The 57671-nt window shown below is 40.4% G+C and carries 51 protein-coding genes, 1 tRNA gene and 2 pseudogenes (1 of these 54 cut by a window edge); 45 read left to right on the plus strand and 9 right to left on the minus strand.

Annotated elements, in window-relative coordinates; genetic code table 11:
- The 17 genes from MHB82_RS30415 to MHB82_RS30495 form a co-directional block, all read left to right on the plus strand.
- A protein-coding gene (locus tag MHB82_RS30415; RefSeq protein WP_341176830.1) for a hypothetical protein crosses the window boundary here: on the plus strand, positions 1-860 show its 3' portion. The gene continues 484 nt to the left of window position 1, outside the view; 860 of the gene's 1344 nt are visible here — the last part of the coding sequence; the start codon falls outside the window, past its left edge; it ends in the stop codon at positions 858-860.
- A 248-nt stretch (positions 861-1108) separates the two neighbouring features.
- Complete coding sequence (locus tag MHB82_RS30420) at positions 1109-2095, plus strand: SAF domain-containing protein (protein ID WP_341176831.1); 987 nt, start codon at positions 1109-1111, stop codon at positions 2093-2095.
- Complete coding sequence (locus tag MHB82_RS30425) at positions 2092-2766, plus strand: hypothetical protein (RefSeq protein WP_341176832.1); 675 nt, start codon at positions 2092-2094, stop codon at positions 2764-2766. Before MHB82_RS30420 ends, MHB82_RS30425 begins: the two co-directional genes overlap by 4 nt.
- A gap of 3 nt (positions 2767-2769) precedes the next feature.
- Positions 2770-3609, plus strand: coding sequence for a hypothetical protein (locus MHB82_RS30430; protein ID WP_341176833.1), 840 nt, complete (start codon positions 2770-2772; stop codon positions 3607-3609).
- A 4-nt stretch (positions 3610-3613) separates the two neighbouring features.
- Complete coding sequence (locus MHB82_RS30435; protein ID WP_341176834.1) at positions 3614-5470, plus strand: ATPase, T2SS/T4P/T4SS family; 1857 nt, start codon at positions 3614-3616, stop codon at positions 5468-5470.
- 3 nt (positions 5471-5473) lie between these two features.
- Positions 5474-7546, plus strand: coding sequence for a hypothetical protein (locus MHB82_RS30440; RefSeq protein ID WP_341176835.1), 2073 nt, complete (start codon positions 5474-5476; stop codon positions 7544-7546).
- A 19-nt stretch (positions 7547-7565) separates the two neighbouring features.
- Positions 7566-8027, plus strand: a complete 462-nt coding sequence (locus MHB82_RS30445; protein WP_341176836.1) for an ABC transporter permease — start codon at positions 7566-7568, stop codon at positions 8025-8027.
- A gap of 65 nt (positions 8028-8092) precedes the next feature.
- Positions 8093-8470, plus strand: a complete 378-nt coding sequence (locus MHB82_RS30450) for a hypothetical protein (protein ID WP_341176837.1) — start codon at positions 8093-8095, stop codon at positions 8468-8470.
- Between the two features lie 14 nt (positions 8471-8484).
- Positions 8485-9042 (plus strand): hypothetical protein, encoded by a 558-nt coding sequence (locus tag MHB82_RS30455; protein WP_341176838.1) that lies wholly within the window; start codon positions 8485-8487, stop codon positions 9040-9042.
- Entirely contained in the window at positions 9029-10015 is a 987-nt protein-coding gene (locus MHB82_RS30460) for a hypothetical protein (protein WP_341176839.1), read from the plus strand. The genes MHB82_RS30455 and MHB82_RS30460 overlap by 14 nt, the downstream gene beginning before the upstream one ends.
- Before the next feature lie 531 nt (positions 10016-10546).
- Positions 10547-10783 (plus strand): hypothetical protein, encoded by a 237-nt coding sequence (locus tag MHB82_RS30465; protein WP_341176840.1) that lies wholly within the window; start codon positions 10547-10549, stop codon positions 10781-10783.
- 62 nt (positions 10784-10845) lie between these two features.
- Positions 10846-11796, plus strand: coding sequence for a copper amine oxidase N-terminal domain-containing protein (locus MHB82_RS30470; protein WP_341176841.1), 951 nt, complete (start codon positions 10846-10848; stop codon positions 11794-11796).
- Positions 11797-11809: 13 nt separating this feature from the next.
- Positions 11810-15127: a DUF5704 domain-containing protein gene (locus tag MHB82_RS30475; protein WP_341176842.1), complete on the plus strand. Its 3318-nt coding sequence runs from the start codon at positions 11810-11812 to the stop codon at positions 15125-15127.
- 1023 nt (positions 15128-16150) lie between these two features.
- The gene (locus MHB82_RS30480) at positions 16151-16588 is read left to right on the plus strand and encodes a hypothetical protein (protein WP_341176843.1); all 438 of its coding nucleotides are present in this window, start codon (positions 16151-16153) and stop codon (positions 16586-16588) included.
- Between the two features lie 304 nt (positions 16589-16892).
- Complete coding sequence (locus MHB82_RS30485) at positions 16893-17762, plus strand: aldo/keto reductase (RefSeq protein WP_341176844.1); 870 nt, start codon at positions 16893-16895, stop codon at positions 17760-17762.
- A 1211-nt stretch (positions 17763-18973) separates the two neighbouring features.
- Positions 18974-20938: a translation factor GTPase family protein gene (locus MHB82_RS30490; protein ID WP_341176845.1), complete on the plus strand. Its 1965-nt coding sequence runs from the start codon at positions 18974-18976 to the stop codon at positions 20936-20938.
- 1239 nt (positions 20939-22177) lie between these two features.
- Positions 22178-22687, plus strand: coding sequence for a DUF3841 domain-containing protein (locus MHB82_RS30495; RefSeq protein WP_341176846.1), 510 nt, complete (start codon positions 22178-22180; stop codon positions 22685-22687).
- An 883-nt stretch (positions 22688-23570) separates the two neighbouring features.
- On the opposite strand, the gene MHB82_RS30500 is transcribed toward MHB82_RS30495, so the two are convergent.
- Positions 23571-23804 carry a type II toxin-antitoxin system HicB family antitoxin gene (locus MHB82_RS30500; protein WP_341176847.1) on the minus strand — a complete coding sequence of 78 codons (234 nt, stop codon included), beginning with the start codon at positions 23802-23804 and terminating at the stop codon, positions 23571-23573.
- 187 nt (positions 23805-23991) lie between these two features.
- Between MHB82_RS30500 and MHB82_RS30505 the strand changes: the two genes are divergently transcribed.
- From MHB82_RS30505 to MHB82_RS30560, 12 genes are all read left to right on the plus strand, one after another.
- Complete coding sequence (locus MHB82_RS30505) at positions 23992-24750, plus strand: LytR/AlgR family response regulator transcription factor (protein WP_341176848.1); 759 nt, start codon at positions 23992-23994, stop codon at positions 24748-24750.
- A 720-nt stretch (positions 24751-25470) separates the two neighbouring features.
- Positions 25471-26430 (plus strand): tyrosine-type recombinase/integrase, encoded by a 960-nt coding sequence (locus tag MHB82_RS30510; protein ID WP_341176849.1) that lies wholly within the window; start codon positions 25471-25473, stop codon positions 26428-26430.
- A gap of 83 nt (positions 26431-26513) precedes the next feature.
- Positions 26514-27326 (plus strand): Rpn family recombination-promoting nuclease/putative transposase, encoded by an 813-nt coding sequence (locus tag MHB82_RS30515; protein ID WP_183524423.1) that lies wholly within the window; start codon positions 26514-26516, stop codon positions 27324-27326.
- Between the two features lie 127 nt (positions 27327-27453).
- Entirely contained in the window at positions 27454-27813 is a 360-nt protein-coding gene (locus MHB82_RS30520; protein ID WP_341176850.1) for a hypothetical protein, read from the plus strand.
- A gap of 81 nt (positions 27814-27894) precedes the next feature.
- Positions 27895-28194, plus strand: a complete 300-nt coding sequence (locus tag MHB82_RS30525) for a hypothetical protein (protein WP_341176851.1) — start codon at positions 27895-27897, stop codon at positions 28192-28194.
- A 274-nt stretch (positions 28195-28468) separates the two neighbouring features.
- A complete protein-coding gene (locus MHB82_RS30530) occupies positions 28469-28978 on the plus strand; it encodes a pilus assembly protein (RefSeq protein ID WP_341176852.1) in 510 nt (169 codons plus the stop codon).
- 258 nt (positions 28979-29236) lie between these two features.
- A complete protein-coding gene (locus MHB82_RS30535; RefSeq protein ID WP_341176853.1) occupies positions 29237-29731 on the plus strand; it encodes an RNA polymerase sigma factor in 495 nt (164 codons plus the stop codon).
- Entirely contained in the window at positions 29728-30435 is a 708-nt protein-coding gene (locus tag MHB82_RS30540; RefSeq protein ID WP_341176854.1) for a zf-HC2 domain-containing protein, read from the plus strand. The genes MHB82_RS30535 and MHB82_RS30540 overlap by 4 nt, the downstream gene beginning before the upstream one ends.
- Before the next feature lie 865 nt (positions 30436-31300).
- Entirely contained in the window at positions 31301-32320 is a 1020-nt protein-coding gene (locus tag MHB82_RS30545) for a thermonuclease family protein (protein ID WP_341176855.1), read from the plus strand.
- An 89-nt stretch (positions 32321-32409) separates the two neighbouring features.
- Entirely contained in the window at positions 32410-33159 is a 750-nt protein-coding gene (locus MHB82_RS30550; protein ID WP_341176856.1) for a hypothetical protein, read from the plus strand.
- Positions 33160-33512: 353 nt separating this feature from the next.
- Complete coding sequence (locus MHB82_RS30555) at positions 33513-34052, plus strand: hypothetical protein (RefSeq protein ID WP_341176857.1); 540 nt, start codon at positions 33513-33515, stop codon at positions 34050-34052.
- Positions 34053-34311: 259 nt separating this feature from the next.
- Positions 34312-34383, plus strand: a tRNA-Glu gene (locus MHB82_RS30560).
- Between the two features lie 119 nt (positions 34384-34502).
- Here the strand turns inward: MHB82_RS30560 and MHB82_RS30565 are convergent.
- Positions 34503-34949: pseudogene (locus tag MHB82_RS30565) on the minus strand (glutathione-dependent formaldehyde dehydrogenase); the annotation flags it as partial.
- 191 nt (positions 34950-35140) lie between these two features.
- Here MHB82_RS30565 and MHB82_RS30570 point away from each other — a divergent pair.
- The 4 genes from MHB82_RS30570 to MHB82_RS30585 all read left to right on the plus strand — a co-directional run bounded on the left by MHB82_RS30570 (position 35141) and on the right by MHB82_RS30585 (position 38724).
- A complete protein-coding gene (locus MHB82_RS30570) occupies positions 35141-36040 on the plus strand; it encodes a helix-turn-helix transcriptional regulator (RefSeq protein ID WP_341176858.1) in 900 nt (299 codons plus the stop codon).
- Between the two features lie 13 nt (positions 36041-36053).
- Positions 36054-36875 (plus strand): NAD(P)H-binding protein, encoded by an 822-nt coding sequence (locus MHB82_RS30575; RefSeq protein ID WP_341176859.1) that lies wholly within the window; start codon positions 36054-36056, stop codon positions 36873-36875.
- Positions 36876-36949: 74 nt separating this feature from the next.
- Entirely contained in the window at positions 36950-37903 is a 954-nt protein-coding gene (locus tag MHB82_RS30580; protein ID WP_341177131.1) for an ATP-binding cassette domain-containing protein, read from the plus strand.
- Complete coding sequence (locus MHB82_RS30585; RefSeq protein ID WP_341176860.1) at positions 37900-38724, plus strand: ABC transporter permease; 825 nt, start codon at positions 37900-37902, stop codon at positions 38722-38724. Before MHB82_RS30580 ends, MHB82_RS30585 begins: the two co-directional genes overlap by 4 nt.
- Positions 38725-38742: 18 nt before the next feature.
- Here the strand turns inward: MHB82_RS30585 and MHB82_RS30590 are convergent, their stop codons facing one another.
- Entirely contained in the window at positions 38743-38937 is a 195-nt protein-coding gene (locus tag MHB82_RS30590) for a hypothetical protein (protein ID WP_341176861.1), read from the minus strand.
- The gene (locus MHB82_RS30595) at positions 38938-39198 is read right to left on the minus strand and encodes a hypothetical protein (protein WP_341176862.1); all 261 of its coding nucleotides are present in this window, start codon (positions 39196-39198) and stop codon (positions 38938-38940) included. It lies immediately after the preceding gene.
- A 916-nt stretch (positions 39199-40114) separates the two neighbouring features.
- Here MHB82_RS30595 and MHB82_RS30600 point away from each other — a divergent pair.
- On the plus strand, positions 40115-41077 hold the full coding sequence (locus tag MHB82_RS30600) for an RNA polymerase sigma factor (RefSeq protein ID WP_341176863.1): 963 nt from the start codon (positions 40115-40117) through the stop codon (positions 41075-41077).
- Positions 41078-41234: 157 nt separating this feature from the next.
- Here MHB82_RS30600 and MHB82_RS30605 read toward each other — a convergent pair whose 3' ends face one another.
- From MHB82_RS30605 to MHB82_RS32145, 4 genes are all read right to left on the minus strand, one after another.
- Positions 41235-41852, minus strand: a complete 618-nt coding sequence (locus tag MHB82_RS30605) for a hypothetical protein (RefSeq protein WP_341176864.1) — start codon at positions 41850-41852, stop codon at positions 41235-41237.
- A 401-nt stretch (positions 41853-42253) separates the two neighbouring features.
- Positions 42254-42529: a hypothetical protein gene (locus tag MHB82_RS30610; protein WP_110821763.1), complete on the minus strand. Its 276-nt coding sequence runs from the start codon at positions 42527-42529 to the stop codon at positions 42254-42256.
- Between the two features lie 340 nt (positions 42530-42869).
- The gene (locus MHB82_RS30615; protein WP_341176865.1) at positions 42870-44174 is read right to left on the minus strand and encodes a hypothetical protein; all 1305 of its coding nucleotides are present in this window, start codon (positions 44172-44174) and stop codon (positions 42870-42872) included.
- A gap of 14 nt (positions 44175-44188) precedes the next feature.
- Complete coding sequence (locus tag MHB82_RS32145; RefSeq protein ID WP_445671292.1) at positions 44189-44440, minus strand: hypothetical protein; 252 nt, start codon at positions 44438-44440, stop codon at positions 44189-44191.
- A 508-nt stretch (positions 44441-44948) separates the two neighbouring features.
- Between MHB82_RS32145 and MHB82_RS30620 the strand changes: the two genes are divergently transcribed.
- The 11 genes and pseudogenes from MHB82_RS30620 to MHB82_RS30670 all read left to right on the plus strand — a co-directional run bounded on the left by MHB82_RS30620 (position 44949) and on the right by MHB82_RS30670 (position 55753).
- The gene (locus MHB82_RS30620; protein WP_341176866.1) at positions 44949-45284 is read left to right on the plus strand and encodes a hypothetical protein; all 336 of its coding nucleotides are present in this window, start codon (positions 44949-44951) and stop codon (positions 45282-45284) included.
- 594 nt (positions 45285-45878) lie between these two features.
- A pseudogene (locus tag MHB82_RS30625) lies at positions 45879-46061 on the plus strand (AraC family transcriptional regulator); the annotation flags it as partial.
- A gap of 53 nt (positions 46062-46114) precedes the next feature.
- Positions 46115-46504: a hypothetical protein gene (locus MHB82_RS30630; RefSeq protein WP_341176867.1), complete on the plus strand. Its 390-nt coding sequence runs from the start codon at positions 46115-46117 to the stop codon at positions 46502-46504.
- Between the two features lie 991 nt (positions 46505-47495).
- Entirely contained in the window at positions 47496-49520 is a 2025-nt protein-coding gene (locus MHB82_RS30635; protein WP_341176868.1) for an immunoglobulin-like domain-containing protein, read from the plus strand.
- A 378-nt stretch (positions 49521-49898) separates the two neighbouring features.
- Positions 49899-50201 carry a helix-turn-helix transcriptional regulator gene (locus tag MHB82_RS30640; RefSeq protein WP_341176869.1) on the plus strand — a complete coding sequence of 101 codons (303 nt, stop codon included), beginning with the start codon at positions 49899-49901 and terminating at the stop codon, positions 50199-50201.
- Between the two features lie 70 nt (positions 50202-50271).
- Complete coding sequence (locus MHB82_RS30645) at positions 50272-50778, plus strand: GyrI-like domain-containing protein (protein ID WP_341176870.1); 507 nt, start codon at positions 50272-50274, stop codon at positions 50776-50778.
- A gap of 292 nt (positions 50779-51070) precedes the next feature.
- Positions 51071-51247, plus strand: a complete 177-nt coding sequence (locus MHB82_RS30650; protein WP_341176871.1) for a hypothetical protein — start codon at positions 51071-51073, stop codon at positions 51245-51247.
- 494 nt (positions 51248-51741) lie between these two features.
- Positions 51742-52038, plus strand: coding sequence for a hypothetical protein (locus MHB82_RS30655; protein WP_341176872.1), 297 nt, complete (start codon positions 51742-51744; stop codon positions 52036-52038).
- A 300-nt stretch (positions 52039-52338) separates the two neighbouring features.
- On the plus strand, positions 52339-52521 hold the full coding sequence (locus tag MHB82_RS30660) for a hypothetical protein (RefSeq protein WP_341176873.1): 183 nt from the start codon (positions 52339-52341) through the stop codon (positions 52519-52521).
- A 575-nt stretch (positions 52522-53096) separates the two neighbouring features.
- On the plus strand, positions 53097-53732 hold the full coding sequence (locus tag MHB82_RS30665) for a hypothetical protein (RefSeq protein WP_341176874.1): 636 nt from the start codon (positions 53097-53099) through the stop codon (positions 53730-53732).
- Between the two features lie 512 nt (positions 53733-54244).
- Positions 54245-55753: a TnsA endonuclease N-terminal domain-containing protein gene (locus MHB82_RS30670; protein WP_341176875.1), complete on the plus strand. Its 1509-nt coding sequence runs from the start codon at positions 54245-54247 to the stop codon at positions 55751-55753.
- A 159-nt stretch (positions 55754-55912) separates the two neighbouring features.
- Here the strand turns inward: MHB82_RS30670 and MHB82_RS30675 are convergent, their stop codons facing one another.
- A complete protein-coding gene (locus MHB82_RS30675; protein WP_341176876.1) occupies positions 55913-56659 on the minus strand; it encodes a hypothetical protein in 747 nt (248 codons plus the stop codon).
- Positions 56660-57671: the final 1012 nt, after the last annotated feature.

Raw genomic sequence — 57671 nt, forward strand, 5'->3', positions numbered from 1 at the left:
TGGAGCATGTTGTAAGTGTTGAAGAAAGACCAGAAATTCGAGACGTTTATCAGGAAAAAGATTCTGTTAAAGCTTCAGAGAAACTCCTGAGGTCTATAATCGATAAGGTTAAAGAATTGAAAAAAGTTTTGGAGGTTAAAAATAATAAATCAAAGTTTAAGATTGACGATTTAAATTACGATTCACTTCTTCAAAAACGTAAAAAGGTCAGAGATCGTTTAATAGGCACGATCATTATAGCCATTACTGGAGTGGAAAAGGGAGTAGGATGTACTCATACTTCTCTGTTAATCGCGAATTATCTCGCAAAACAGAAATTCTCTGTGGCTTTGATTGAAGCAAATGAATCGAACGAATATAAGGAAATAGAAGCTTCATATGAAGGCGTGGACTCAGAGCTCTTGAGTACTACTAGTTTCTATATTGATGGAGTACATTTTTTTAAAAATCAGAACAACATTGATGTGATCCCACTTTTATCCGGTGAATATGCTTATATTGTGCTCGACCTAGGGAACTATGTTGTAACGGAGTCATACACTGAATTCCTTAGAGCAAATGTTCAAATCGTAGTGGGTTCAAGTAGGGATTGGAAGCATCATAAGATAGATGAGTTTATAGATAGTCAAATTTATTTAAACCAATCGAATTGGAGAATATGCCTTGCTTTAGCTGATAAGCAAGATGTAAAGGATCTGAGAAAGAAATGGAATCGAAGGCAACTATATACTATTCCATATTTTCCAGATCCGTTTGACTCATCGGATATAATTGAAGATTCGCTGGAGAGTATGCTGAAAATCAATCAGCAGCATAGACTCTCTTTGCTTAGGAGAAAAATGCTGAATGCATTTCAGTAAATGGAGGTGATGTGTTCATACGAACAAGGCTGAAGAAGTGCACCATTATCTATAAGTATTGGAATTTGTGAAAGGTTTGATGGTTGGAGAATCGAACGAAACTTAAGCTACATGGTAAAAGCAATGGTTAGGCTAAATTACAAGGGGCTAATCAAGTTGTGCAATTGAAAGAAGAATTATCTTAACGCTAATATTTATATACTAATATAATAGTATACTAATATATATTGAAGTATGGAGGATAGACAATGTCAAAAATACGATTCAGGCAGAAGAGAGTACTCATTGCTGGGGCGGTTGGCGGCCTTATAGTTCTTCTGATTTGTGTTCTAGTTGGATTATTGTACGTTAACCATTTAACGGTAAAAATGAACGGCCAACGGCAAGCTGTAGAGCTTGAACTAGAACAGACCCAGCAGGTCTTGAAAGAGGAAATGGTCGAGGTTGAAGTAGTGACCCGAGACATCCAATCAGGTGAGCCAATTCGGACGAATGATTTAGAAATACGTAAGATTCCAAAAAGCGTAATTGCAGATGATGAAGTTCTAAGCAAAGAGCTCATTAATGGCAAAATTGCGAAAGTGGACCTTCCACAAAAGTCACCAGTCACGGCTTCAGTAATCTATGAAGATGAAGTGACTACACAGGATATCCGGAACCAAGAGTTCGGTCTGATTGAGCTTCCGATCAAGCTGAAGCAAAACGATTATGTCGATGTTCGTATTAAACTTCCGTCTGGACAAGATTACATCGTGCTTAGCAAGAAACGGGTTGAAGACCTACAGAACGGAACCGTTTGGTATCAGATGTCCGAAAAAGAAATCCTAAATATGTCTTCAGCCATCGTAGACGCGTACATTAATGACGCCAGCATCTATGCCTTGACGTATGTCGAACCTGGTATACAGGAGAAAGCATACACAACCTATCCGGCCAATAAGTCAGTATTGGATCTGATCGATTCCGATCCAAATATTGTTCAGAAAGCCACAACTGAGCTTGAACGCCGGAATCGCGTGAAACTGGAAGAAGCTCTTAATGCAATGACTCCACAGCAGCGGCAGGACTACAAAAGCAACCGTAACACGCAACAGACGGCTGAAGAGCAAACTGCTGCAGAGCAAACAACATATCAGCAGCAATCCAATGATCTGATGAATGAAACGAATACATCACAATCTCAAAATCCGGAAACGATTTTTAACGATCAAAATAGTGTAGGTGGGACACCATGAAGCAGATCTTATTCTTTGGGGCTTATGAAAAGTCGGATATCCTTTTTTATGTAGCCAAACTCCTATCCGTAGAACATAGCGTGTTAATCCTGGATGTCACGGTCCATGCGGACTACGAATACTCTTATCCGAAAGTCGAGGGACAAGACGGGGTACGGCAGCACGATCGCTTTGACGTGATGGAGAATGCCACGCTGGAGACGTATCAGGAGCTACAAAAAGAGAGTAAATATGATTTGGTCCTGGTTGATATCAGTCGTAAGGATGAGCTGCAGCGGTGGCCAGATGCCGATCAATATTATTTGGTAACTTCTCATGACAATGCAGTAATGCAACGAAATGAGTTCCTGATGAATACATTTTTTCAAGACAAGAGCCAATCGGATCTGATCCCGGTTCACAAGTTGATTCAGGAATCGGCTGTTTTCCCGGAAGAAGTCATTCAGGAGACGTTTACTAAACACCCAATTGACTGGAAGGAGTCCTTTATCTTCTACCCAGACGAAAGGGACTTGGAAAGCAAATATATGAATCAGCATTTATCTATGTTGCATACAAAGAAGCTCTCAGGCGACCTTAAATCAGCCTTACAGCGCGTTGTAGCCCAAATCTTAGGAATGACACCTAAAGAGGCAAAAGGGCTGTGGAAGCAAACAGAAAGGGGGAAATAACGCATGGCAATCATATCATTTTGGGGGATTCAGCATGGTTTGGGCGTAACCAGCAGCACAGCTGCTACGGCTGCACTCATCGGAATGGAATACCAGGTACGCTCTTTAGTTTCACAACCACAGTGGTCAGATAATACGCTTCAGCGCATTTTCCAAAAAACGATTCAACATCAAAACCCACAGGGATTTCAAACCAGTGGAGGGTTGGATGCTCTTGAAAGAGCGGTTCGGTCAGGGAGGTTCGAACGTGAGTCTGTGAAAAACAATTCGCTGATTCTAGTTCCAGACCGGCTCGATATTTTGAAAGGTACAACAAAGGCAAATCGTGGGCAGTTTGACGATGCAAGTGAAGTGATCAACCTCATCTATCAGAAGGCAACCGAATATTACGATCTGGTTCTGCTCGACTTACATAGTGGTCGAAACAGCCCGGTAGTCCTGGAGGCATTAAATCAATCGAATCTTATTGTCGTGTGCTTATCTCAAAATATCAACGTGCTGGAACGATTCTTCTTGCAGCGAGAGCAGCAGCCTGAAGCTTTTCAGAACAAGTCCTTCGTGATTCTGCTCAGTCAGTATGATGAGGATTCAAAATTCAAAGTTAAAAATATCTGCAACAAGTACCGGTACAAAGGGCCCGTATTCACCATGCCGTATAACACCAGCTTTAAAGATCACAGTAATGACGGCGAAATCCAGTCATTTTTCCGGAGAAACCAGCAGCTGACCAAGTTTCATCCGAATCGATTTTTTATAGAGGAATCTCGCAAACTAGCGTTGCACATCTTGAACGAATCGGGGATCAACACCCAGGTTAAGCAAATCTCAGGAAAAGGAGCATGAGTAGATGGACTCATCAATCATTTTCAATATTCTGTTCATTGCTCTTATCATATCTGGATTAATCGGGTTGCTCCTTTACTTTCTGTGGAAGAAGCCAAAACGCCCCAAGGCCGATTCGGTCCAGGCACAAGCAGAAAAATACTCCATTCCGATTCTGGTTGAGTATACCAAAGTCATGATTAACGAATTCGTTAACACCAACTTAATGGATATGGGCTTGTCCGGAGAGGAGTATGAGCGCCGGCAAGCCGTGGTCAATGAGCTTAGAAACGCAATGCGGAACGCTGTCTCCGGAGAAATTCGAGACAAGCTTTATCTGAAGGAGCACATTGAAGCCATTTTGGAACATGATTATGGGCTCGATGAGAAAAATATCGACTGGGTAATTCCATTTTCTCAGCCTGACCGGTTAACTTCTCAGGATCGTTTCGACATCCTTATGAGTCATTTCAAAAAAAAGTATGGCTATAAGGCCCTGTCCTTCATGATCGAGAAGTATAACCTGGCTAAGCCTAATCATGTGATCGAGGGCGGGAAATCGGAGTCCTACGTGATTACCGAAGAGGAGATCCAAGCGATTTATCGTAAAGAGATCCGCGGACTCGACTTTAGGGATAAACTCGATGTCATCGTTCAACGAGTGTACCAGTTGTACAAAGGTTTCGGGGTTGCGGATGAGATTCGAGATATGAACATTGATGGTTTATCTGGTGGGGTCTCAGGGGCACCAAGCAAGATGACGACCGTGGAACATGTCGCTGAGTTGGTGGGACAAATGCGCAGCAGCAAGCGTGGAAATAACTCACTTTGGATTTTCTATAAAGGTAAGACGATCCATCTCTCATTTTTGGAATTTGAAACAGACCTTGAGCTCAAACGTGTAGCCCAAAATATTTACAAGCACAATAGCCCGGGACCGTTAACCGAAACATCCGGTTTTGTGGTAAACGATATGGCAGACGGATCCCGGGTCGTGGTTGTCCGGCCACCATTCGCAGAAAGTTGGGCTTTCTGGGTTCGGAAGTTCGATATTCCGAATCTATCGATCGAAAATCTAATTCCGGATACTCATGGTCAAGCTGAATTAGCGAGGGATATGATCAAAAATCTGATGAAAGGTGCCCAGACTACTGCATACACCGGGAAAACGGGTGCTGGTAAAACCTCTCTCATGATGACGAGTATTGGCTTCATGTATGCCTTTCTCAATTTGAGAACCGTGGAATTGATTTTTGAGCTTAACTTACGGCAGCTGTACCCTGAACGCAATTCGATGGCGTTTCGAGAGCTTCCAACCATACCTGGTCAAGAAGCCCTTAACTTGAATAAGAAGACGGATACGGATGTCAGTATCTTGGGTGAGGTAGCCAGCCAGTCAGTGGCTACCTGGATGATCCAGATGACACAGGTAGGTAGTTTGTTCACGATCTTCTCGCATCACGCGGTGACCACAAGGCAACTGATCAAATGGTTTCGGGATGCACTTCTGGCCATGCAAATCATGCAAGATGAACGCTTGGCTGAAGAGCAAGTCGCAGAAGCCATCAAGTGGGATATCCATGTGACTCGAGACCAAAAAGGGAATCGTTACATTGAACGTATCACCGAAATCACGTTGGTCCAATACGATGATTCTTTCTTCGAGAACACGAATGATTATGAACAACTGATGAAAGAGAGTATCCGCAGAAAACATGGACCACTTTGGAAAGAGAGGAACATTCTGGAGTACAGGGACGGGGGCTATGTAGCAGTTAACCCGATCTCTCCAGAGCGAATTCATGAAATGAGAGGAAACATGTTGGCGGAAGACCAGATCGCCTTTGATGCATTCATTAGTAAACATTGGGGAGGGAACTAATACATGAAAATTCTGTTTATCATTCTCCTCTCCATCTCGGCTATTTCAGCTATTCCGTTGATCTTCTATTTCGTGAAGTCCAAAAGGGATCAGAAGAAATCCGTTGATATGTTTCACGCAAGCCGTGTTCAAAAACGGACAAATGCCAAAATGATGGTGTTTTATCAAAAATCGTATGATCGGTTTTCCAATATCCCTATTCTTCGGAACCAACTTGCCAGCATCCGCAGAAGGTTATCGCTGATCAATACGTATGATGAATTCACGATTCGAAAAGAAACCATGCGAATTACGTTTTGGATACTCGGCTCCATCTTTGTCGGTATTACGGTCATTGCCATTGTGAGCTGGAATCTGATAGCGATCATGATTGCGATTGCTGTAGCCATTGTCGCTAACGGCATGCTGATCACGGTATTTGTAAACAAAGTGGAGGATCGATTACTCAAGCAGTTTGCGGACTTCTTGGAAGAGAATCGTCATGAATATCAAGAGTCACGTCGGGTGGACGATGCCATGTATGATGCAGCTCAGATTGCGCCTCATACGATCAAGCTGCAGGCCGAAAAGATTCATGAAGTCATTTCTTCGGAGGATCCACAACGCAAACTGAGTGAATATTATGCGGTTGCACCAAATCGGTACTTGAAAATCTTTGCCGGCGTGGCCCATATGGTCATGGAGTATGGTGACAAGCCTCTGGCCAAAGGATCCATGTACCTGGCGACCATTACTAAATTCGTACAGCAAATCAGATATGATCTGCTTCGCAGAAGGCTCCTGAATTACAAACTGCAAGGATTGACCATGATCGCACTATCACCGATTTTGTTATCTTTTCCGGTCCGAAAGTGGTCCGAAACTTATTTTCCGATAACCGCAGATTTTTACAGCAGTCGGATCGGATATATTATCTTAATTCTCATTTTCGCTTCATCCATTATCAGTTACATGTTCATCCGAAAAGTCGGCGAGCTGGATGAGGACAAAATGAAAGGTTCTTCTCCCGAAAAACAATGGGAAAAGAAAGTCTATTCCTGGCCATGGGCGAAGGCGGTTGTTGATCGGGTTGTGCCTGAGCGACACACCAGAGCCCATTACAAACTAACCAGGCTCCTTAAAGAATCAAACTCGCCACTAACAAAAGAGTGGTTTTATATACAACGACTGACGGTGGGTTTGGCCAGTTTTATCACCGTTGTCATCCTGTGCGTTTTCTTACACTACAATGCTATTCATCAAATTAAGACGAACCCAACGGCTGGACAACAAAACGTGATGGGGACGTTATCAGGCGATGAACTATTAAAAGCAAATCAACGAACAGCAGTTGACAACGAGATAATGAACTATTTCAAGGAGGTGGACGTAAATTTCAGGGAACTGAAGAATCATTCCAGGGAGGACCTGGTTCAGATGATTCAGTCCAAGACCGGTATTAACATGAACGCAGCTGAGCTTAAACAGGCAACGGATCGAATTCTTACGAAAATGGAATCGATGGAAAGCGAGTATTTCAAATGGTGGGAGTTATTGATAGCTATTGGAGTCGCAATGATCACCTATTACATACCACTATGGATTCTCTTATTTAAGCGGCGCATGCGGGCAATGGAGATGCAAAATGAGGTGGATCAATTCCACACGTTAATTTCAATTCTCATGCAGTTCGATCGGATGTCGGTGGATACCGTCCTAGAATGGATGGAACGTTTTAGCGTCATTTTCAAGACACCTTTACGCAGAGCTGTACTGAACTATGAAAGTGGTGCTGAGCAAGCATTACAGGCTTTGCGGGAAGAAGCACCTTTTGAATCATTTGATAGGATCGTCAAGCGCTTAATCCGTGCTAGTGAAAAAGTATCAGTCGCGGAATCATTCGCTGATTTGGAAATGGAGCAAGAATATTATGCGAAGGATAAAGAGGATAAGCTTACCCGATTGATTTCGCAAAAAGCAATCTTGGGCCAAGCCATCGGCTTTGTTCCAACGACAATCCTGATCTTTTTCTACTTAGTTTTCCCCATGCTCTACATGACATTACAGAGCATGTCATCGGTTAATCAAATTTTCTAGAAAAGGGAGAATCACATCCATGCTTGAGAATGTACCAACGTGGCTAAAGGTCACCGGAGGAATCTTTTTAACTGTACTGTTAATCACTTTTGTTGTCGGTTTCGTCATGTTCGCGATGGACAAAAGTCAAGAAGGTAGAGAAGAAGTTACAGGTGTATTCAATAACCTGACTGATGCAAAATACACCATGTATTCAAGAGGGCCTAACTCTGGCAGCGAAGTCATTAATGCCATTCGTCAATATTCATCTAAACCTCAATTCGGAATCAAAGTCATCACTGGTAAAGGTGACACTTCTTTCTACGGAAACACATTCCAAGAGGATGGAACAGTTTCAACGACAAACAAAATTACGGATTATAGTAAAGCGGAAGATCCAACCTCTCCCGCTTACATCAACCTTTCTGGTTATTTTGAACCGAAAATCGTTCGAGATGCAAACACAGTAGTCGTTGGCATCATCTTCACACAACGGAAGTAAGGAACTTCAGGAATTTCCCTTCTCAGTATAAAGAGAAGGGGAATTCAAGAAAGGAACGATACTCTTTGAATGAAAGTGTCAGTGATTATCTCTATTACGCTGCTTGGATCATGCTTTTCTTAATTTCCTTGGGAACTGCTTCAACAGATATCAGCATCCAGCAACAAGCGCAACAGTCCATGCAGGAAGCTGCTACTATCGACCACAGATTATTTACCACGTTCGGTTCGGTCGAAGAAGAGACGTACAGCGGTGCAGAGGTGCTGCAAAGCATCCAGCGCATTCAGGACATTAGGGCGAATATCCAAGTCGAGGGAGTCACTTTCCAGCAAACCCTGGATATTGATAGTGCAGACATTTCTATGATTAATTTACGCAAGACGTACAAGGTTCAGTATGTGCGAGACGCGAAAGGAACAGTGACAACTATTATTTTTATATAAGGAGGAGTGCATGATTGAGTGGCTCCATATTTTCAAAGATCATTGTATCATTTCTAGCCATCATACTCTTGTACATTTATCCGCTCTATCAGGGCATGGAACGACAAGATGATCGATCGCAAATGGTCGTTCAAAGGTCAGTCACGCGGTTTGTAGATGCTGTACGAACTAAAGGCTATGTGACACCGACCATGTATAGGCAATTTAACGAAGAAATAGCTGCTACCGGCAATGTGTTTGATATCGAAATGGTGCATGAACACAAGCTTTACATTCCCGTATATCGGGATGCGGCAAATCCAAGCACGTTTGAAGGCAAATATATCACCGATTTTAGTAATTTCTACACGGACGACATCATCAAGGTCATGTTTCCGGATACAACGGAGCCTGATCAGAGTGAAACCAGACGATATCATTTGGAAGTTGGTGATTTCTTCACAGTAACGATTAAGAACAAGAATCGAACGCCGGCAACGCATATGCAAGATATGTTACTGGCCGGAAGCACAGGTGATAACACCAAAATTTTTGTACCTTACGGCGGGATGGTAATCAATGAAGACGACTAACCTGGCAATCATATTTCTTCTCATTGTCGTACCGTTTTATCTCATATTGGATATGCGAACTTCGGATCAGAAACTCGTTAATCGGCTAGAAGCACAGTATTCTGCAGCATTACATACGGCTGTCCAAGATGCAGCGTTCGCCCTGAATCAAAATGAGTATCAGGAGAATGAAGCTTCCTATCAGTCCAGCAAGTATTTCAACGCGAATAAGGAAGCTACCATCGAGACATTTTGGAAAACCATGAACCTTAATTTTGGTGCAGGAGAGGATCCGGTAGCCCAGGGCGCGCTGGCTGCATACGTTCCGGTTGTAGCCGTTACCGACTATAGCGGATTCCATATCTACGCATTTACGGAGTATACAGATTCCGTAGGGAGCAAGGTCTATAAACACGAATGGAAGCCGGAAAAACCTTATGCCTACAGCGACCAGGCTGGTAACAGCATTAATTTCACCTTGGATAGTTATGTAACCGTGTATGAGGCAAGCACAGGCACCTGGCTGAAGGGTTATCGCAAGGAGCTGGAAGGACTTACGGATATCGCACTACTGAATGATGAAAAGCAGTTTGAAGAAATGCGGCGCAGAACGATTGTAAATGCGGTCCAAAAAGATGTGGCCTATTTCATCAATCAACATAATCAATTTGCTCTTCGACTCGGTAGTTACTATGATTTTAAAATTCCGCTGATTACTAATGAGGAATGGACAAACAGTGTAGATGACATTGGGATTATGGCATTCATTCAAGGCTTGCCGGTGGGGCACCAGTTCTATAACAATTACGCATTTGGTAGTGGCCGGATCGTGAAGAAGAATGTCGTGTATGGAGCGATAGATGTAAGTACTGGTCTGAAATACTATTATCGCAGTAATTATCCACTGAACATGCGAGTTGAGGAGACGTTCGCATCAGAAAAGGACGCTGCAGCTGCAGGATACATGCCTGTAAAAGGACTCAATACCAGATAGCTGCTAGTGGGATCTGTGCCGATTAAACCGAAGGAGCTGATGATTTAATGAAATATGAATCCAATCCAGCCAATCAAACTAGAGAAGGAAAAACAAAAAGCATACTACGTATACAGAATCTTTTAAAAATCAAGACGCAAGATTCGAAAGTCATTAAGTCAGCCTGGGAACTACAGGTGAAAGAAAAAAGATAAAAAATCGGCACAGATCCGAAAAGCAACTAACAAAGGCAATGTTGCCTTCTGGCCCTGCCGGAAGCCTGCGACCTTCTATGTCATGTCACTTGCCGCGACTTGGACCAGCGTATCATGGCCCTTGAAATCATCAAGGATTTGCCGCTGTGCGTTCCTCCTTGACGATTAAGTTCAACTACTCCGGCAGCGTCTTCGTCGCTTGGCGGAGCCTCCAGTTGAACTACGGGCGAAGCCTGTTATGAATGGTTATTCGGCATGATAAACTTGTAAGCGGCAAGCATAACGGTCGCCACTGATCATATCTGATCCCACACACATCTAAGAAAGGACGAAACCCATGGAAGCAGAAATCATTGTTCGTATTACCAAAGAAGGATGGACTGAAACATTGAAAGTAGACGGCAAGGAGTTTAACAAATCCTACATCAAAACGAGTACCGGATCTAAAGGGCAAGAGATTTGTTGGGAAGATGATCCTAAGGTTCCGGAGATGGCCTACCCAGCGTTTGATGAGCTGACAATGGGCTGTCAGGAAGCAATGCACGTTCTGCGATCGTTCGAGGAAGGTTGTTAACTGCAGGTATTGGAATTACCGATAAAAATAGGGACTATTAATTTTTGGGGGAGACATTTCTAATGAAGATGAAAAAAGTATTGTTGACGGTTGTAGCAGGGGCGATGATGTTCACGGCGGTAGGGTTTGGTGGATCTGCAGCACAGGCTGCAACGACACCCAAGCAAGTCGAAGTTTTGCTGAACACGGTGAAAATGAAGTTTCCGGATGCGAAGCCGTTCCAAGATGGCCAAGGTAGCGTCATGGTTCCAATCCGTTTCGTTTCAGAAGCCCTGGGCGCTAAGGTGACGTATTCTAAAACCGGCAAAGTGTCCAAGGTAGGTATTAAGTCCAAGAATCACACGGTAGATATGACGATCGGACAGACAACTGCGATCGTTGACGGTCAAAAGAAAGACTATGGAACACAAATTATCTTGAAACAGAATCGTACATTTGTTCCTTTGCGACTGGTCAGTGAAGGGCTGGGACAGAAAGTAGAATGGGATAAGATCGGTCGTTGGGTTTGGATCGGAAACAAAGAGTTCCGGAGTACAGATGATAAGGAATTTAAGGTGAAACCATTGAGCGATTTCAAAGCCTACGGCAAGTCAAATTATGTTTTTAACAACATTAAAGACGAGAAATTCAATGGAATTAAAGTCATTAAAGAGAGTGACCTTCCATTACGTTTGGCTAATGGTCAAGTGATCTATAGCTTAGAATTGGTTCAACGTACTGCAGGAAACTACATTCAAATTAGAAGTTCTCAAAGAGGAACTACTATCCAATTATTAGTGAAAAATGAATTTTCGAAGGGTCGTAGCCATGTAGAAAATGCATTTGTAAATAATCGTGACCAAACCGGGTTGAACTTCTATCCAGAGATAAGCAGTACCGATAAATTTCAGAACCGAAAGTACATTGATGGATATGATTATACAAAATTTAAATTTAGCCAAGCAGACTATATCTTATTTTCCGCTGCAGAACTGGATGATTACGGTGTTGCGATAGTTAATCCGTTTAAGTAAGGAGAGAATTGCCTTGTCAAAGAAAATATGCACCTCCTTACTCAGTATCATTTTAGTTTTTTCTTCCATACTTACTGTCTTTATGTTCCGCCCCGGGGAAGCGAGTGCAATTGGTGTTACAAGAATGTACAACGATGCTGTAAATGCCCCTAATGTATACTATTTTGTTGGAATGGTTTACTTTGAAGTTTGGAAAAAAGCTGATGGGACCTGGACGGATGGTAAAAAGCCAGGTCAGTCATATAAAGTTGATGGATTCGATTACACTTTCACTTTTAATTCCAATCGTAAAATTAAGGATGTAAAAGTAGAAAACTTTGACTTCGGTTGGACTCATGCAGTTGATACATTTAATGCCTCCCGAACAGGTGAACTGTATAATAATCCTATGGATTATTATAAAAACTCAGCTTCAACTCAGTACACATTAAAAAAAGGGACATGGACAGGTAAGGGTACAAATGAAGCATTTATACCTGTCTATGTGGATCCTGGGAAACTGGAAGCTACTGTTTGGCCAATTGATAGAAAACAAGAAGAAATAGATAAAAATAATCAGGTTTTCCATCCAAATGTAGAAGGTTATCGATATTATTTCCCAACCTTGTTTACGATTGAACTGGAACCCGAAGAAGGAAAGGCCATCATCCAGCACTGGACCACAACTGGTCAAAGGTTGAATGGAGTCGAACATTTCATTGATCGGGAAGAAAAGCTGGAAAAGAACAAAGATTATAACTTTGTCCATACTGATCCTGGGAGCAATTACACGTATGCAGGATATAAGAAAAGTACTGTGTCGCCGCCTTCGGGCGGTAGACCAAGTGGGGGAGACCCAGGAAACTTTAAATACAACGGCTCTTTTCCTATATATTATCTGAATTTTTATTACGAACCGACCGGCGATACAACAATACCAGACAATCCTAGTCCAGGACTAGTTTGTACGAAACCAGAACCTGGTCGTACTTTGGAAGGCAAGTACATGGATCCGGCCGCAACAGGAGTTATTAAGGCTGATGCACGAGGAAGCGAACCTTTCGATGTGTTAAAGGGCATACCTACTTCAGAAAGCCTGTATGGTAACGTCTTTAGCAAAGACTACTTGGTTCAGAACAAATTCGTGGAGATGTCAGGAATATGCACGTACACGGTGGTTGTCGAAGAGAATTGGACGCTGACTTGGTTAGATCCGCGAGAGGTTCCGACAGCAGACGGTGGTACAAGGACTGTTTATGATGTACCGAGATCTAAACCTGATGTAAGACGTCCAACATACCAAGTAGTTCGGCCATACTCTTACTGGGCAATCGATGAACTTAGTGTCTATAACATCAAGAAAGCTACATTGATGCAATATGCCTTTTCGGGTAGTCAAATATCAATTGAACCTTCCGGATACGTGCCACCGGAATTTCAGGCGGAAACGACAGGCAACTTCTATCCAGCTAACAATCCAAGCCCGGTAATTGCACCTTCTCGGAGTAAAGATGGTGGTACGAGTGAACCATCCATGGATGAAGACAATTTGCAAAGCGTAGCTGAAGCAGCTGTTCCAGATGTGCAAGTTGAGAATGACTCGCTGATCTTTAAAGGGCAGACGATCATGAACAAATCGCGTGTGGCCAAAAGTGGACCGCAGCCTGGCAACATCCCGGCACCAGGGGAGATTGGAAAAGATGTATTGTACAGCCCGTACAACTACATTCCGTCCAACAAGGTTAACAAGAAAGATCAGGTAAGCACAGGAACAATCGAGTTTATCATGGCCGCAGGTAGCATAAATACGGAAGAAGAGGAATTGGAGTACGAGATTAACGGCATAAATACGGTGACCGTGCATACACCAGTTGTTAACTATTCGGCTGTGTCTGACGATCAACCACACAATCAGAAGACCAAGCCCAATATGAGCCGGTCAGCGCTGATTTTGGATAGGCCATTCATTGTCCGGATCCCAACATCTGGTCAGCATTTAGATGTGGCACAGTATCCGGGGTATGGCAACAGGGATTACGCGAAATATTTCCGGACCAAGCAGGTAAGATTTCCATTCGACGTATACAATGAGTCGAAAAGTCAATTGATCCCTAAAGACACCTGGATTGATATCCCGGTGTACCAATTAGATACCACGTTCCATCTGCCAGTTTGGGTCGATGAAGGTGACTACCAGGTATATTTCCGGAACATTGCAGAAAATGCGCCAGAAGGATACAGCTACGAGCAGGATGCCAACCTGAATCTCGCAAACCACGCAGCAGTCGATCAAGTGAGTGTTGAAGTTATTGGACGATTGTATGACTTCCATATCACGGACATTGCAGATTACAACTGGGAACGTGTCTTCCGAACATACATCGGTAGCAAGGACTCTTCAGGGATGAGCTACTGGGTTGGCCAAAATGGCATCGATGGAGCTCCGCGAGGAAATAACGAACCCTATACGCTGCCAATCCGAGCAGGCAGTAACCCATTGACAGGAATGAAAAATGTAGCTGTTAAGACAGGATATCATTTTAAATTCAACTTCAAAACCATGGGCAACATGTTTGGAACTAAAGATGGAATTCGGATAACAACGACATTCACATACGTAAGTAAGAATGGTGGTGCACCTATTCCGGTGGATCTGTATTACAAAACCAACGACCAACCATTCATAAAAATCGGATCTCCGGAAGATAAGGTTGAGCGTTATGTCATCTTGAACGAGCGTTTACGTAGCGTGCCGCAAGGAGATATCAAAAATGCAGGATACTGGCGGTACGATCAATACTTAACAGCAGACCAGCAAGCCGGCACCGATCGAGATCTCTATATGCGAAATTACGTTCTTAAGTACACGAAGAAGTCAACGCCTGTTGGAGGATACGCTCAGCTGCTTCTCCCGGAACAGCTCAAAACACTGATCGGACCGAAGGAGATCCCATCGAATGCAACGGTCACTCCTGAACGAGCAAATGCATCCATTCAGCAGTGGTACGGGGAGTATAGCATTCCTTCAGACAGCTATGTGGTGGCACAAGGAACAGACTTGGCCGAATACGGCCGGCTCCATGGTGGACTTACTGACAAGTCTCCAATCTTCTTGAAGGACGGTTATATCGTGGTCAACTTCGATATTGAATCGATTCAGAATGGAAACCTGCAGAATCCGCATCTACAGTACATTAATGCACCGCTCATGAACCAATGGAGATTGGAAGGATATCGGCCGAACATTCTGGATTCGTTCATGAATGTGTTCAATCTTCGTGATGGAGACATCGTGTTCTATAATGCGAACCAATCCAGCCGAGATGATTTTAGCACGCAAGCTCCACACTAAAATACTGGGGGCAGTCAACCTGCCCCACCCCTAGAAGGAGAACGGGATGAGATATTTTGGGAAATATAGCTTACTCTTATTTTTTTTCTCTTTTTCGATTTTCACGCTGCAGACACAGGCAAATGCGGAATCGAATGTGGATTTTCTCCTCTTACCAGTCAAAGAAGTGGAGCAATCTAGTAGGTATTATCGCGAAAAGGTGGACGTATTTATAAGTCTAAATTTACATTTACACTCTCTTCGGGCATCTAATCATCTTACTCTTGGAAGGGTATACAGCCCTTCCAAGAAAACAAACATGATGTTCTATAGTGAGTGAGACTCTATTTGTAGATTATTCTAATTACTAATAATGATCGTTGATTACTCTATAAATAAAATACCAGAGTAGAAAGAAGGTTGAGTAAGGGATATGAACACTTTAGAAGAGATTGAAATTTCGACTAAAGAAACAGTAAAAATGATAACGGAACGATTCTATGAAGGAGAGATAGATCATTTTCAATACATGGAACAGATACATACGTGCTGTTCAATGATCGATGGATTCTGTGATTCATTAAAACGGTCGCGAAAGCAGGATACAGAGTTAATACTGAGTTTCGTTAATCTCCGGGATGATATTACACAACCCGTTATGCAAATGGTATATGATACAATTACATCCTCTGTTCTGAATAAAGATGAAAGTGAATTCGATTATAGCTTGCCGACTAACCACACAGGTAATTAATTTAGCTTATCAACTTATTGTTTGACGAAAAATGTAGATTGTAGTATAAATAGATTAATACGAATAGTTTATTTTCATTGTCACCCAATTAGACAGTGATGGAGTAATTACTAGTGTGAACTGGTACATAATATTTGTGCTATTTAGCCATGGAGACATAGACACCGAATAGGGTGTTTTTTGTGTTTCGATGGTTTTTTTATTTTTTATATCGATTTTCAATAGATACTTATACGTGTTCAACTTCTTAAGCTAACATCTGCGTTAATTACATTCAAGGGGGATATGAAATGAAGAATGAGTTGGAAATGTTAGTTATGTTTGAAGAGGATCGCGCTGAACAGAACGTGACAGCATACATTCCTTTTTTAAAACTGGGCGTTCATGGGGATACAATCGAAGAGGCTCGTATAAACGCTATGGATCTCGTTGAGATTGAGATTGAGAATGGCTGCCTTCAAGGTGTAGGTATTCAGATTGACGCACAGATTGAAACTATTCAAATTTATAACGTCGAACTAGTAGTTATGTTCGAAATTGAAATGGGATCAGCGGAGGTAACTGCCTATATTCCTGCATTAAGACTTGGGGTAAGGGGAAATACTACCGAAGAAGCACGTGTAATGGCAATTGAACTTGTGAAAATCGAATTAACAAAGAAAAAAGTAGATTTGACTGAAGAAAATGTTTTCTTCGATAAGTTAAAAGTATCGAATACAGTAGTATGAATTTTAACTGACATCCAAAAACTAATTTAGTTAGGTTAGCTGATATAACTTTACGTTCTAATACATACAAATTACGGATTCCTGCCTATACAGGGTTTGAAAACTTGTTTTCTATAAATTTTATTTTGTATTATTTATACTGTAGATGATGCCTTAGGGTATTTATAATACTTACCATATAAAAAAGTGGACAGCCAGAAGTTAATCAGATCGGCTATCTTTTCATTAAGCTAACGGGCAGTTTACTTGAAAAAAGAATGTTAGTATATGAATAAGTTTTCATTCTTCTCAGGAGGTTTTGTAGATGCTATATCGTAAACTTGGTAACACGGAAGTAAGCATACCTGCTATAGGCCAAGGAACTTGGAAATATGGTGAAGATAAGCAGAAAGAAGAAGAGGAAGTAGAAGCGTTGCGTTTTGGTATTATGAATGGGCTTACTCTGATTGACACCGCTGAAGAATATGGGAAAGGAGGAGCAGAAAAAATTGTTGGTCAAGCCATCCGTGGTATAAGAAATGATGTTTTTCTTGTGACTAAAGTTTCTGCAAAAAATTGTTCTTACAAAGGCGTCCTTAGAGCGGCAGAGGGAAGTTTAGAACGCTTAAAAACAAGCCACATTGATTTGTATTTACAACATTGGCCTAGTCAACAACATGATGTTTCAGAGACCATGGGGGCTATGGTTGAATTAGTCAAAAAGGGACTAGTCAAATATATTGGGGTGAGTAACTTTAACATTGATTTAATGAAAGAAGCTCAATACCATTTAGGAAGCGTTCCTTTAATTTGTAATCAAGTACCGTACCATTTAAACGATAGGAGCATAGAGAATCAGATTCTACCCTATGCAGAAGAGAATGGGATCACAATTATGGGATATTCACCATTTGGATTTGCTCCTCATATACATACATTTGGTATGAAAGGTTTTCCTGAAGAAGGCTCAATTGAAAGGAATATACTGAACAGTATTGGGCGCAAATACGGTAAAACAGCATACCAAGTTGCATTAAATTGGGCTTTAAGACAGCAAGGATTAGTTACAATCCCTAAAGCTGCGAACAAGGAACACATCGTTGATAATCTAAATGCCTTAGGATGGGAACTAGAAAAAGATGATATTGACCAAATTGAGAGTTACTTCCCATTGTTTAATAAAGGATTACGCTAACGTAGAAACAATAGCTCAATAAAATCAAGGAAGCAGCTGATCGCATTGATCAGCTGCTTTTGTTCAACTAACGGGCAGGTTAGATCTAAACATGGTAGCATAAGGATATATTCGAGGTTAGGTGTGAGGTACCATGAAAGATCAAAGGGAAATGAATTTGGGCATAATTCGGATCTCATATATTCTGGGGATAATTTCATTCTTGACGATGTTTTTATTTACTGTACTTAGCATTGCATTTTCAATATTATCACTAATTTCAAGTTTTATAGCAGTTGTTTATTACAAGAATCGAAGATCAGTTAATGTGCTAATCTTTAATGTTGTAGTGTTTTCTGTAATCATTTTAGTGCTGTATTTTATTATTTCGAACTTTGTTATTTTGGAATAGAAATTTTTAAATGGACTAGACTGAAACAGCAAGTAGCAGTTTGCCGATTGGCAACTGCTTCTTTTTTCTTTAAGTAAACGGCATGGATATATTTTGTAACTAATGGGACGAGTATTCGTAAATTAGTATTATAATAACTGAAAAATAGATGATTACAGGAGGAACTTCATTGATGAAAAGGAAAGATTCAAAAGAAATAACAGCCTTTATAGTGTTAACTGCTGCTACAATTGGAGCTATCATAGGGATAGTTTTTTATGTTAATGACTGGATATAGATTTAAAGATTATATTATTGAACTAACGGGAAACGTTAATTGAATAATCAAGCTAGCAGCTGATCAATGTGATCGGCTGCTTTTCTTTAAGCTAACGGGCAGGTAATGAAATATAGATCATGTATACTTCTCGACATTTCGAAATAAAGGACGCTAGAGTACATAAGGAGCGTTGGTTGTGCAAGCCCACTACTGTAACTAAATTTGTATTCTAAGAAACTAAATAACCAGTCGTTATTTGATAATCGACGACTGGCCGCTTTACTTAAAAGGTGTTTTAGTGAAACTCACTGCCTTGTCCTAAAGCAAGTCGTCCAAGTATCTTCCCGTTTTAATCATACTTAAACATGTCAGTTGCTTGATAATGAGTAGACTGACTGTATACAAAGGTATGTTAGAGCATGTAAAATCATTGACCACACAATCTATGCTCAATTCCACGGAGAATATCTACTTCTCTATATCAACTCCTATCCAATCTCCCGATTTCTATGCTTTAATAAAAAGAACAGTAAAAACAAGAATTGTTGAAAGTGGGATTCGATGAAGCGACTAACTATTGGCCTGTTCGCCCACGTGGATGCAGGTAAAACAACTTTTGCGGAACAGCTGCTGTATCATACGAACAGTATCCGGTCGCGAGGGCGGGTGGATCATCAGGATGCATTTCTGGACAGCCATGACATCGAGCGGGCAAGGGGCATTACCGTGTTTGCAGATCAGGCGGTACTAGAATATAAAGGAGATAGCTACTATTTAATAGACACGCCAGGACACGTCGATTTCTCCCCGGAGATGGAGCGGGCAATTCAGGTCATTGATTATGCCATACTGATTGTAAGCGCAGTTGAAGGTGTGCAGGGCCATACGGAGACAGTCTGGCAGCTGCTGCGCAAGCATCAGGTGCCAACGTTTTTCTTCATCAACAAGACGGATCGGATCGGAGCGGATGCAGGCAGAACCGAGGAGGATATCCGTCAGCAGTTGACAGGTGACGTATGTTGCATTACACAGGGCTTCGCTGACGGCATAATCGACGAATCGCTTCGTGAAACCATGGCAGAGCGGGACGAAGCTTCGCTGGAAGCACTTCTGGAGGGGAAAGATGATTCTGACTTCTGGTTAGGGGCCATGCAGAGGATGACAGCGACGGGCCTTTTCTTTCCTTGTGCTAACGGATCTGCGCTTCAGGACACAGGCATTATTGAATTTCTGGATCAGCTGCATTCGCTAACGACAACCACATATGACGAAGAGGCATTGTTCCAGGGGCGGGTTTATAAAATTCGGCATGATGCAGGTGGAGCAAGACTCACGTTCATTAAGGCACTAGGTGGTCAGTTGAAGGTGAGAGAACAGCTTAGTTATGAGAGTGACGGGGTTCAATATAACGAAAAAGTTACGCGGCTCTTCTTATTTAACGGTCTTAAATCGCAGCCAGTGGAACAAGTTGAAGCTGGCGATTTGTTTGCAGTTGCCGGATTGTCCGCCGCCGAAACCGGACAAGGCCTTGGGTCGATAACAGACAAGTTAGCTTACGATTCGGAGCCGACATTACAATCGAGGGTATTATTCGACAATTCGATACATGTACAGAAGGTGCTCGGTGCTTTCCGCACACTGGAGGCTGAGGAGCCGTCTCTGAACGTCGTTTGGGATGAGAAATTGCAGGAGATTTCTATCCGCGTCATGGGATTGATTCAACTAGAAGTGCTGGAGCAGCTTGTTAGAGAGCGGTTTGACTTTACTATCGCTTTTGGACAACCGGAAATCTTGTATAAGGAAACCATTAAATCGGCTGTGATAGGGTATGGCCACTTCGAACCACTCAGACATTATGCGGAAGTGCATCTGCAGATTGAACCGGGAGAAAGAGGCACTGGCATCACGTTCGATAGCAGATGCCATGCCGATGATCTGAATGTCAGTTATCAGAATCTGATTCGGAATCACCTCTACGAACGGGAGCATCACGGACTGCTGACCGGCATGCCGGTCACCGACGTGAACATCACTTTACTAAGGGGCCGGGCGCATAAAGAACATACCCATGGCGGCGATTTTCGTGAGGCTTCCTTTCGGGCACTACGACAGGGTCTGGAGAAAGCGGACAACGTGCTGCTGGAGCCCTATTACGATTTCAAAATCAAAGTCGCTATCGATGAAATGGGTAGGGTTCTATCCGATATTCAACGTGCTTCAGGTATTTTTAATACGCCGGAGACAGTTGGCACGCAAGTGGTGGTCACGGGCAGAGTGCCCGTGTCAACTTTCTTGAACTACAGTGCAGAATTTGCATCCTTTACGCATGGAAGAGGTAGCATCCGCTGTGTGTTCAGCGGCTACGACCGCTGCCATAATACGGAGGAAGTCATAGAGCACATAGGCTACCGCAAAGGGGCGGACCCACTATATACATCTTCCTCCATCTTTTGCGCCAAGGGGGCGGGTTACTCGGTGCCTTGGGATGAGGCGGAAGCTAAGATGCACCTTGATTTAGGACCTTAAAATGATCTATTAGGAAACAAATCAACAAGAAATTATCAGGAGTATTGAAATAATGGGACGGCCCGATCGATTGGCTCCCCACACCGGGCCGAATGACAAGAGTGTGTTTTCGCGGTTGGATCCGACGTTGCCGAGATCACTAAGGTTATCTCCCGCTTCGAAAACGACGATATAGACGATTATGCACGGAAGAAACGGATTCTCATCTTCGTCTTTCAATTAACCATAAGTTGTAGAAAGTAATTCTCGATCAGATCGAGAAACGCCGTTGTGAGCGCCCTGGCCGCCAAGATACCAAAATCCTGCTGTGATTTGACGACGCTCATTCTTACGTCCCACCTAACAATGAAAATGCCCTCTCGAAAAGGTGGCTTCTTACTACTTGACGAATATGATATATATCTGAAAGATTACTTGAAGTGGTATTGATCTACAGGTCTGTTTCTAATGATCGTAAAATTTAGTGGAGGGTGATTTTTTTATGGCTTCAAATGTACTAGTTGTTCCATATGACCTCAATTAGGTTCAGTTATTTGTAAAGTTACGAGACTTTGTGCTACCGGTTGTGAATGATCTTATTGTCACAATAGAACACGTTGGGAGTACTTCGGTTCCAGGGGTTAGCACCTAAACTAAACCGATAGTTGATATGGTTGTGGTCGTGTCTAATCAAAATGATGTCCATATAGCCATTCAAAGACTTACAAATCTTGGCTATGCTCATGAAGGTGATTTAATGGGCAACAGGCTAGGAGGCTTTTTTTCCTCCAAATAATGTACCCTGGCATCACTTGTATATATGCACTGTAGTAAACGCCGAATATAAACGTCACATACTGTCCGAGATTACTTAATAAGCCATCCCGAGGATGCTTAAAAGTACTGTGAGTTGAAGTTAGGACTTGCACAACGATTTTATAGTGACCGAGCGGGATACACAAACGCTAAGAGTGATTTTGTGAAGGCGATCTTGAAACGAGCTGGGTCGGAAATGAAATAACTTAATTCGAGGATGGTTGGATGGTATTTCTTTCAAACCTTGCCGTTACAGACAGCGCGGAGAACCGATCACAAGTCATTAAGCGAACGAGAGTTTAGTAAAGTCAATATGACAGCGATCACTGTGATTAGCTGTTTTTCTTCAACTAAAGAGCATCATAAAGAAACGGAACGATTAAGTGAAAATCTTACAAACGAGGGTTAATGTGTGGAGGTACGTCAGAAATGATTTGTTGGAGCATGCAGACATTAGAGGTTTGGAAACAAGCACAAGAAAAGGGTTACCTGGAGGGAAACTCTGAACATTTATTGTTTCCAGAACAATACATATGGATGATGGAACAAATGAAAGCTAGACTACCACATTATAAAGGAGAATACCCTATCTGGATTTGGATTAAAAAGCCCGATATGAGATCTACGGGACATTTTGAGGGAGGAACTACATGCGTAAGATTGACGATAGATATCAATGAGAAAGATGTTCTGTTGTCCGATCTTGATAGGTGGAACATAGTACTTAACTCTGGGTTTTGCTCTGATAATGAACATGAAGCAGCTGAGTTTGAAAAAGGGGTGTTAAAAATGACGAAAGAAAAGAGCTGGGAACGGATTTTTGATTTGAAGAGAGTAGTTGATGTTAGTTGGACGGGTAATGGAGAATGGCTACAAGGAACAACGGGACGAATTGACCTAGATAAGGTGATGAGAGTGGAGCAATTTACTACCCGAAAATCGAAATTATTTTAAGATCAAGTTGTTGAATTGATATTAAGGTCATTGTAATCGGATGCATTTAATTAAAAATACTTATACTTCCTTATCTTTTAGGGTGGACTGAGATATCACGGACAATATAGAAGAAGGAGGGCATATAGTTATTGCTCGCTCCTTCTTTTATATTGTTTTACAGATGGCCTAGGTAGCATGAAGGATACCGTCATTTTTTAAAATAAAAATTTTACTTTAAGTAATCACCAAGGGTTTCCAATATGTAATTAACCGTTCTGAATCTATAATCTAAGTGAAGCAATGGAATTAATTGTGTTGCGTTGAATAACAAATAAGGCAGAGTCAGAGCTTAAAGCCATGCAGCTTTCATGCGCGATTGCTCGTTAAAATTGAATCAATGCACGAACTCTGGTTTATAGCTCTATCACTTCAAACGTTTTATAGAATATCATTAGTATCCGTAAGAAAGCAGGCCTAATTATTGCTGTCATCATCAATAAAGGTAGGTAAATTTGTATAACTTTACAACAAGCATATAATCGGACATTTCATGCGTCATGATATCCGCAACAACCAGATTCCACTGGTTATAACCAATATGTTTAAGTGCTTCATAAGCTCTATTTATTGCTGTAACCTCATAATTGTTCAACTCCAGCAATGAATTTATAACCTTCGATTGATAGCATCATCATCCACCTATAAGGATAGACTCTGTGACACGTAAGAGCTCCAATTAAAGAGGATGTTATGAAAATATAAAATTAGGTTTGTTACTGTAGTAATAAACAATAGATTAAAACAGGTACAATGGGCATTCTCTGTAGAGTTGCCTTTTTTTAATGCCAAAATCAGCTACTACTTTATTGATGACTGGGAGCTGGCTATATTTCTGTTTCATTTAGACTGCTGTTAATGGAAGGGGAGAATCTATTTGTAAAGAAACAAATTTAGAAGAGAACCTCTTGACGTTCTTTGACTTTTGAAATTCTAACTTGATAAGTTCCTTAATACATTCAAGGGCTTCAGTTTCAGTATCCCCAACGACGCTCAAACGAAACTCTGGAGCGTATGCACTGACATTATTAGATGAATAGTCCTCCTCAACCAAAATAATAAACTTCATGTTTTTCATATATAGTCCCTCCGTGAATAGTGTATGAATTTCTCTTTCTAGTTAAAATGAACTACTCTTAGTACGATTATACCTTATAGGAAGGGAATGAGATTGGTATGGCTTAAATGGACGATTGTTGAACTTAAATGGAGAAAAATATGTCGAATAACAATGGGGAATAAAGGGATTTGGGAGGAATAATTTTGTGAAAAAGAATTTAACTGCTATTATAGCTGAAGATAACATCAATGACAGAGAAAAAATGGAGAAATATGCTAAAGGGTTAGGAATAACTATCTTGTGCTCTGTTGCTTCAGGCGAATGGCTAATCGACGAGTGTGTCTTTTACAAGCCAGACGTGGTTTTCCTAAAAAATGATCTAAATGGGACACCGGGATTAACGGCTTTCGAAAAACTTATGGATTATGGGATAACAATGCCGTATCTTATTATATTTGCAGATAAGCTAAATGCGGAGTTAATGCTTGCAGGACTTCAATTGGACTGTCTATATTTTCTTAGTAAACCACTAAAGCTTAATCAGATGTCTAAAGCTATACATAAGGTTAGAATAGCAATGGAAAGGGATTTAAGAATTGCTAATGGCTCTCCTGGACGAATTATACACCTAAGATCAAATTATAAGACTTTTTATGTGAATGAGCTCAACTTGATTTACGCTCACAAGCTAAAAGGTGCTCACAGGACAATCGTCTTTATTGACGGTAATGAAAACGAAATTACAACTAGCAGTTCACTTAAAAATATCTTGAGTCAGTGTTCAAATAGTTTGATCATGCCTAATCAATCGAACATTATCAATATGAAATATGTAAAACAAGTATATGCTAGCGAAATGTCGCTTGGGAATTATATCATACAGTTACACAATAACATCGAGATCGATCTACCGCGTCGGAACAGGAGAATGTTTGAAGAAGCGTTTGCGAACTATAATCGTTAACTACCCTCTTGAATTTATAAAGAGGAAGGCGTTGCATTGAATATAACAGTAATTAAACGAGTGAAAAATTTGAAGCAAGCCTACCTATGGTGTAGGCAAAAGTACGTTTAGGCTGAAAAATTGTATCAATCGGCATAAGTGTATTTCTCGAATTTGTTATGGTGGTTAATGAATAGAAGCAAACAGCCTGTCATTAGGTAAAATAATTCTAATTAGAGACTGTAATATGAAGCATAAAACTTAATGATCTTGAGTATAATGGTGCTGTAGAAGTTGCTAGCAAGAGAACTACCCGGTCCTCAGGCCAAAGGGTGGTTCTTTTGCTTTTTATACGTGTTTACTTAAATTCTTAAGATGATTAACATATTATATATTATGTAAACATAAATCTCCCCCTACTTATTCATACTATTCCCATGAGAAAAATAAAAATATTTTTTTGGCCAGGATGGATAAATAAGGAATCCCTTTTCGAATAAATAGTATATGCGCAAATGTTCTCTACTTGAGGAACATATGTGCTATAATAATAGCGCCAAACATGAATTTGACGCACTTTTATTTTTAATAGATTTTAAGGTATGAAGTAGACTCATTATAGACGAACTTCCTTCTTGAAAATAACCGTTTATTTCAATTAATCATATTAAATGGATATACTTGTTTTGAAAAAATGATTAACGAATTTTCTTATCAATAGTAGTATTAATAGAGACCGGAGTGAGCGAATTGCGTAACCGATATGAACTCGAGGATTTGTATAGCCAACAAATCCGGGCTTTTCGAATTTATCTAAAACAATCCGGATATACAGCATCAACTCAGAAAGAGTATATGAGAGAAACCCTGATCTTTTTAAACTCTTTAAATGGATCGTTACCCCAAGATGCAGGGAAATTGCACATCATGGAATTTCTAAGTGACAAGCAGGGTTCTGCTGGTGATAAAACACGTAATAGATCTCTTTCTGCCATTCGAACATTCTATATGGCTCTGATTGATTTTGAATTAGCATCAAAAAATCCGGCTGCTGAAGTGAAAAAGTCTAAAACTGAAAAAAATAAGAAACCGATCTATCTGGAGGAAGAGGATCTATCTGAGAGCCTCAAATATATTGAGGGACGCTATAAAAACAGGAACATTGCGATATTTTTACTTATGGCCTATTGTGGATTGCGAGTAGGGGAAGTTCACAGGTTGAATGTAAAGGATCTGAAAAAAACTAGAGGAACGATTGAAGTGTTTGGGAAAGGTCGAAAGTGGAATGAGATACCTGTACCAGACGTATTACTGAATTATCTACTGGAGGTAGAAAAGGAGAGGATCTCCCCTTACAGACTTCAGGAAGAAGCGTTCTTTGTATCTCAGAAAGGACGCAGACTATCCATTAGACAGATACAGAAAATCGTCAATCTCACATTTGAAGCATTTAAGAAAGGCAATCCGAATGTTAGTGATATGAAACTTTCATGCCACAAATTAAGGCACTCTTTTGCTACCATGTTACTGAAAAATGATGTAGATATACGCGTTGTGAAGGAACTGATGGGGCATTCTTCGATTGAAACAACTATGATTTATACGCACGTTAATGATGAACAAAAGAAAAAAGCTATGGCAACCGTAAATGTTCCCTTGAACGCAATTGGTGAATACAACCCTTATGCTGGCCAGGTATAAATAGGTTGGTGCCTGCATGAAATTTGCTTTGAACGCTTTGATTTTTGGTATAATGGAAGTGTATATAGAATGGAGTTGCTGTTATGGAATTGCTTGATCCCAGAGTAGATTTTGTCTTCAAACGTATCTTTGGCAGTGAAAATAATAAAGATGTATTACTGGCATTTCTGAACCGAGTCCTTACTGAAGCGGGAGATCCACCACTTACAGAGATCATCCTCATGAATCCTTACACGGACAAAGATGACCCGCTCGATAAGCAATCCATCTTTGATGTTTATGCTAAAACCTCAGAGGGAAAACTGATTGATATTGAAATGCAGCTCTTTAATAAGTACGATATTGAGAAGAGAACGTTATTTTATTGGAGTAAACGCTATTCCAGTCAACTTCATGAGGGAGAGAAGTACCAGGAGTTGAAAAAATGCGTCACAATTAATATCCTGAACTATGCCTTTTTAGCCAATGATGATTACCATAGTACTTTTCATCTTAGAGAAGACCGGACAGGTTTAACCCTAATTGATGATATCGAGATTCATTTTCTGGAATTACCTAAGTTAGATGACGTTATTCCATCACAAGGTGGTCTTGAGAACTGGTTGTTGTTTCTGAAGGGTGTGGATACTACACATTGGGAGGTGCTGAAGATGAATGAACCAGGATTAGAGAAGGCTATGGATACCTTGCAATTTTTGAGCCAGGATTCCGAAGCCCGTCGCTTGTATGAAGCGCGTCAGAAATATTTGCATGATGAAGCATCAATGCTCGAAGGAGCTCGAAAAGCGGGTATCACTGAAGTGGCCAAAAATATGTTGGATTTGAATTTGGATATATCTACGATCGCAAAGGCAACTGGGCTCACTGAACAGGAGATCATTCAATTGAAAAGATAAACCCTTTTTGTATAAGTCGCTAAATTAGCGGCTTTTTGTTTTCTGAAGCGGAAAGATACATACATATACTAAGTCTTTTTAGACTACTAGTTAGATGATATTATAATTAGTGTTATAGGGGGTTATGATGCGTAAATATTTTTTTGTTTTGTGTTTAGTTTTTGTGTACGTTTCTTTGGTTATGGGGTGTAGTTTTCTGGGCGTAAATACCTCAGTAAAAGATGCCAAATTATCCGAATACTCTTCAAGTGAGTTGCAGGCATTATTGAAATCGGTAGCAGACCATGTTGATCACAATGTATCAGGGAAAAAACAAAGAATATATTACGAATCTGATATTGGAAAAATTGTTGTGCAGGCAGAACTAATGGACAGTGAAGTCAAAGAGCTTAACAAGCAGTTTGGAGAAGAGCTAATTAGTTTAAAACCTGTAGATGAGGAGTTTATCGGGTTAACGCCGTCACAAGACAATCCTTTTCTCCAGTAAATACATGGTTTAGAAAAATGGTTATTGCGGGATTTCGCTGAGGGGGAACGATAGCCCAACGACTTTTTAAAGAAGACTAGCATGCGCTGTTCGGATCGTAATGTGTGGATAGAAGCTGAAATTTGGTCTGTAGGCTCATGGGACATTAATGATGCAAATACGGATGTTATTGTAGTGTTTCTGGATCTCTCAAAATGGGGTGCTAGCTTTTTCACTTACCAAAATATACAAACGTTAAAGCAGAAAAATATACAAACTGGTGAGTGCATGAACGGTGCATATTTCTGGTCTAGCGACATGGTGTTAATTGACTTCATAAGCCGGGGAAGAATTGAAGAATTTGTGGACCATTTGATAGAACGATTTTCAATCGATCTTTAATCGGTACCCTGATGTAGATCTGGGAGAAGAGAATAACTATCCTGTGGGATTTTTTAAAGAATCATTGAACTAGCGAGAAACGATAGCGTAATAGAACTAAGAAAGCAGCTGATACCTCTGATCGGCTGATTTTATTCAACTAACGGGCGGGTTAGCTAAATGCCATATTGTAAATACAGATGTAACTTTTGTTGACTGTTAGGCGTTGTTAATAACGAGAAACATTTTATAGGTTTTACAATAACTAATTAAGGGATACGAGAGGGATTAAACTGTGAATATAAAGGGTCTTTTTTTTGCTTTTTTATCATTAACTTTAATAATAGCGACCGTAACTGCCTGTGATTCATCAAGTCCAGCTCAAGAGAATACGTCTAATCCAAAGTCTGGTGAACTACCAAGCAAGTCGGCAAGTACAACCCTTACTAATTCTTTAAGCGAAGAAGAGAATAAACCCACCCACTACATTGCTTCTGGAGGAGCCACTGTACAGCAACCTTTTTCAGTAGATCCGGAATTTGTACATATAAGACTTTTAATGAAGAACAATAGTAGCCATGAAGTCAATGTTAGTTTAACGCACTTAGATACCAATAATCTGTATTTCGCTAGAACAATTGCTGCCGGGGAATCCCTTGATTGGATCAATTTTAATGAAGGTTTCGAACAAGGCATGCTTAATGGAGGTTATGTACTCCAATGGAGTGGTGGTGGTTATAGTGTTGATGGAGAAGTATGGGGATCAGCTGGTTCAGAACCGGAATTTGCTCATCTATTTTATTGACCTAACGGGAAACGATTAGATCAACAAACCTGACAGTTCAGAACTTTATTTTCACGTTCTGGACTGTCATTTTCATTTTCATATTCATGGGATGAAAGATTTGAAATCGCTAGACAATCTTCTCCCTAAGCTCCAATGAAATGATATGATGTTTTGAAGAATTCCCCTCATCTATAGTCACACGAAAATTAAAAATTTTTGTCCAGGCTGTAACGAAATTCGGCCTCCGTAGTCATATAGTCGTAAGGACGTGAGAATGTGACCACCGATTTTGAGCAAATGTACGCTGAATACTTCCAGCCCGTATACACCTTTGTGTTATCGCTCAGCCAAGATGCCGCCGTCGCCGAGGAGATTACGCAGGATACCTTCTTCAAAGCAATGAAGAAAATCGATTCATTCCGAGGTGAGTGCAAAATGAGCGTCTGGCTCTGCCAAATCGCCAAAAACAGTTACTTTTCCTATTTGGACAAGCAGAAGAGGCAGGCGCCTACAAACGATTTAGACTATTCAATGCATTTCGGCGAAACGTTCGAAGCAACGCTTGCGGATAAGGAACAGGCGTTCCGAATCCATCAGGCTTTGCACCGGCTCGGCGAACCATACAAGGAAGTGTTCACCTTACGGGTGTTTGGGGAGTTACCGTTCTCTCAAATCAGTCTGCTGTTCGGGAAAACCGAGAGCTGGGCAAGAGTGACCTTCCATCGCGCCAAACAGCAATTAATCGGCAAGCTTGAGGAGGAACAAACATGAGCACCGCCAAATGCGAAATCATTAAGGATTTATTGCCGCTCTACGTGGACGAGGTGTGCAGCAAGGCAAGCCGACAATTCATAGAGGAGCATCTCGCGGCATGCGATAGCTGCCGGCGGGCGCTGGCGAACATCGAAGTCGTGCTGCCGTTGCCCCCGTCGATGCTGGAGGCGAACCGTCTCGAAGGGGCGGCTCTGCAGTCTCTATCCGCGTTCTGGAGCCGTGCGAAGCTGAGAGCGTTTCTGAAAGGGGCTGTTATTGCTGTTTCCTTCTGCGCTGTCCTGCTGCTTGGGTACATTGGTTTGTTCCAATGGAACATCAGACCTGTCCCTTCCGACGTTATCCAAATCTCAGACGTGTCCAGGCTGTCGGACGGCCGGATCGTCTACCACGTGAAGATTACGGACGGGTATGATCTGAACCGAACCAAGTTCGAAACAGACGAATCCGGAAGATTTTACGTCAACCCGGTACGTCCCATTTTGAAGAAGAAACCGATTACCGAAGTGGGACTGTTCAATATGTACTACACGTTCGGCGAAGTGGAAAACAATGCTTACCAAGCGAACCAAGGTAACGGCAAAGCCATCGAGGCGCTGTACTTCGGAAGCGAAAAGGACCCCGTACTCGTGTGGAAAAAAGGAATGGAACTGCCGCCTGCGAGCGCGGAAGTCGAAGCTCATTTCGCACAGGACACCTATTGAACTAACGGGAAACTTTAGTTGAAGAAAAACAAAATTGGTCCACACATCTTAGACATATCTAAGATGTGTGGACCTTTTAATTTCAACTGTTTAACTTACCTAACCTAAATATAACACTGATTATATCCATATATGCACGATGCTGATATGTACGGTATGGTAGGTGAGTAAGACTAAATAAGAGCAATTTCTGTTGGGCCTGACGCCTTGCATCTCCCGCGTTCGAAAGGGTCGTAGCTGGTGTCTGTGAGAGCCTGGCGACCGCTGGGGCATCACCGGTAGCCGAAAGTACCGGCAACAACGTGGCGCCGGCTCGCGTGGGAGAACGTTGGTCTGTGCGCGCTTGGAGTCATGGCCGTCGTAATGGCGCTTATATAGGAAACAAAAAAAGCCCTGGGCATTGGTAGGTAGCGTCCTGGGGCTTTTACTATTCATGTTTGAGGCGATCCCCCGGAGAGAGGACCGCCGCCGGTTACAGCGCTCACGTAAGCGAAACGGAGGACGGTAATGTCCATGCGCTGACCGGCGTTAAGAATCATACCACGTATGCCCGGCCATGTAAACAAGTAAGGTTACGTTTAACTCTTTGTCTTATCCGATACATTGTTGTGGTTGCAGCTTTTGTTTCGTCTTTTTTCGCTCGTTAGCAGTGGCTGCAGATTGAACGATTCCCATTAGCAGATTGATAACCAACATGCCCACGATGGCTTGGCCATGGGTTTAGCAAAGAACGATAAAAATATTATTTTTCACAAAATACGATAGTTTTCTCGCCGGATATATACCTTTAGACCTATAAATTTGTATTCCATATTACCTAATTATGTTATAATTCAAACGGTAGAAATTTACTAAGGAGGACAAAGTGGGAAGAATCATTCTATATGTTGTACTTGCAGTACTCGTCATTGCGGTCATTATTAAGTTTTTCTATCTTCTTGTAGCTGCTGTTTTAGGATACTGGGCATATAAGCAATATAGGAAAAATAAAGAGACGGGTAGAAGACAAACGTTCACCTATGTCATCAGCGCATTTGCAGGTTTATTTCTCATTTTCTTTTTAGTTTCTTTTTCGTCTGAGCCTGCTAATTCACCAGAGCAGGTAGCTGTGGTTGAAACTAAAGAAGAATTGAAGACTCAAACTGTGACAACAAGTGAAGCTGCTGAAGTTGTTGCTACATCGAAGAAATCAGAATCCGCTGATACAACTACTAAAGAAACCCAAGAGCAAAACAATAGGCTTCCGGCTACTTTGGTTGAAGTAACGGATGGAGACACCTTGAAAGTCAAGGTAAATGGTAAAGAGGAGAAGGTTCGTTTACTTCTTATTGATACACCAGAAACCGTCCATCCTGAGAAGGAGGAACAACCGTTTGGTAAAGATGCATCTAACTTTGTTAAGAAGCAGGTGGCAAAAGGGAATATCTCACTTGAATTAGATGTTTCTGAACGAGATAAGTACGGAAGATTGCTAGCCTATGTATGGATTGGCGATAAAATGTTGAATGAGCAGTTACTTGAATATGGATTAGCTCGTATTGCTTACATATACCCACCGAATACGAAATATGTAGATCAATTTGAAGAAATCCAGAAGCACGCACGTAAAGAAGCAAAAGGAATATGGAGTATTGAGAATTATGTGCAGGACAATGGTTTTGTTGAACCTAAACCAGAAACTACAGAACCAGTCGTTGTTACTAAAACCCCGCGTGTGGAAGAGAAAGTTGAAGTTAAAGTAAAGGAAGAACCAGTGGTAGCAAACGTGTATTACAAAAACTGTGATGCAGTTAGAGCTGCTGGTGCAGATCCGATTTATAAAGGGGAACCCGGATACAGTCGTAAACTAGATCGAGATGGTGATGGTATCGGCTGTGAAAGGTAAAGGGAGTTCTCTCTGATTGAATGCTTTTTTCTACATTGGAGAGGTGTAGAGGATATCTTTGTTGGACTACTTACAAGTAATTTAAATTTTTGAAGGGTCGTGTAGTTTTGAAAGGGATGTTTAAGAAGAAAAGTTTAGCTTTACCTATAATGATTGGCCTGATGACAGTTGTTTTGTCAGCCTGCGGTAAGCCCATAACTGAAGAGCTGTATTCGGAGACTGTCTCACAAGATGTGAAAGAGAGCACTCAACTTACACAGGAGGAGAAAGATTATTACAGCAAAGCGGTTGAGTATGCAAACAGTGAAAGTACAGATCTATCCGCTAAAACAGTAAGTCAAATCATCTCTGGTGAAAAAGAAAGACAGCTGAAAATTGAGGAAGAAGAGAAGAAAAGGCAGGAAGAGATTAAACGAAAACAGGAAGAAGCAGAGAAGGAAAAACAAGCACAGTTAAAGCTTTTGGATGAGTCAATAAAAGTTGGTTTGATTAAGAAAAACGTAACGTATAAAGACACGGATAAATGGATTTTCAGCGACATTATCAATATGACACTTGACCTGAGCAATAACTCTGACATGGCTGTAAAGGGGTTTCAAGGGATCATTACGTTCAAAGACATGTTTGGTAATGAGATAAAATCACTTAACGTAAAGTACGATAATGTAATCAAAGCTGGGGATTCAACTTCCTATGATGGTAGCGTTGAAGTGAATCAATTTATGGACGAAGATATTGAGCTTAGGGATACCCCGCTGGAAAAGATCACAGTAGAATTCAAAATGGATCAAATCATTTTTGATGACGGTACTACTGTAAAACGCAGTGAGGTTGAGTAATAATCTCACTAGACTATGTGCCCTTGGTAAAAGTGGTTTAATGAGAAAGAGAACTCATCACTTTGTACCAGGGGTTCTTCGTAAACTTGATCCCTTGATTTTTTATTCCAAACCAAAGCATATTGCTTTGGTTTTTTGTTTGAATTTTGCTTAAGTTCTTACGCTGTAAGTGCGTAAATTTGGTAAATGTAGCAGGCGGTCACCTCTAACTCGGATAAACTGAGAAATTGTTCTGTTTGTAAAATAATGTTTACTTAATATAAAATTTATCATTTGATGAAACATTATGGCATTATGATGCGTTTAAATTATAGGAACAACTCCTAAGACTCTGAATGAAAGGAGGTTGTACATTGAAGCATATACCCCTCATGCTTATGATTTGCCTTGTCCTGTTTGGTTGTTCCGATTCCTCAATGGATAACGATGCTGCAAATACACCCGATCAAATTCAAAAAGAAGGTGATCAGATTATAGCAAGTAAACAAACTGGGGAGTTTGAAATTAGATTAATCATCGAGAAATCAAACAATGATACTTTCACTTTTCAACCAGGATTGAAGTATATAGGTAAAGAACTCGAAAATGAGATTCTGCATTCCAAGAAAATTCTTGATGTAGATTTGCAAATTGAGGGGGAGAGTATTCTTCCTCCTAGGACTACCACAGCTGAAGGATTGACCACGAAATTAGTGAAAGACCAATGGTATTCTGAAAATTATGAAATTACACTCAATTCAAACCAACTTAAGCAAATATCGAGTTCAAATGTAAATGTCGTCCTTAACGCCGTATTTGAATCGGCTCAATCGAGTTTTGATGATGAGAAAAGAATGATAATCAGTGCAGAAGAAGTCCTGTGGCAGGGACAGCTTATAAATACAAATTATTAAGAGAAATCAATGAGACTATCACGTATGACTCAAAATACTTAATTTATGAGCCAAAGCATATTAGCATTGGTTTTTTTGTTTTATTCTCTCTGAGGCAATATCAACACCTCAATTAAACCCCCAAGCAATTAATTGACCGAAGGGTCCTGGAAGAGTAGACGTTGCCAAGCAAAAATCCTTCGGGGTCTTTTTTTGCCCACTCGTAGAGAAATAGTATGGATGATAGTATCGGTTTGAATTCTGCGTAGGGACCAAGTTGGGCCCGTTGGTCAAGGGGTTAAGACACCTCCCTTTCACGGAGGTAACAGGGGTTCGAATCCCCTACGGGTCATAGATATGGAGGCTTACTTCGTAAAGCTTTAATGCAGCTACTTTATGTATCTCGAGCATCTCATGCAATGCATTTTTTTTGATTTCATTCCGATTGTTCTCCCATGTATCTATCCATATTTAAGGCTTTAAGATGATTTCAATACAATCGTCTGTTTTTGTATCAAACACTTTATAGACCGCTTCGCATTCGCTGAGCGGAATGATGTGCGTAACAATGTCGCCAGAGTCCACTTTGCCAGACGTAACATACTCGTATATATACGGCATGTAGTGAATAACCGGAGCTTGTCCGGAACGGGATATTCAAGTTTCGCTGCATGATGTCACCGAGCGGGAAACGTTATCTCAAACCATCGTTACCCCAGTGACTTGGATCGTGCCGCCTTGTAGTTTCAAATCGCTGGCTAAAAATTCTAGATCCCTCATCTTGACGTCCATTCCTACATCATTCACAACATCGGCGTCGCCTTTGGTCAATTCCTTGAGATTATTGCCAATGTTCTTATCTTGCTCGAAGTTTACGATTTCGACTTTGTTCGTTCTCTTCGAATGCTGCACCCCGTAGGGGAATTCTTTAGAAAGTGTTTAGCAAGGCTATTGACAATTTTGTGTTCGCAAAGAATTGATGAGATGTGACATTGTTCAAAAATAAAAGAAATAGTAGGTTCGGAATCCTGACATACATGATGTCAGAATTCCAATGATATGCTATCAAACAGATGGTCCGATAAATCGTGAAAGGGGAGGAGTAAAAGATGAAACTGGATCGTATGCTGGGGATTACGATGGAACTTCTAGCAAAAAGAAGAGTGACGGCAACAGAATTAGCAGCAAGATTCGAGGTTTCCATTCGCACGATTTATCGTGATGTGGATCTGATCAATCAAGCGGGCATACCCGTTGCTTCGTTTACGGGTACTGACGGTGGTTTTGAACTAATGAACGGTTTCTTCTTAACGAAACAGCACTTCTCTGTTGATGATTTTTCGGTCATCTATAATCTTCTTAAGGGCATGAAAGGAGCTATGGGGGGCCAATCCGTCTTATTAATGCAGAAGCTTTCTAGTCTGCAGCCTGCTCTGTTGAATGGGGAATATCACGATAAGATCGTATTTGATATGAGTACATCGGAACGTGAGAAGGAGATTGTTCAACCGCTTCTTCATGCGATCAATCAGAACCGAGTCATTGCATTTTCTTATACAAGTGCAACAGGCACCTTATCTCAAAGAAAGGTGGAGCCAATCAAGTTGTATTGGGAGCGCGGGGCATGGTATTTGGATGGGTATTGCCTATCGCATCAAGCGAAACGCTTCTTCCGGCTGTCTAGGATCAACAAGCTTGAAGTGCTAGACGACCATTTTCAACTTAGAGTCTTATCCTCTATTCCCGCTGAAGAAGAGGCTCAAGGCATACATGCCCATCTTCGTTTTGATTTAACTGCCCAGCCTCGAGTGTTCGAGCAATTTCAGGGGGAGTGTACACATCATGGGGATTGTATTGATGTACACACGGTGTTTTACTCACAAGAATATGCGATATCCATTATTCTAAGCTACAGTTCAAAGGTGACTATCATTTCGCCTGACGAGTTGAAGCAAGATTTAATGGAAAAAATCAACGAAATCCAAAAGCTCTATACGCAACGCAAATAGGAGGAATTAGCAAATGACAATATTAGTAACAGGTGCCACAGGAACGGTAGGAAGACATGTTGTGGCTCAACTTGTGCAAAAAGGGGAACAGGTGAGAGCAGTGTCGCGTAATCCGGCAAAAGCGAATTTACCGGAGGGTGTTAAGGTCGTGGCGGGAGATCTTAATGAACCAGATACGCTGCAAACCGCATTGGAAGGCGTTAGAGGGCTGTTCTTGATCATCTCCAGTGATGAGGTTAATGCGACGCTTCGAACTCAGCCCAAAGTGATCGAATTGGCAAAGCAATCCGGTGTACAACGGGTCACCGTATTGGTCAGTTATGAAGAGGGGCCTGTAGAGGAAGCACTTAAAAATAGTGGAATGGAATGGACACTCGTAAAGCCAGGAGAATTCATGGCCAATATACTAGTGGACTGGCGGGATTCGATTCGTTCGGAGGGGGTTGTTCGGGAGGCTTTCGGGGATGCGCCGAGTGCGAGAGTTCACGAGGGTGATATTGCTGCCGTCGCCGTTGCAGCACTCACAGAGAATGGTCATCACGGACAAAGCTATATTCTTACTGGTCCCGAGTCTCTTTCGCGCAGAGAAGCGATCCAGATAATTAGTGAAGGAATCGGCAAGGATGTTCAATTGGATGAACTGACGGAGGAGCAAGCGAGACAAAACTGGAGAAATCAGGGCTATGAAGAAGGAGATATCGACTTTTTTGTTCTTATGGGCAAAAATCCACCCGAGATCGGACATACGGTCGTCTCCACTGTGGAACAAGTTACAGGACGGCCTGCCAGAACACTCGCGGAATGGGTGTTTGAACATAAAAATGAGTTTTTATGAACAAAAATTGAATACAAGGTGCCTTGGTTCTTACCAGGGCATTCTTTTATCAAGAGGATAAGGGGATGTCAGAAATGTCCTATGCGATTGAAATCAATGGCCTCCGAAAAGCGTTTAACGATCAAGAGGTGGTCAAAGGTATTGATTTGAAAGTCAAAAAAGGAGAACTGTTTGCCCTGCTTGGTCCTAACGGCGCCGGAAAAACAACTACGATAGATATGTTGTCGACACTTCTTAAGCCAGATGGGGGAACTGCGCTTGTAGCTGGTTATGATGTGGTGAAGCACGCCAAAGAAGTGAGAAAGAAAATAAGTCTTACTGGTCAGTTCGCTGCCCTTGATGAAGGGTTATCTGGGCTTCAAAATTTAATTCTTATTGCTAGGCTTTATGGCTTTTCTCCGAAAGAAGCACGTTCTATAGCGGAACAACTGATTCAATCGTTCGCCCTAACGGATGCCAAGGATCGTATGGTTCAGAACTATTCCGGAGGCATGCGCAGACGCTTAGATATTGCTGCCAGCATTGTTACCCAGCCGGAAATTATCTTTCTGGATGAACCGACAACCGGTTTAGACCCTCAAAGTCGCATAGGGGTGTGGGAAGTAGTTCGAACGTTATTGAAGCAGGGAACGACAGTGTTGTTGACGACCCAATACCTAGAAGAAGCCGATCAGTTAGCAGACAGAATCGCTGTCATCGATAACGGGAGCATTGTTTCTGAAGGGACACCTAATCAATTGAAGGCATCCATTGGGGGCAGAACGTTAGCGATTCGATTGGCAGAACGGACAGAAGAAGCAACCATCATCCGCTTGTTAGCAGATCATCATCATTTGACTGGATTTCAAGGCAAAGACCCGCTTGAATATAATATACCCGTGCAAGAAGCCATCCTCGCGAGCCAAGTCATACATACACTCGCGAGCAATAAAGTTCCAATAGACTCCTTTTCGCTAAGTGAACCAAGCTTGGATGAAGTATTCTTGGCTCTAACTGCCTCTAAACAGAAGAAGGAGATCGTCCAATGAATAGTAGTCCTAACCTAAATGAATCAATGTTGTTACGAAGGTCCGCACCACGCAGTCCAAATTCCTTAACATCAACTACAATCTTCATGTGGAGAACATGGCAAAATACGAAAAACAATCTCTTTGGATTTGCTATGGATGCCATTTTAACTCCTATCATGATGCTACTTCTTTTTAATTTTTTGTTCGGCGGTGCCATTGCGGGTTCCACTGAGGCATACATCCAATTTCTGCTGCCGGGTATTCTCGTTCTTACAGTTGTTCCTATGACCGTCTATAGTGGAACAACCTTATGCCAGGACATCTCGAAAGGGGTGTACAACCGTTTTCGAACGATGCCTTTTTGGCAACCGGGCTCTGTTCTCGGGCCATTAATATCAGATGGACTAAGATATACGATAGCCTTGCTAGTAGCTTGTGGAACAGGGTTGCTACTCGGCTTCCGTCCGGAGGACGGGATCAAGGGCACGCTTTTAGCAATCTTGTTTATCATTTTTTTCTCATTTAGCGTGAGTTGGATTTTTTCAATGATTGGGACCTTAGCCAAACGCCCTGAGACAGTATCAGGATCAAGCATGATGTTAGTTTATCCTCTCCTGTTTGCGAGCAATATTCTGGTAGATTCATCAACGATGCCCAAATGGATTGGATTCATCGTGGATATCAATCCAATAAGCATTGCGGTTACGACGGTTCGAGGGCTCATGAATGGTACGGCAAGCACAACGGACATTGCTGCAGGGCTGGGTGTTTGCCTGCTGTTGATCGTCATGTTTGCTCCAATAACGTTGTATTTATATTTGAATAAAAATAATCGCTAGGAGGTACAAGAGCAATGGCTAAACAACCATTCGGAGCATCGGTGTAGTCGAACGACGAGCGCGAATGGCACTTCGCCACCGTTTAGCGCCTGCTTTTGGTCGGCGGATGTTCTTGAAGAGGCGAAGAGCATGGTGTGTCTCCACGGGACGTACCAGACGACCTTGGAAGATATGGATCGTACTCTCTACGTGGATTGCTCCCTCATTAAGCACTTAGCGATGCGACGAACCCTGTTCGTTTTCCCTCGAGAACTGCTTCGCTTCGCCCAGTTTAGGGCGAGCATGCACGTTGCTAATGCCGGGCGACGCCGCTTGTTCCGTGAGGTAAAACAGGCCGGCCTCCATCAGCATGGCGAAAGCTGGCTCCGTAAAATAGGCGAGCAGACGCTTTAGCTGCTCGCGGACGGGTGCGAGGGAAATCCTTCCGAATTGCGAGAGAAGATACCCCTGAAGCAGGAGCCATCGTTTGCGCATCAAACGATGGCTCCTGGCTGGGTGAAGACATCAAAACAACTTGTAACGAAGTCGATGATGAAGCACGACTGGTAGAAATGTGACTGCGGATGAAAAGTATGATTTTTCTTGCCAGAAAGTCTATTTGGGGAATTGAACCTTGGGCGATTACAGGAAGTTGATTCAACTCACGGGTAATAATAATTGAACCAAAACAGGGAGCATACCACCTCGGCCTTGCTCTCTTGTTCGTCGAAGTAATGAGCGGTTTAGTTGATAGAGAGGGTTGATCATAGCCTACGGTAGAAAGATAATAATTGTACAATTTGTATGGGAGACAGAAAAAATAGCGAAGCCTATGTCGATCGGCTCACTTTCCCAATATTTAACTCATAATGATAAGCGTAGGATATGTTAATATCATCTATAGAATAACAATTGGAAGGAAAATTCAATGAAAACTAAAAAGATAATTTTTAACATCTCACTAATACTTTGGTTAATATCGACTGTTTACTTTCTATACAGATACTCGATTGGAATGGGGTACTGGAAAAACCCTCTACTGGTCTCTGTTTTATTCTACATAGTCGCTATCATTATTAATAAAGGATTTAACAAGATAATTACTGTTATTTCCTTAATTTATATTGGTTTTGGAGTTTGGTTCATTATAGACTTATTGTTTTCTATAGGTAATGTTCTGTCGGTAGATTAGAGAAATGATCTTCAATGACTTTATGTAGATAAGAGGCTTTCATTAAAGTAGTTAAACGAAAATCAAACATCATGGAGCAGATTGCAATTCGCAGTCGCTCCTTTTTTGTAAGCTCACAGAAGAACTGACATGATATATTAATAATAAAATTTATACGCCGTATAATTTTACGATTATATTTCGTCTTAAATATCGAAAAGAAGTTTTAGGAGGGAAGTAATGAGTATGAATGACGATTTAGTATTAATTAGTAAGCAAATTCAACAGAATAATGATGCCTTTAACAAGGTAATTCAACCTTATCGAAGTACGCTCTGGAATTATTGTTTGAAACTAACGGGTTCACCTTGGGATGCTGAGGATCTACTACAGGAAACATTGTTGAAATCCTTCTCCTCTCTTAGCAGGGTAGAACAAGCGTTAAATCCCAAAAGTTATATATTTCGAATTGCAACTAATACCTGGATGGATAGCTTTAGAAAGAAAAAATTGGAGACAGAGGACCTTGAACTGGAGAACTCATATGCAGAGAAGTCTGTGACTTATAGCGACATATACGAAGCAGTAGAGACAATGGTACAAGTACTTCCGCCTAAACAAATCGCTGCCCTTCTATTAGTTGATATTTATAACTTTACTGCAAAAGAGGTAGCTGAAATTATAGCTTCTACCGAGGGAGCTGTATATTCTTTGCTGCAAAGAGCTAGAAACAACATGAAGAAATTGCATAGCCAACATACTAAGCAAGAGTTGAAGTATATTCCATTGTCTGAGGAGAAGGAGCAGATAATAAAAATATATATGGACTCTTTTGTTAACGGAGACTTTCAAACTATTGGAACATTGTTAGCGGAATATGCAACAAATGAGGTAGTTGGCAAGGGGTTGGATATTGGAAAAGATCAAATTCGTAAAAACTCAATGGGGGACTGGGCAAGCGATGGCTCGAAACTGAAATTATTCTCCAGCATTATTGAACTTTGGGGAAGGCCAGCCATCCTTTTTACTAAAGAAACGGAGAATGGTTCTGTCTTGTGGGATATAACTACAGTTGAAATTAAGGATAACCGCATTGTTAAACATAAAAGTTATTATTTCTGTAAAGATCTTCTTTCAGAGGCAGCCAACAAGCTCCAAATTAAATTGGATGAAGAGAAAGATATGTACGGATACTACTGGTAGATAGGTTTAACACTATTAATGAGAAACTTCACTAAATCCTAAACGATTAAAAGAATGGAAACGATAACTCAGTTGAACTTAGAAAGCAGCTGACCAATGTGGTCGACTGCTTTGTTCAATTAAGTATCAGTATGACCAGCCATGAGGACCACCTAGCTTAGGCTTGTTCAAATGCTTTAATGATTTGGTCCATTACTTTTTTGCTATTCCCCTTTTCAACTTCTTGGACAAAATCAATCACCAGAATAGTAACTAGTTCTTCTAGAGTCATCGAAAACTTTGGTGAAATCTTGATAAGATCATACAAAAATATTTCTCCACGTTCCAGGTATTTACGATGAAACTCAACGGTAATTTGCTTGGTTTTCATTTTTGAAGGAACTTTTTTTTCTACCAGTGCCCAGTGGTTGGGATTAATCTCTTCAAATGTCGTCACTATCTTTTGTTCCTTCTCAGCTAATTCAATCTTTTTATTTAAGATCTTCTGGCCAAGAGTTGAAAATTTGGCTGTGCTTCTCACTTGAATGAGGAACTGATGATAAAGGAGTGCAATTAGATCTTCAAGTGTTAAGTATACTGTGTGGTCCGTTAGTTCCATAACATCATCAAGGAAAGAGTTGGCTCGTAATACCTCATAGTGTGGTAGCTTGATGTGTAGTTCATTACGAGCATATTTTTCGAATTTCGCTAACAGATATGAGTAGAGGCCTTTTTTGTTTTCAGTTAGATCCTGTAACCCTTTGGACAATAAATCCATTTTACTTAGCGGTTTCATTTTATGATTTGTCCTCCAAACATTCTTTTCTATTATATTTATTATCATTTTCAAGAAATATGTTTGATATAGCTTGAAAGTGGAAAGAATGTGGATACAGCATAAACAAAGGAGAAACCGATCGATGAAAAAACAAGAAGACTTGAAAAGTACTGCTTTAAAGTTTGCACTTTTAGCTAAGAAATCTTCAAAGCAATTAGGATTGCGTAAGCCTCAGAAATCTGTGAAATAATCAAAGCTTTTCTTGTGGGGAAAGCTGGCTATATGAACTATTTTAATAATAGAGCCTCTGCCTTGAGTACTAAGGCAGAGGCTCGATCGATTTTTTGATTTAAACGATATTAGTAAACTTGTTGTGAAATAGAAAACGGGGACTACCGAGCATGAGCTGCGAACACCCATTACATAGCAGCAGATGATTCAGTTAGATTGTTTTTCTTTGTAAGGGGCTTTTTCCTCAAAGTTCGATGATACAAATATGGTTTTCCGTGATATTCCCATGCATATTTTTGGTCTTCCTTTTTATGTATAGTGACCTTAATTTCTAAATTAGCAACATTCCTTTGAAACTGAGAAGCCATTCGTTTACACCATTTCAGTCCACTTTCTTCCGTTGGACTAAAATGGACGCGTAACGTAAAACCATTAACAGTTAATTCAAATTTGTATAAATTCATTTTTTATAAATCCTTTCTAGACAGTAAATTATCCGAAACTCAATAATTTATTTATTCTATCACAGGAACATATGTTCCGGAAAGGTGGAGTTTATGTAAGTTATCTTTAAAATTCAGAGAGAAGTCCGGAATTAAAAAGAAATTTTATACTACAGAGGCAAAATGTTTGTTGATATAGAACAAGAGTAGCAGGGATAATTGCATTGGCGGGGGTTTAACTACGATTAGTAAAAGTAACAGATAGGTAATCTGGATACTTAAGAAAACGACGTATGCCTAGCTCTATCAAGGAGCAAGGCAATACGTCGTTATTCTTGGGGAGTGTGCAAGCCTTAATAGGCTATTTTAGAACGTATTTGGTGATGGTTTCACCCATGTGAATATAGAATGTATTTGCATCGTGAAAACGAACGTCAGCTTGATGAAAAAGAGCGTCATCGAGTACAAGAGTGTTTTTTATTTTTAGTGTACGCGAATCTAGAATGTAGTAGGTTGCTTCCTTTGGCTCTGGTTTTTTTGAATCATACCAAGCTTGAGATTTGTCTGTGGCTCCAAAGACGATACTCTGATCATTGAGTTGTTGTAACAGTCCTTGTGCAGGTAAGTCATCAAACGTCTTGGTCGCAATCAATTGATTGTTAGTATTGTACAGACTAAGCTTATTTTTCTCTTGAATGAGATAGTTATTGCCTAAGGATACATATAGAGAATCGTACATGTTATGCGCGTATGTTGTGCCGTACACGGCATCCTGTGCTGGTTTAGGCAATGGTCTGGTCCATTTTTCTTCCCCGTTAGGTTTGTACCCGTGTAAAGTTTCCACTTCCGTCTTCGCATTGTAAATAGGAACAATAACCGTTCCGCCACTTAGCACTTCAAAGTCAGCATGCACAATATTGACGTGATCTTGCGGTTGGACAGCAGAAATAACCTTTTTACCAGTAGAAATGGAGTAGATATCAATAGTCGTCGTGTTTCTCGGTGCATTAGAATTGATCAATCCGACGTAGTTGCCCTGAATATGACGCATGTGGCCAGGAAACTCCCTTTGGATAAGCTGCTTTCCTTCGTGATTGTAAAGTGTGATTACGCTAGTGTCTTTTGTGAACGTAATTACGGCTATACGTCCATCTTCCAGTATGTTGAATTGGAAAAACTCTTTGAATGTTTTTACCCAACGTTGCTTGTTATTTGAATCTAGGGCGATTAACTTGTATACCTTTTTGTTACCGGACTTTGCTTCATCATAATAGTAGACATTACCGCTCTGATCTAGATCAAAAGAATTATAGCGCATAGGCGAGTCATGAATCCATTTCTGTTTTCCTGTTTTATCATCTATTGCGAGTATGGAATTTACAGCTTTAGATTTGCCGCTAGAACGATCTGATTTATACAAAAATGTATATGCTGTTTCTAGATTAGTCAGTTCTGATACGATAGGAAATACGACTCTCCCCGTATAATGGTTGTTCTTAGTATGTATTTGCGTTGTCGTTTCGGTCGGTACATTATATGTCCATTCCGGCTTTGGAAGTTGCTTATAATCCGCAGCAGATACGGTAGAGTTGGTTGAGACTATGGGAAGCGTAAGGAAAGCTGTTAGAGCCGCAATTAATAATTGACGTTTGGTAATCCTTTTCATGGTATGAGTTCCTCCTATTCAAGTTGTACTGGCTGAGTTTCTACTAAAAATTGGACAATCTTCTCGGATTTATAGCTCATTGCCACATCGATGGGAGAGCTACCTTTTGAATCCGTGATGTGCACATCTACTCCGCGATCTAATAAGTACTCTAAAATATCTATGGGATCTTCGTCTGGAGAACCACCGGTCTGAATGGTCCCATCAATGAATAAGTCTACGGCTTGGTGTAAAGCGGCCCATCCCCCAGAACATTGATAGTTAATATCAGCTTCGTTTGCGAAACATTGTTCATAATTTCTTTGTTCTCATGTTCGACAGCACAAATTAAAAGTGTCCATCCAGACTGTTCAAAGTAATGGGGATCCCACCAGTTTAAAAATACAGTGTAACAAAGGCCGTGTCTCCCGCGGCTATAGCTCTATAACTGTTGTTTTCAACTTGTTTTATGTAGCCTCCTAACAACTTGACTCTAAGTTCAGAGTGTTTTAGATAAATTACAGGACAAACAGAAAAATACAGCTAAAATACTAAAACGCTACAAATATTTTTACATTCCTCCTTACTTTTGGTAAAATCAACCTTTCAATTATAACACACGATTCTCCATTCTATATCAATTTTTCCTTTATGAGAGCAGGAGAATGAGGCGGAACACTTACTATCTGTTCTGGGTGCTTTCTTAGGTAATTTAAGTAGGCATAAGGCAGGAAGGAGATTTTGTGAGTATGAAATGTACGTTGCGAATCATTATGAAGAGGAGGACTATGCAAAATGGAAATCAGTTTTGGGAACGGTGCTATTCTTCTCCCACCTTTACACATTACGATTATCGGGATCATTATTATATTCTTGTTAGTAAAGTGGAGCAAACAATTAGAAACAAGACGTTTTACCGTTTTCTTTTACTTTTGGATCAGTACGTCCATTACACCAATCTATTCCCATGGTACACCAGAAGGTGTCTTTCAGCTAAAGCTCCCCATTGGATTTTTATTGATTTTATTATACCTGTCGAGCAGAGGAAGATACCATCCATCTAAAATGAAAGCAAGTCTTTTAGGGCTTTCCATAGCGCTATACCAGCTAATTCTTCAATATGTCGGATAAATGCTGATATCTAATAAAGGTTAAGTTTACCTCATATAGGTGATTCTACTATTAATCAAGAAGACTATACTTTTTGAGGTGTGGAGACATCAGAGAGAATTGAATCCGATAACAATAAGAAACTAGCCTAGAAATTAGCTACAATGCAGTAATCTCGTTACTTCAAAACTATTGGAATATCCGAACTGAATAAAGATAGGGGATATGAGGGGAATGTCTATTTATCTGGAGTTCGTAGGATTTTTGGTTATTGGATTCATTGTTACTGAAAATGGCTTGAGATATATTTATGAGAGTTTTGATATCCCTTTTATGGGGAACGTATGTTAACTGGTTTGGGGTCTCATACTTTTTGTTTTTTATTTACACACTCATTTGTTCGTTGTTTATAAAAAAATATGCTAATTTCTTCAGGAAACGTATGAAATCTATAGTCTTTTGGGTTTTGCTAATTGGCTCTACTTATGCCATTTTTATTCCCTTTGTTAAAGGGGAGAATCCATTTTGATTAATGTTACGAAACGGAACGAAGCACAAAAAGTTGCGATATGACGCCATTGCACTACTATACTTTTCTTTAAAAGGAGGGGGCCGATGGATTGGCTGTTGAGAATGAATCGAGCATTAGATTACATTGAAAGTAACTTAACCGGAGAAATTGAATTAAAGGAAGTAGCACGAAGTGCTTGCTGTTCTTCACATCAATTTCAGAGAATGTTCTCATTCATTACCAATGTAACACTTGCGGAATATATTAGACGAAGACGACTAACTTTGGATTGTGGTACAGGTTATAGAACATTGGTAGTAGTGTAGGAAACAAAATGAGGATGAAGAACTTACAAGTTCCCAGTAAGCTTTTTTCTCCAGACGGGTTTCGTGCCTTTAATGTTTATTGGTGTAACTTCTCACTAGAGACTACAAGCTCTTCTATTTACCTTTTTCCAAGCGATGATAAAAGTGAGGTTAATGTGGTGATTTATTTAATATTGTTTCTCGTATGTGCAGTGGTGTGCTTGCCTTTAAATTCGTCAATAGTAAGACGTTACGGTACTTCTCGTTTATACCGTTTGATCCGCATGGCACCAAGAGAGGGGAAGAAACGCAAAGAATTCCTAAAAGAGATATTTATCGCTAATGGTATTGCCCTTTTAGGACTCCTATTCCTTCTTTTATCACTAGTAAGTTTCTGGGAATCCCTCAAGACGATAGGTCCATAAGTGCACTATATGATCCGGATTATTCCAACTACATTCGCAACAAGCTAGAGGTTTACTTGAATAACCGCGAATGAGGTTTGCTCAAGAAAGGCAACTTGTTGGGATCAAGATAAGATTAGATGAATAAAAGCAGCTGATCATGATCGGCTGCTTTTATTCTACTGACAGACAAGTTATTTCACCAAGCACGATAAGTTACGGTTCTTTTTTTATCTTCAATTAACGATCAGGAGAGCGTAGTTTCGAGTCATATATTATATTGATTTTTTTCATTTTTACCGTGTTACCTTACCTTCACTCACGGCGAAATTTGCTTTGCAGGAATATAGATGTCCATTCCCCCGTAATGATCTTGAGCTAAGCTGTCGTCATTCCTGTCAAAACTATTGGATTGTTCATGTTCAAAAGAGTGATGTCCGCTACGATAACCCTCCGAATAGGTCCACTAACAGCTCGAAGGATAACCTTAAAACGTACTGTTACAGACAGCACGTTGTTCCGTATCACAACCCATTCAACTAATAGGAAACTATAGCCAATAGTACCAAGAAAGTAGCTGATCAAATTCGTTTGCTCTTTTTCAATGAGTCAGGAAAACAGAATTCGACAATTTAACCTCTTTTTCGATTGTATTCGCTACTGATGTTCAGAATTTGTTCAGCGCACCTTGTTATACTTAAGCGTATTTATTTCATTTCACTCACAAGGAGGTCATAACGTTACAAATGTAACAGAAAACGTTACTGAACCTCTCATTCATACCATCAGATCCGTATGACACCAAGAGAGGGGGAAGTGTCGCAAGAAGTACCCTGAAAAAGGTATTTATCGAGAATGTCATAGCCTGTATAGGACTTCTATTCCTTGTTTTATTTCTATTACGTTGCTGGATCCTTTTAAGACGAAGAGTTTCATAACTGCTCAATATTATTCCAAAAATCCAATTTCATACGTATTATCAACTAATTAACATCTCATGGAGGCCTTCTGCTTGAAACTGCACAAAAAAGCGTCATTATTTCTTTCTGTACTTCTGTTATCGCCTATGGTATTGCCACCGACTAGTAACCACAATTTTTATGGAGCAGGCAATATTGCCTTTGCTGCTGAACCACAGGCTAATTCAATCTATATTGTAGGACCATTTGAATTTTCGCCTAATCATGAATTACAACTGACTGCGAACGGTATGATGAACAATGGCACCATTACAGATATCAGTTCAACAGCTACTTGGAATTCTGATAACGAAGCTGTTGCAACTGTATCTTCCGTAGGAATCGTGACAGGAGTCACGGAGGGTACAGCCAATATTACTGCATCACGTGATGGGAAAGTTTCAAGTACGTTCCCTGTCACGGTAACTTGGGCAACATACCAAAAGTTACAAGAAACTAAGGATTCATTAGAACTACTATTTACCGGTGGTCAAACTAAGGATAAAGTCACCTCAAGAATTAATTTACCTACTCAAATGGAGAATGTATTTTTGTCATGGTCTTCATCTGACACAACGATTATTGCCAACGACGGTAACGTCAAACGTCCTCCATATGTGGGTGGAGATAAGCAGGTTACGCTCACGGCTACACTTAAAGCTGGGAGCGAAGTTCCAGTAACGAAGGATTTTATGCTTAACGTTGTCAAAGCAGAGCCTACACCAGAGGATAAGCTTCGTGAAGCTTTAGATGAGTTGCAGATCAGTTATAAGAATGGGGACACGGCCGACGGGGTTAGAAGTCCAGAGGTAGGCTTGCCTACTGGAGGAAAATATGGATCATCCATATCCTGGGTATCGAGCGACCCTTCCATCATTAGTTCCAGTGGTAGAGTGTACCGGACGCTAGATGATATAGATCATGAAGTTAAATTAACTGCAAGAGTGTATGTGGATGGTGTGTTTGAAACTCGTGATTTCTTCGTTAACGTCAGATATATAAATAGAGATAAAATCATTACTTCGTTTGCCCTAGATGACCATGTTGGAGTTATAGATGAAGATAAAAAGACAATCACGTTCGATATACCTCGGGGTGCGTCTGACCAATCCATGATTGTTACGTATACTGCAAAAGCACTGCAGGTTCTCGATAATGCTATTATGATGACTAGTGGCGTATACAAAATATATCCGTTCTTCATTAAAAATTATAGTGTCACTGCTACAGATGAAATGCTGAACCCTGTACACTACACGTTGATTTTTGCAGGCGAATCTACAACACCAGAACCAACACCAGGACCGGTGCCGACACCGACGCCAACACCAGCGCCGACACCGACGCCAACACCAGCGCCAACACCGACGCCAACACCAGCGCCGACACCAGCGCCAACACCAGTGCCGACACCAGCACCAGAACCAACGCCGGCACCTACACCACAACCAACTGTTGGTGGTTTTGGGAAGGATATATTTAAACCTGGAACTAGTGCTACTCAAATGCTAGAATCAAAAATTAACGATACTTTAAATAATAGAGGTAACGTTTTTAAACCGGTTGATGTAAAAAACCATTGGGCTGAACAAACCATTGATATTTTCACTAAGTTGAACATTATCAAAGGTTATGAAGACAAGACAATCAGACCTAATCAAGACATGTCTCGTGGAGAGTTCGTAGGGATACTATCCCGAATTTTTGATGTTACTGGGACAAAGCAAGTTGATCTAAAAGATATTAAAGGTCATTGGGCAGAAGACGCCATTGTGCAGTTTACACAAGCAGGTATTATTAGTGGAAACGGCAATGGATCATTCAAACCAAACAAAGCAATTACACGTGAAGAGATGGCCATGATTCTATCCAAGATCGTTGATTTCCAAGGGGTAACCCAAAACAAGATCGATAATTCCAATCCAATTCAAATGATAGCACAAGCGGGTGTTATTCAAGGTAATGGGAATGGCGACCTCAATGCTAAAGGCACTTCCTCAAGAGCGGAAGCATTGCAACTTATTCTTAACACCTTAAAGCTAAACTCCAAAATTAAAACGATGCTTGAACTTTTATAATAGAAATGAAGTAGAAAAAGCGCCTCGATTCGTAGGCGTTTTTTTGTAATCTTACATTAACAAATAGGATAGCGTAGCGTCTAAAGAGTCGTATATCTTAATAAACTAACGCTAACAGGAATAATTAGGTTTTCCGTAGAACTCTTTGTAGCATAAAGCCGTCAACAAAGACCTTTTAGGTCTTCATTTTCTCTATGAAGATGTCACCTAGAAGTAGGATCTTGTTAACATTGGTCAGGTATCATACATGCATGAGAGGATCGAAGTTTTACTAGTTGGCTCGTTGTTGTACTTAAATTTCTAGACAAAAAGGAGCATTCCTAAACAAGAAGATATTCAGCGGTTCTTTTACACTGTAGGAGAAAGGAGGTGCGAAATTTGGAGATACTTAAGTTGCTTCGCCAATCCATTGATTATGTGGAACAACATCTGCACTTGCCCATTGAGATTGATGACATTGCTAGGTCAGCAATGAGTTCAAAATACCATTTTCAGCGAATGTTTCATGCAGTAACCGGTGTTACCGTGACCCAGTACGTGAGGAATAGGCGGCTAACGCTTGCGGCACAGGAGTTAGCTGGAACAGATTGTAAAGTCATTGATGTCGCGCTTAAGTACGGTTACGACAGTCCTGCAGCATTTACAAAAGCTTTTCAACGGATGAACACCTCTTGCGGCTAAGAAATCGAATGTGAAACTTAAAGCATTTCCTCGTATCTCCTTTCAAATTCAAGTTAAAGGAGATACCGAGATGAATTATCGAATCGTGGAGGAAATCGGATCAACGGTAATTGGAAAAAGCGTTACTATCCATAAGGATGCTTACAAGGAGATCCCTGAATTTGTAGAGGGAATTTGGAGGAATGGTGTTCATGATCAGATAAACGAGTTGGTGGGGAGGCCAGCAGGGTCATTGCTCTACGGTTATTATTTCAACTTTGACGAAGATGGATCAAAACAATATTTAATGGGAGCAGAACTGCCGACTAGAAAACAGATTCCAGATGAATTTTCCATCCTTCATGTCCCATACCAAACTTATGCGGTATTCGATAGTCGTGAGACGATTCCAGACGATACAGATATAGGATTGGAGATTCTAAATACCTGGCAACGCATTTACTCAGAATGGTTCCCTTCAGTAAGTTTTGAACAAGTAGAAGGGCCGTGCATAGAGAAATATTATTGGGTTGATGATACTCATCAAGAATCAATTTGTGAAGTATGGATTCCGGTTAAAAAAAATAGTGCAGTTTAAACGCAGTTCTTGGTCACCCCGAGGTGGCCTTTTTATAATACATGTAGTCATTAGGAAGTTGCTAAATACTTGATAGATCATCCTACTATACTAGGATTAAATGATATTTTATCTGAAAATGCTATAAACTATTTTGCATAGAAGTGATTGACGGATGCAACCGATTCATCGACATGAAACCTTCCCTACTTTATGTATTTATTTACAAAATGTTGGAACTTAGATAGGATGTATTCGTATGAATAGGATATTCATATAATAGTTTCCGTAAAAAGGGAAAGGAGTTGAAGAAATGAAAAGAGTTTTAGCTATTTTGTTGTATCCCTTTGCAATGGTGTTAGGATTGGTCAGCGGAGCTTCTTTTGGGGGCGATACCGGCAATGGAGTTCGATTGATCAGAGATGTTGTTACGGATCGCAACTATGACGGACAAGCGCTTTATGATCAACTTGAACACAGAAATACATAGTCATATTCTTAATTAGATAGGCCTTGATTGAAAGTAATTGTCGTAAAACATAGTCTAGTAAAGGCATTTACTGCAAGAGTGATCTATCTCCAACCAGTTTTGTACCTTACCAGGTTTGAAACTGGTTTTCTATTTTTCAATAGTTGGCAACTCCAACAAATCTCTATACTCTACATCTTTATCAAGTAGAATAATGTGCAAACTGGTGGGGTTTTGGATTATTTGCAGAAAGCACAAAGTTATATGGAGCCACATACTAAAGGATCTCTCAGGAAATAGAGGCTTTGCATTTAGGGAAATCGCCCCGTTTACGTGATGATGCTGCGTCTATTGTGGGGATCTCCAGAAGAATAGTTTGAGACGTTCGATTATTTGGTACAAAATTGTGGACTATGTTACTACAGTATTGTTAAATGAAATGGTCTACGTCACTCGGTTATGAAAAGACTGTGCAGTTTAGTAAATCGAATCTATGGTATACTAGGCTGAAGTGAATGGAGAATATAGTAGAACTCTTTGAAAGATTGGCAAAAGAAAGAGAAGAGGGATTAAAGGTAAACCCTAGATACGATATCGATAAGCTTGCAGATGACAACGGTGAAATACGTATCTATTTCAATTCAAAGGTAGAGTACGAAATGTACCTGGATGGTAAAGGTGTCATTGGTTCAACGGAGCGTTTCCTCGATACAGATGTATTTTGTAACGTACATAAAGATAGAATTGAAAAATTGACTGATGGGAGGACACTAGCACATATTGCAGCTTTATCAAGTAATGACGATGTATGAGCTTGATAATAAGGAGTGTTTCCATAAGTTCATATTGGAATTATCGTGTAGTCAAATATCGAGTTGGAGATGATGAAGTATTCGAAGTATTTGAAGTGTATTACGATCATGATATTCCAAACAGCTCTATTCCGAAAAATTCATTGAATAAGATTCGCTTGACGATTTGCACCGACGATAAAGAAAATCGCGACAGCTCTTTCAAAACCGGTTTTGGTTTAGGACGAAGAAAGTATTAAGCGAGGACGGCAATTAAGTAAAGTCAGGCTTGAATTTAAAATGATTAAGGGGGGAACTGTCATGATAAAAAGACATTGGGGAAAATACTTACTTCTACTTGCCATCATATTACCGATCTCCATGATTGCTATCTTTACGCTCCCTCATGATAAACGCTATATTGCGGTAGCTATATTTCCAATACTATTCTGGGTTTTGTATTATTCGTGGATTGCATTAGATAAACGGAAAAAAGATACCTAAAGAAAGAATCTTAATTTGAGAGGGGTGAGGGATAGTGAAGATCCATAATCGTGTGGCCGTATTTAAAGCTGTTTCAGGAAGCATAAATGGAAACTTGAATGATGAAGCATCAGATAGAGATGTCAAATTCTTTGTATTACCGAATTTCGATGATTTGTATACCGGATGGCTATATAAGAACTTTCAGATTTCAGAGACAAAAGATATCGAAATTCATGATGTCAGAAAGTTAGAAAAAGTACTTACCCATTCAAGCTTATTCTCGACGAAGAGAGTACCGATATAAATCATAGGGAAGCACTTCGGGGGCATTGTAAGGTTATATCCTTAGTTTCTTGAAAAAAGGTAAATTAGCAGGGAGGAGAAAAAAATCAGAATGTAAGTTCTGAATATAAGTTCGATGTTAAGGAAGATGGAGTAATGATTACTCTATGCTCTTCGCAACTTATTGCATTTCAAGCTTTCTTAACTAATAAAGAAATTGATCAACTAATTCAATCTGTTCAAAAGTATCGGTCAGGTGGATGAACCACTCGAAGATATAAAAGAGGAGATATTGAAGGGAGATTACACTGTTGGAGAAAAAATATCATCCACTTGATGAAAAGTCCACGAAGAAGCTCACTGATATATTCAAAGAACTATTTGGAGATAGTGACCCTTTTTCGGAGTTCAAGCGGGAGCATGCACCCATCCCTTTGAAGAAAAAGGGAGATACTTATTATGAAGTTCAATGGCATACATCGGACCTCGAGAAGGACGGACATAAGGTACTTCATGTGGCTCATAACCGGTTCGCAGAGAGTGTAATGATTTACCGCGTCATGTATGGTGATGGAATGGATGATGAGAACATTCATTTAAGAGTAAAAGTTATTTCATTAAAAGGGGTAAAGGCCCCGGACTCCAATGTCCATTTACACATTGACTTTAAAAATAAACAACATTTGCGCATTGCGGACATCAAAATAGAAGGTGATCGTGTAAACCGCGGCTACGGCTCGATCCTGATGGAAGGGCTAATGAAGCTCGTTCAAGAGATGCAGATCAGGGTCATTACTGGATGGATTTCATCGGTTGATTGGGATCACATTGACAGGTCGGAGCATTTTTATAAAAAGCATGGTTTCGACTGCAAACTCGATCATGAAAATAAGCACGGAACAATCAGATGGAAAAATGAGGCACTTGGGTATCAAGAGGAAAAATAAAGTGCAAGAAGGAGTATGTTTTTCGCTTTATTAACCCAATCCGACAATCACTTCATGCTCAGGGAAACAGAGTAAATCGGCTGCAACAAAGCATCTTAAGACAGCCGTGCAAAGTAATATCTTCGATCACGTAAAACCGGAGTATGGTTTCGGGTTTTCATAAGCTCGAGCAATGCATCCCGCATGCTCGGCGGCTTCTTACTTTTCCTTAACGTTATTACCTCAATATATATAAGAAAAACACCGAGGCGATCGATTCCCGGCAGTTTTATATAAAAAATTCGAATGATCCCGAGTTATCGTGCTATGCTGTCAGATTTCTATGATGATGGACTTAGTTGATATTGCGCAGCAATCTTCAGTTAATAACTATTTGATATAGTAGGTAGTGGGGGCATAGGGACGTATAAAATTTTTATCTGAAGAATAGGTATATTTCTATATTATACCAGTATACTCTCATTGGACAAAAGCAGTATTTAATTGGTAAATACTTACGAGCAGGTGAAGAAATGAAAATTCAGGACATTATTCGTATTGCAATAACGAATCGGTATCAACTTGATATTTTTTATGATGACAAGACGAAAAAAACCAATCGTACTTTTGAACCCATGTATTTTTTTACATGGGACACTCATTATTATTTGGTTGGATATTGCTGTTTAAGGGACTCGAAACGAACTCTCAAGTTATCAAGAATACTTGAGTGCCGAATACTACGCAAAAAGACTGAACATCCAATTATTGATCCAATCGATGCACTAACTTCCGATTATTTTTTACCTGATGATGTAATTATAGATATTTATCCGATTGAAACTAGGGAGAGATTGAAAAATAACAATATTAGACTTAAAGAAGAAATGGTTAAAGAATTCCCTAAAACTATTCGATTAAGTAAAATGACACGAGAAGGAATCATAAGAAGTCCACTCGAAGAGAAAGTTATTTCAAAACTACAGGACGACCCAAGTGTAGAGTTACTTACTGTGGAGCCAATAAAGATCGAGTACTTCTTTGATGGTGAACATCGGATTTACATACCAGACTTAATGGTTCGATACGTAGATGGGCATATTGATTTAGTTGAAGTAAAAGTGTCAGGGGATATTTCAGAACCTAAAAACCAAGCAAAATTCTTAGCAGCAGAATCTTTTTGCAAAGAAAAAGGATATGACTTCATCGTTCTCGGGGTTTCAGGAAAAAATAATAGACGCCATCATAGGTCCGATTGGCAAGACGAATTTTTCTCAGAAATTGAACAATTACCAACAACACCTATGTCTTTACCTCAATCCAAGCCCAGTAAGAGGAAAAGTGAGCTTTGGGAAGAATGGCTTGCAAAGTACCTACCATTAACTATCACTCCTAGCGAAAACAATTTTTATTCAAAAGAGTTAACAGAATCTTTAGTAGAGGCTGCTTCAAAAAGGCTAGCTCCAAACGGGAAATACTTTAAACATAAATTACTTGCTTGTGAAGCTTGGGAAATGGACACTAATCTTATCCAAATTTCACAAGGTCTTAAGGAAGCGTATTTAGTTATTAGTGATGAAGATGAGTTAACCAGAAAATTCAATATCCCAGATATTGAAGTAGTAGAGGTTCTTCCAAGATTTGGACTTAATAGTGACTATTATTTTTATCCTCATGCAGATCAAACAGTTCAAGAAGATGTTTGGCTGGATGTTTTTGCGGAAACAACTTTTAATGCGGAAATGGAAATAATCAAAGAAATGATAGAAGATAATTTTGTATTTGTGAAACACTTAGAAGGACATGGTAGAGGATACGATGATAATGAAATATGGGTAGGATTGTTTACTAATGGTTCTCATTATGGTGTCTATTGGGGAAGACCGGAGGATGAAGATAAAGCTGGGTTTCCATTGATTAATAAATACGAAAAGTTTGATACAGTACTTTGGTTTAATCATTTAGAGCATGCGCAAAAAGCGTATGAGGAAATTTCAGATGCAGCACTTTATGCGAATGATGATGCCCTCATGACCAGATAAGTGTGGTTATATTTCATTAATGTCTACTGCAAATGATGCTTTAAAGGGCAGTATAGAACCCGTAAGTTAAGTTCTATGCTGCCGTTTGGTGGAAATCAAATACTCGATCCTAAGATCGCCTGATTTTCCGAGACATAAACGCATTCGCACTGACCCACACTAAATGACTTCTTCGAAGTCATTAATAATTGATTCAAGACCTGAAAGAATTTCGTTCAGGGTTGGTATAACAGGCACGTTCAAAGTAGTAAATAAAATACTTACCCAAGTCTTAGTCAGGGTAAAGTCAGGGACAGGTTTATTAAGTGGAGGGTGAAAAACGTCCGTCTCAACATTAATCTGGACTAAATCTGAGACAGCATTATTTAATTTTTCCTTTAATAACGATGCAAACTCTGATTCACTTTTGGCGTCTCGTACATTACTATTCTTAACGTCGATAAGAAAATGTTCATGATGTATCTGCTTTTCCTGTGGTGTTAAATCGATGTGCTTATTTAAATTAACTAGTGCATGTAGATTTTTAATCCATACTACATCTGTCTGGAATGGCTGATATTTTTCAAATAATGAGACAATATCAGGTCTATCATTCCGCAATCCGATAAAAACTTCACTGTCTATATTTCGGTTAAAATCTTCAAGGCTTGGTTTGTTCGGGAAATAACAACTTTTTTTCTTTTTATTTAATCTGTTGGGATCGATGTGGCGTGCACAGAAGGTATCAAATATGTAGTTCGCACAATAATCCAATGGTGACCTTGTATTCTCAAGAAAGTTTTTTATTTTGACCAACAACCTCTGGGGAACATTTCTCTCATTCAAGGATTGAGCATAAAGCTCTTCAATTTCTTGTAATTGTGTTTTTGCTTCTGCAAGTACCAATTTAGCATTTGTTAAAGGCATAGTTCTCCCCCCTTTTTGTATAAGAAATATTATACATTATATAGGTGAACTAATGCACAATAAGAAATTGTCTGGGCATTATTTGAGAGGCTAGGTTGGATGTTACGGTGAATTGTTAATAAATCATTCCACTAGTCCTTGAGCACCCACCATTCTACTAATATCTAGTTGACCCCTATAATAGTTTGTAAGGTAGTAGGAACACACTTTGATATCCTTTCCCCGAACCTTTGACCCACTGATTTATAGAAAATAAATATATTTTGGTGGCATCTGACTAATCCCTTGTTAGAAAGATCTCTAGAAAACGCTACTGAACAATTTACCGTTAGGGGTTCAAATTCCCCTCGAATGAAGGTACCATAACTCTTAAGTTCTGGACTTCCATTTTCTGCTCGATTTTCTGACGGTGTTATGCAGGTTCATCGAGGGTCAAAACTTAGGATCATAATTAGGTACGGAGATATTCGTTGTATGTACAGTGGGTCAGTCAAACAAGGGTTCGATTTTTGCAGTCAGTTTGAGAGACCAAATATAAATATAGGGATAAAGGGGGCGGGGCTTCTCATGCACTCTATTCACTTATCCATCTCAAACGTCCTGCGCTAATCCGCCGCGTATGGAGTTCAGTCGCTGAAACTATACGGAGCGGCACCTATGACGAGTTGGTCAAGATTGACACGGTCAAAAAGCTGACACTGGGGAGAATGGTATCAATCATCAATTCCCGGCTAATTCACTCGGAACAGGGTGCAAAGCTCCGAGCAGTCGACATCATGAATCTCGACCTCAACTACACATACGTTGCGTAGTTTAATCCCTTAAAGGCAGTAACATATTACAAACATGAGAGGAGTATAAATATGTTCTTGCGTCATATTTGCGAGGTTTGTGGTAGGGAAAAAGTTCTAACTCCAGAACAGGATCTCGATTAAGGATGAAACCAACCACTTAAAATGGGTCAGTTCAAGACCATATCTCCGAGAACCTGCGGGAGTTGTGGAATTGACCG

Origin of the sequence: Paenibacillus sp. FSL K6-2862 (genome assembly GCF_038005125.1) — a bacterium.
GTDB classification, from domain to species: Bacteria; Bacillota; Bacilli; order Paenibacillales; family Paenibacillaceae; genus Paenibacillus; species Paenibacillus illinoisensis_A.

What these genes read in the sequence shown, in the direction of transcription:
- MHB82_RS30670 (WP_341176875.1), top strand. Translation starts at nt 54,245, where the DNA reads ATGAAAATTCAGGACATTATTCGTATTGCAATAACGAATCGGTATCAA.
- MHB82_RS30460 (WP_341176839.1), top strand. Translation starts at nt 9,029, where the DNA reads ATGAAGACGACTAACCTGGCAATCATATTTCTTCTCATTGTCGTACCG.
- MHB82_RS30430 (WP_341176833.1), top strand. Translation starts at nt 2,770, where the DNA reads ATGGCAATCATATCATTTTGGGGGATTCAGCATGGTTTGGGCGTAACC.
- MHB82_RS30445 (WP_341176836.1), top strand. Translation starts at nt 7,566, where the DNA reads ATGCTTGAGAATGTACCAACGTGGCTAAAGGTCACCGGAGGAATCTTT.
- MHB82_RS30470 (WP_341176841.1), top strand. Translation starts at nt 10,846, where the DNA reads ATGAAGATGAAAAAAGTATTGTTGACGGTTGTAGCAGGGGCGATGATG.
- MHB82_RS30600 (WP_341176863.1), top strand. Translation starts at nt 40,115, where the DNA reads ATGAGTATGAATGACGATTTAGTATTAATTAGTAAGCAAATTCAACAG.
- MHB82_RS30645 (WP_341176870.1), top strand. Translation starts at nt 50,272, where the DNA reads ATGAATTATCGAATCGTGGAGGAAATCGGATCAACGGTAATTGGAAAA.
- MHB82_RS30425 (WP_341176832.1), top strand. Translation starts at nt 2,092, where the DNA reads ATGAAGCAGATCTTATTCTTTGGGGCTTATGAAAAGTCGGATATCCTT.
- MHB82_RS30520 (WP_341176850.1), top strand. Translation starts at nt 27,454, where the DNA reads ATGCGTAAATATTTTTTTGTTTTGTGTTTAGTTTTTGTGTACGTTTCT.
- MHB82_RS30495 (WP_341176846.1), top strand. Translation starts at nt 22,178, where the DNA reads ATGCAGACATTAGAGGTTTGGAAACAAGCACAAGAAAAGGGTTACCTG.
- MHB82_RS30615 (WP_341176865.1), bottom strand. Translation starts at nt 44,174, where the DNA reads ATGAAAAGGATTACCAAACGTCAATTATTAATTGCGGCTCTAACAGCT.
- MHB82_RS30655 (WP_341176872.1), top strand. Translation starts at nt 51,742, where the DNA reads ATGGAGAATATAGTAGAACTCTTTGAAAGATTGGCAAAAGAAAGAGAA.
- MHB82_RS30435 (WP_341176834.1), top strand. Translation starts at nt 3,614, where the DNA reads ATGGACTCATCAATCATTTTCAATATTCTGTTCATTGCTCTTATCATA.
- MHB82_RS30480 (WP_341176843.1), top strand. Translation starts at nt 16,151, where the DNA reads ATGAAGAATGAGTTGGAAATGTTAGTTATGTTTGAAGAGGATCGCGCT.
- MHB82_RS30540 (WP_341176854.1), top strand. Translation starts at nt 29,728, where the DNA reads ATGAGCACCGCCAAATGCGAAATCATTAAGGATTTATTGCCGCTCTAC.
- MHB82_RS30570 (WP_341176858.1), top strand. Translation starts at nt 35,141, where the DNA reads ATGAAACTGGATCGTATGCTGGGGATTACGATGGAACTTCTAGCAAAA.
- MHB82_RS30465 (WP_341176840.1), top strand. Translation starts at nt 10,547, where the DNA reads ATGGAAGCAGAAATCATTGTTCGTATTACCAAAGAAGGATGGACTGAA.
- MHB82_RS30490 (WP_341176845.1), top strand. Translation starts at nt 18,974, where the DNA reads ATGAAGCGACTAACTATTGGCCTGTTCGCCCACGTGGATGCAGGTAAA.
- MHB82_RS30575 (WP_341176859.1), top strand. Translation starts at nt 36,054, where the DNA reads ATGACAATATTAGTAACAGGTGCCACAGGAACGGTAGGAAGACATGTT.
- MHB82_RS30500 (WP_341176847.1), bottom strand. Translation starts at nt 23,804, where the DNA reads ATGAAAAACATGAAGTTTATTATTTTGGTTGAGGAGGACTATTCATCT.
- MHB82_RS30610 (WP_110821763.1), bottom strand. Translation starts at nt 42,529, where the DNA reads ATGAATTTATACAAATTTGAATTAACTGTTAATGGTTTTACGTTACGC.
- MHB82_RS30675 (WP_341176876.1), bottom strand. Translation starts at nt 56,659, where the DNA reads ATGCCTTTAACAAATGCTAAATTGGTACTTGCAGAAGCAAAAACACAA.
- MHB82_RS30605 (WP_341176864.1), bottom strand. Translation starts at nt 41,852, where the DNA reads ATGAAACCGCTAAGTAAAATGGATTTATTGTCCAAAGGGTTACAGGAT.
- MHB82_RS30620 (WP_341176866.1), top strand. Translation starts at nt 44,949, where the DNA reads ATGGAAATCAGTTTTGGGAACGGTGCTATTCTTCTCCCACCTTTACAC.
- MHB82_RS30630 (WP_341176867.1), top strand. Translation starts at nt 46,115, where the DNA reads ATGAAGAACTTACAAGTTCCCAGTAAGCTTTTTTCTCCAGACGGGTTT.
- MHB82_RS30440 (WP_341176835.1), top strand. Translation starts at nt 5,474, where the DNA reads ATGAAAATTCTGTTTATCATTCTCCTCTCCATCTCGGCTATTTCAGCT.
- MHB82_RS30420 (WP_341176831.1), top strand. Translation starts at nt 1,109, where the DNA reads ATGTCAAAAATACGATTCAGGCAGAAGAGAGTACTCATTGCTGGGGCG.
- MHB82_RS30580 (WP_341177131.1), top strand. Translation starts at nt 36,950, where the DNA reads ATGTCCTATGCGATTGAAATCAATGGCCTCCGAAAAGCGTTTAACGAT.
- MHB82_RS30650 (WP_341176871.1), top strand. Translation starts at nt 51,071, where the DNA reads ATGAAAAGAGTTTTAGCTATTTTGTTGTATCCCTTTGCAATGGTGTTA.
- MHB82_RS30660 (WP_341176873.1), top strand. Translation starts at nt 52,339, where the DNA reads ATGATAAAAAGACATTGGGGAAAATACTTACTTCTACTTGCCATCATA.
- MHB82_RS30595 (WP_341176862.1), bottom strand. Translation starts at nt 39,198, where the DNA reads ATGCGCAAACGATGGCTCCTGCTTCAGGGGTATCTTCTCTCGCAATTC.
- MHB82_RS30515 (WP_183524423.1), top strand. Translation starts at nt 26,514, where the DNA reads ATGGAATTGCTTGATCCCAGAGTAGATTTTGTCTTCAAACGTATCTTT.
- MHB82_RS30585 (WP_341176860.1), top strand. Translation starts at nt 37,900, where the DNA reads ATGAATAGTAGTCCTAACCTAAATGAATCAATGTTGTTACGAAGGTCC.
- MHB82_RS30525 (WP_341176851.1), top strand. Translation starts at nt 27,895, where the DNA reads ATGCGCTGTTCGGATCGTAATGTGTGGATAGAAGCTGAAATTTGGTCT.
- MHB82_RS30485 (WP_341176844.1), top strand. Translation starts at nt 16,893, where the DNA reads ATGCTATATCGTAAACTTGGTAACACGGAAGTAAGCATACCTGCTATA.